At 72.7% G+C, this 56,659-nt stretch carries 54 protein-coding genes and 1 pseudogene (2 of these 55 cut by a window edge); 38 read left to right on the top strand and 17 right to left on the bottom strand.

What is annotated here, in order from left to right; translation table 11 throughout:
* The 7 genes from AB0B33_RS05700 to AB0B33_RS05670 all read left to right on the top strand — a co-directional run.
* Positions 1-176, top strand: the 3' portion of a protein-coding gene (locus AB0B33_RS05700) for a hypothetical protein (RefSeq protein WP_247011729.1). The gene continues 58 nt to the left of window position 1, outside the view; the window shows 176 of its 234 coding nt (coding positions 59-234); its start codon lies beyond the left edge, outside the window; the stop codon is at positions 174-176.
* Between the two features lie 48 nt (positions 177-224).
* A complete protein-coding gene (locus AB0B33_RS05695; protein ID WP_247011731.1) occupies positions 225-401 on the top strand; it encodes a hypothetical protein in 177 nt (58 codons plus the stop codon).
* Positions 398-748: a hypothetical protein gene (locus AB0B33_RS05690; protein ID WP_360767260.1), complete on the top strand. Its 351-nt coding sequence runs from the start codon at positions 398-400 to the stop codon at positions 746-748. Before AB0B33_RS05695 ends, AB0B33_RS05690 begins: the two co-directional genes overlap by 4 nt.
* A 2-nt stretch (positions 749-750) precedes the next feature.
* Positions 751-1,287 carry a DUF6286 domain-containing protein gene (locus tag AB0B33_RS05685; RefSeq protein WP_360767257.1) on the top strand — a complete coding sequence of 179 codons (537 nt, stop codon included), beginning with the start codon at positions 751-753 and terminating at the stop codon, positions 1,285-1,287.
* On the top strand, positions 1,284-1,883 hold the full coding sequence (locus AB0B33_RS05680; RefSeq protein WP_360767254.1) for an alkaline shock response membrane anchor protein AmaP: 600 nt from the start codon (positions 1,284-1,286) through the stop codon (positions 1,881-1,883). The genes AB0B33_RS05685 and AB0B33_RS05680 overlap by 4 nt, the downstream gene beginning before the upstream one ends.
* Positions 1,884-1,909: 26 nt before the next feature.
* Positions 1,910-2,989 carry an ATP-dependent DNA ligase gene (locus tag AB0B33_RS05675; protein WP_247011737.1) on the top strand — a complete coding sequence of 360 codons (1,080 nt, stop codon included), beginning with the start codon at positions 1,910-1,912 and terminating at the stop codon, positions 2,987-2,989.
* A gap of 74 nt (positions 2,990-3,063) precedes the next feature.
* Positions 3,064-4,611 carry an alpha/beta hydrolase gene (locus tag AB0B33_RS05670; RefSeq protein ID WP_360767470.1) on the top strand — a complete coding sequence of 516 codons (1,548 nt, stop codon included), beginning with the start codon at positions 3,064-3,066 and terminating at the stop codon, positions 4,609-4,611.
* A gap of 85 nt (positions 4,612-4,696) precedes the next feature.
* Here the strand turns inward: AB0B33_RS05670 and AB0B33_RS05665 are convergent, their stop codons facing one another.
* From AB0B33_RS05665 to AB0B33_RS05655, 3 genes are all read right to left on the bottom strand, one after another.
* Positions 4,697-5,845 (bottom strand): DUF6596 domain-containing protein, encoded by a 1,149-nt coding sequence (locus AB0B33_RS05665; RefSeq protein WP_360767467.1) that lies wholly within the window; start codon positions 5,843-5,845, stop codon positions 4,697-4,699.
* 8 nt (positions 5,846-5,853) lie between these two features.
* Positions 5,854-6,261 (bottom strand): YciI family protein, encoded by a 408-nt coding sequence (locus tag AB0B33_RS05660; RefSeq protein ID WP_247011738.1) that lies wholly within the window; start codon positions 6,259-6,261, stop codon positions 5,854-5,856.
* A gap of 166 nt (positions 6,262-6,427) precedes the next feature.
* On the bottom strand, positions 6,428-6,670 hold the full coding sequence (locus tag AB0B33_RS05655) for a DUF2630 family protein (protein ID WP_247011739.1): 243 nt from the start codon (positions 6,668-6,670) through the stop codon (positions 6,428-6,430).
* An 85-nt stretch (positions 6,671-6,755) separates the two neighbouring features.
* Between AB0B33_RS05655 and AB0B33_RS05650 the strand changes: the two genes are divergently transcribed.
* Positions 6,756-7,127 (top strand): thioredoxin family protein, encoded by a 372-nt coding sequence (locus tag AB0B33_RS05650; protein ID WP_093951826.1) that lies wholly within the window; start codon positions 6,756-6,758, stop codon positions 7,125-7,127.
* A gap of 54 nt (positions 7,128-7,181) precedes the next feature.
* Here AB0B33_RS05650 and AB0B33_RS05645 read toward each other — a convergent pair whose 3' ends face one another.
* Positions 7,182-8,111 (bottom strand): proline dehydrogenase family protein, encoded by a 930-nt coding sequence (locus AB0B33_RS05645; protein WP_360767248.1) that lies wholly within the window; start codon positions 8,109-8,111, stop codon positions 7,182-7,184.
* A gap of 13 nt (positions 8,112-8,124) precedes the next feature.
* Entirely contained in the window at positions 8,125-9,753 is a 1,629-nt protein-coding gene (gene pruA, locus AB0B33_RS05640) for an L-glutamate gamma-semialdehyde dehydrogenase (protein ID WP_247011741.1), read from the bottom strand.
* Between the two features lie 124 nt (positions 9,754-9,877).
* Here pruA and AB0B33_RS05635 point away from each other — a divergent pair, with 124 nt between their 5' ends.
* Both AB0B33_RS05635 and AB0B33_RS05630 read left to right on the top strand, forming a co-directional pair.
* On the top strand, positions 9,878-11,431 hold the full coding sequence (locus AB0B33_RS05635; protein WP_247011742.1) for a helix-turn-helix domain-containing protein: 1,554 nt from the start codon (positions 9,878-9,880) through the stop codon (positions 11,429-11,431).
* A 19-nt stretch (positions 11,432-11,450) separates the two neighbouring features.
* Entirely contained in the window at positions 11,451-12,107 is a 657-nt protein-coding gene (locus AB0B33_RS05630; RefSeq protein WP_360767245.1) for a maleylpyruvate isomerase N-terminal domain-containing protein, read from the top strand.
* Between the two features lie 61 nt (positions 12,108-12,168).
* On the opposite strand, the gene AB0B33_RS05625 is transcribed toward AB0B33_RS05630, so the two are convergent.
* Both AB0B33_RS05625 and AB0B33_RS05620 read right to left on the bottom strand, forming a co-directional pair.
* Positions 12,169-13,161 (bottom strand): LLM class flavin-dependent oxidoreductase, encoded by a 993-nt coding sequence (locus AB0B33_RS05625; RefSeq protein WP_360767242.1) that lies wholly within the window; start codon positions 13,159-13,161, stop codon positions 12,169-12,171.
* A gap of 36 nt (positions 13,162-13,197) precedes the next feature.
* Complete coding sequence (locus AB0B33_RS05620) at positions 13,198-13,590, bottom strand: DUF6221 family protein (RefSeq protein WP_247011746.1); 393 nt, start codon at positions 13,588-13,590, stop codon at positions 13,198-13,200.
* A 505-nt stretch (positions 13,591-14,095) separates the two neighbouring features.
* Here AB0B33_RS05620 and AB0B33_RS05615 point away from each other — a divergent pair.
* The gene (locus AB0B33_RS05615) at positions 14,096-14,296 is read left to right on the top strand and encodes a hypothetical protein (protein WP_360767238.1); all 201 of its coding nucleotides are present in this window, start codon (positions 14,096-14,098) and stop codon (positions 14,294-14,296) included.
* A gap of 1 nt (position 14,297) precedes the next feature.
* Here AB0B33_RS05615 and AB0B33_RS05610 read toward each other — a convergent pair whose 3' ends face one another.
* A complete protein-coding gene (locus AB0B33_RS05610) occupies positions 14,298-15,314 on the bottom strand; it encodes a DNA primase small subunit domain-containing protein (protein WP_360767235.1) in 1,017 nt (338 codons plus the stop codon).
* 66 nt (positions 15,315-15,380) lie between these two features.
* Between AB0B33_RS05610 and AB0B33_RS05605 the strand changes: the two genes are divergently transcribed.
* The 8 genes from AB0B33_RS05605 (at position 15,381) to AB0B33_RS05570 (ending at position 21,731) form a co-directional block, all read left to right on the top strand.
* Positions 15,381-16,046: a VTT domain-containing protein gene (locus AB0B33_RS05605; protein WP_247011749.1), complete on the top strand. Its 666-nt coding sequence runs from the start codon at positions 15,381-15,383 to the stop codon at positions 16,044-16,046.
* A 118-nt stretch (positions 16,047-16,164) separates the two neighbouring features.
* Complete coding sequence (locus AB0B33_RS05600; protein ID WP_360767464.1) at positions 16,165-17,820, top strand: protein kinase; 1,656 nt, start codon at positions 16,165-16,167, stop codon at positions 17,818-17,820.
* Positions 17,821-17,873: 53 nt separating this feature from the next.
* Positions 17,874-18,179, top strand: coding sequence for a hypothetical protein (locus tag AB0B33_RS05595; protein WP_192782430.1), 306 nt, complete (start codon positions 17,874-17,876; stop codon positions 18,177-18,179).
* Between the two features lie 19 nt (positions 18,180-18,198).
* Entirely contained in the window at positions 18,199-18,636 is a 438-nt protein-coding gene (gene msrB, locus AB0B33_RS05590; RefSeq protein WP_360767232.1) for a peptide-methionine (R)-S-oxide reductase MsrB, read from the top strand.
* Positions 18,637-18,710: 74 nt separating this feature from the next.
* Positions 18,711-19,622 (top strand): TIGR04222 domain-containing membrane protein, encoded by a 912-nt coding sequence (locus AB0B33_RS05585; protein WP_360767229.1) that lies wholly within the window; start codon positions 18,711-18,713, stop codon positions 19,620-19,622.
* Between the two features lie 66 nt (positions 19,623-19,688).
* Positions 19,689-20,603, top strand: a complete 915-nt coding sequence (locus AB0B33_RS05580) for a TIGR04222 domain-containing membrane protein (protein ID WP_360767226.1) — start codon at positions 19,689-19,691, stop codon at positions 20,601-20,603.
* Complete coding sequence (locus AB0B33_RS05575) at positions 20,596-21,396, top strand: DUF692 domain-containing protein (protein WP_360767223.1); 801 nt, start codon at positions 20,596-20,598, stop codon at positions 21,394-21,396. Before AB0B33_RS05580 ends, AB0B33_RS05575 begins: the two co-directional genes overlap by 8 nt.
* Positions 21,393-21,731 carry a hypothetical protein gene (locus tag AB0B33_RS05570; RefSeq protein WP_360767220.1) on the top strand — a complete coding sequence of 113 codons (339 nt, stop codon included), beginning with the start codon at positions 21,393-21,395 and terminating at the stop codon, positions 21,729-21,731. The genes AB0B33_RS05575 and AB0B33_RS05570 overlap by 4 nt, the downstream gene beginning before the upstream one ends.
* Positions 21,732-22,042: 311 nt before the next feature.
* On the opposite strand, the gene AB0B33_RS05565 is transcribed toward AB0B33_RS05570, so the two are convergent.
* The 4 genes from AB0B33_RS05565 to hemE are packed head-to-tail and all read right to left on the bottom strand — an operon-like array spanning position 22,043 to position 26,599.
* Positions 22,043-23,383: a CoA transferase gene (locus tag AB0B33_RS05565; RefSeq protein WP_360767217.1), complete on the bottom strand. Its 1,341-nt coding sequence runs from the start codon at positions 23,381-23,383 to the stop codon at positions 22,043-22,045.
* Complete coding sequence (gene hemQ / locus AB0B33_RS05560; RefSeq protein ID WP_360767215.1) at positions 23,383-24,075, bottom strand: hydrogen peroxide-dependent heme synthase; 693 nt, start codon at positions 24,073-24,075, stop codon at positions 23,383-23,385. Before hemQ ends, AB0B33_RS05565 begins: the two co-directional genes overlap by 1 nt.
* Before the next feature lie 56 nt (positions 24,076-24,131).
* Positions 24,132-25,532, bottom strand: a complete 1,401-nt coding sequence (gene hemG, locus AB0B33_RS05555) for a protoporphyrinogen oxidase (RefSeq protein ID WP_360767212.1) — start codon at positions 25,530-25,532, stop codon at positions 24,132-24,134.
* Positions 25,529-26,599 carry a uroporphyrinogen decarboxylase gene (gene hemE / locus AB0B33_RS05550; RefSeq protein WP_247011770.1) on the bottom strand — a complete coding sequence of 357 codons (1,071 nt, stop codon included), beginning with the start codon at positions 26,597-26,599 and terminating at the stop codon, positions 25,529-25,531. Before hemE ends, hemG begins: the two co-directional genes overlap by 4 nt.
* 88 nt (positions 26,600-26,687) lie before the next feature.
* Here hemE and AB0B33_RS05545 point away from each other — a divergent pair, with 88 nt between their 5' ends.
* The 4 genes from AB0B33_RS05545 to AB0B33_RS05530 all read left to right on the top strand — a co-directional run bounded on the left by AB0B33_RS05545 (position 26,688) and on the right by AB0B33_RS05530 (position 31,304).
* Positions 26,688-27,251 (top strand): DUF3000 domain-containing protein, encoded by a 564-nt coding sequence (locus tag AB0B33_RS05545; RefSeq protein ID WP_360767209.1) that lies wholly within the window; start codon positions 26,688-26,690, stop codon positions 27,249-27,251.
* A 1,013-nt stretch (positions 27,252-28,264) separates the two neighbouring features.
* Entirely contained in the window at positions 28,265-28,981 is a 717-nt protein-coding gene (locus AB0B33_RS05540) for a response regulator transcription factor (RefSeq protein WP_033261886.1), read from the top strand.
* 68 nt (positions 28,982-29,049) lie between these two features.
* Positions 29,050-30,303 carry a ribonuclease D gene (locus tag AB0B33_RS05535; protein WP_360767206.1) on the top strand — a complete coding sequence of 418 codons (1,254 nt, stop codon included), beginning with the start codon at positions 29,050-29,052 and terminating at the stop codon, positions 30,301-30,303.
* A gap of 86 nt (positions 30,304-30,389) precedes the next feature.
* Entirely contained in the window at positions 30,390-31,304 is a 915-nt protein-coding gene (locus AB0B33_RS05530; protein ID WP_360767203.1) for a hypothetical protein, read from the top strand.
* 5 nt (positions 31,305-31,309) lie between these two features.
* On the opposite strand, the gene AB0B33_RS05525 is transcribed toward AB0B33_RS05530, so the two are convergent.
* On the bottom strand, positions 31,310-31,975 hold the full coding sequence (locus tag AB0B33_RS05525; protein ID WP_360767200.1) for a helix-turn-helix domain-containing protein: 666 nt from the start codon (positions 31,973-31,975) through the stop codon (positions 31,310-31,312).
* A 174-nt stretch (positions 31,976-32,149) separates the two neighbouring features.
* Between AB0B33_RS05525 and AB0B33_RS05520 the strand changes: the two genes are divergently transcribed.
* The 9 genes from AB0B33_RS05520 to AB0B33_RS05480 all read left to right on the top strand — a co-directional run bounded on the left by AB0B33_RS05520 (position 32,150) and on the right by AB0B33_RS05480 (position 44,981).
* Entirely contained in the window at positions 32,150-33,616 is a 1,467-nt protein-coding gene (locus tag AB0B33_RS05520; protein WP_360767197.1) for an amino acid permease, read from the top strand.
* A 10-nt stretch (positions 33,617-33,626) separates the two neighbouring features.
* Positions 33,627-34,460 (top strand): urea amidolyase associated protein UAAP1, encoded by an 834-nt coding sequence (locus AB0B33_RS05515; RefSeq protein ID WP_360767194.1) that lies wholly within the window; start codon positions 33,627-33,629, stop codon positions 34,458-34,460.
* Positions 34,457-35,092, top strand: coding sequence for an urea amidolyase associated protein UAAP2 (locus tag AB0B33_RS05510; protein WP_247011782.1), 636 nt, complete (start codon positions 34,457-34,459; stop codon positions 35,090-35,092). The genes AB0B33_RS05515 and AB0B33_RS05510 overlap by 4 nt, the downstream gene beginning before the upstream one ends.
* Positions 35,089-38,616: an urea carboxylase gene (gene uca, locus AB0B33_RS05505; protein WP_360767191.1), complete on the top strand. Its 3,528-nt coding sequence runs from the start codon at positions 35,089-35,091 to the stop codon at positions 38,614-38,616. Before AB0B33_RS05510 ends, uca begins: the two co-directional genes overlap by 4 nt.
* Complete coding sequence (locus AB0B33_RS05500; RefSeq protein ID WP_360767187.1) at positions 38,613-40,205, top strand: allophanate hydrolase; 1,593 nt, start codon at positions 38,613-38,615, stop codon at positions 40,203-40,205. The genes uca and AB0B33_RS05500 overlap by 4 nt, the downstream gene beginning before the upstream one ends.
* Before the next feature lie 84 nt (positions 40,206-40,289).
* Positions 40,290-40,901, top strand: coding sequence for a DUF998 domain-containing protein (locus AB0B33_RS05495; protein ID WP_360767184.1), 612 nt, complete (start codon positions 40,290-40,292; stop codon positions 40,899-40,901).
* Between the two features lie 344 nt (positions 40,902-41,245).
* Positions 41,246-41,479, top strand: a complete 234-nt coding sequence (locus AB0B33_RS05490) for a hypothetical protein (protein WP_360767181.1) — start codon at positions 41,246-41,248, stop codon at positions 41,477-41,479.
* A gap of 200 nt (positions 41,480-41,679) precedes the next feature.
* On the top strand, positions 41,680-42,870 hold the full coding sequence (locus tag AB0B33_RS05485) for a thiolase family protein (RefSeq protein ID WP_247025215.1): 1,191 nt from the start codon (positions 41,680-41,682) through the stop codon (positions 42,868-42,870).
* Entirely contained in the window at positions 42,870-44,981 is a 2,112-nt protein-coding gene (locus AB0B33_RS05480) for a 3-hydroxyacyl-CoA dehydrogenase NAD-binding domain-containing protein (RefSeq protein WP_360767178.1), read from the top strand. The genes AB0B33_RS05485 and AB0B33_RS05480 overlap by 1 nt, the downstream gene beginning before the upstream one ends.
* Here AB0B33_RS05480 and AB0B33_RS05475 read toward each other — a convergent pair.
* The gene (locus AB0B33_RS05475) at positions 44,978-45,418 is read right to left on the bottom strand and encodes a hypothetical protein (RefSeq protein WP_247011791.1); all 441 of its coding nucleotides are present in this window, start codon (positions 45,416-45,418) and stop codon (positions 44,978-44,980) included. The two genes, AB0B33_RS05480 and AB0B33_RS05475, sit on opposite strands and share 4 nt — an antisense overlap.
* 57 nt (positions 45,419-45,475) lie before the next feature.
* Here AB0B33_RS05475 and AB0B33_RS05470 point away from each other — a divergent pair.
* A pseudogene (locus tag AB0B33_RS05470) lies at positions 45,476-47,001 on the top strand (twin-arginine translocation signal domain-containing protein).
* Here AB0B33_RS05470 and AB0B33_RS05465 read toward each other — a convergent pair.
* From AB0B33_RS05465 to AB0B33_RS05455, 3 genes are read right to left on the bottom strand one after another with little or no spacing between them, the layout of a single operon-like run.
* A complete protein-coding gene (locus tag AB0B33_RS05465) occupies positions 46,998-48,122 on the bottom strand; it encodes a HAMP domain-containing sensor histidine kinase (RefSeq protein WP_360767175.1) in 1,125 nt (374 codons plus the stop codon). The pseudogene AB0B33_RS05470 and the gene AB0B33_RS05465 sit on opposite strands and share 4 nt — an antisense overlap.
* Positions 48,119-48,799 (bottom strand): response regulator transcription factor, encoded by a 681-nt coding sequence (locus AB0B33_RS05460; protein ID WP_247011794.1) that lies wholly within the window; start codon positions 48,797-48,799, stop codon positions 48,119-48,121. Before AB0B33_RS05460 ends, AB0B33_RS05465 begins: the two co-directional genes overlap by 4 nt.
* Before the next feature lie 35 nt (positions 48,800-48,834).
* Positions 48,835-50,340, bottom strand: coding sequence for a PucR family transcriptional regulator (locus AB0B33_RS05455; protein ID WP_360767171.1), 1,506 nt, complete (start codon positions 50,338-50,340; stop codon positions 48,835-48,837).
* Positions 50,341-50,448: 108 nt separating this feature from the next.
* Between AB0B33_RS05455 and AB0B33_RS05450 the strand changes: the two genes are divergently transcribed.
* The 5 genes in view from AB0B33_RS05450 to AB0B33_RS05430 are tightly spaced (each overlapping or abutting the next) and all read left to right on the top strand, a layout consistent with a single transcriptional unit that may run on beyond the window.
* Complete coding sequence (locus AB0B33_RS05450) at positions 50,449-51,894, top strand: sodium:solute symporter (protein WP_360767169.1); 1,446 nt, start codon at positions 50,449-50,451, stop codon at positions 51,892-51,894.
* Positions 51,887-52,831, top strand: a complete 945-nt coding sequence (speB, locus tag AB0B33_RS05445) for an agmatinase (protein ID WP_360767166.1) — start codon at positions 51,887-51,889, stop codon at positions 52,829-52,831. The genes AB0B33_RS05450 and speB overlap by 8 nt, the downstream gene beginning before the upstream one ends.
* Positions 52,828-54,471: a thiamine pyrophosphate-binding protein gene (locus AB0B33_RS05440; protein ID WP_360767163.1), complete on the top strand. Its 1,644-nt coding sequence runs from the start codon at positions 52,828-52,830 to the stop codon at positions 54,469-54,471. Before speB ends, AB0B33_RS05440 begins: the two co-directional genes overlap by 4 nt.
* Positions 54,468-55,826: an aminobutyraldehyde dehydrogenase gene (locus tag AB0B33_RS05435; protein ID WP_360767160.1), complete on the top strand. Its 1,359-nt coding sequence runs from the start codon at positions 54,468-54,470 to the stop codon at positions 55,824-55,826. Before AB0B33_RS05440 ends, AB0B33_RS05435 begins: the two co-directional genes overlap by 4 nt.
* On the top strand, positions 55,823-56,659 hold the 5' portion of the coding sequence (locus tag AB0B33_RS05430; RefSeq protein ID WP_360767157.1) for a cytosine permease. Its footprint extends 624 nt past the window's final position; 837 of the gene's 1,461 nt are visible here — the first part of the coding sequence; its start codon is at positions 55,823-55,825; its stop codon lies beyond the right edge, outside the window. The genes AB0B33_RS05435 and AB0B33_RS05430 overlap by 4 nt, the downstream gene beginning before the upstream one ends.

Raw genomic sequence — 56,659 nt, 5'->3', positions numbered from 1 at the left:
GCACCCACCACCCGGACGTCGGCGGCGACCCGGCGGAGTTCGCGGCGGGCCTGGCCCGCTTCCGCGAGCCGGCCCCGGACTCCCGCTTCGACGCCCCGGTCGTCTTCGTGCCCCGCCGCCGCGGCCTCGCGGCGTTCTTCGCCCGCTTCCGCCGCCGCCCGCCCCGCGTGCGGTGACCGCCCCGCCGGGGCAAGCTTCCCCCACCGCCCGTCCAAGGAGGACATGTGAACGCAACGAAGACCGGGCTCCTGGCCGGGCTGATCCTCGGCCTCGCCGCGACCCAGGGGTTCACCGCGTTCCTGGTGACGCTGGCCGTCGGGATCATCGGCCTGGTCGCCGGCCGGGTCCTCGACGGCGAACTCGACCTCGGCGAGCTGTTCGGCAAGGGCCGCGACAAGTGAACCGCGCCCTCGACGTGCCGCGCGAGCTCGCCGAACCGGCTGAGCGCGGCACCCTCACCATCGGCCACGCCGTGGTCCGCAAGGTCGCGCAGCACGCCGCCGACCAGGTGCCGGGCATCGCGCACGACGGCAAGAAGGGCGCGAAGGCCAAGGTCGGCGGCCTCGACAACGACGTCGACCTCGCGCTGGAGCTCGCCCTGCGCTACCCGGGCGCGGTCCGGGCGGTCGTCGGCGACGTGCGGGAGAAGGTCACCGAAGAGGTCGAGCTGATCACCGGCTACCACGTGCGGACGCTCGCCGTGACGGTGTCCGCGCTGCTGCCGGCCCCCGCGCCGCGGGTGCGGTAGCCGTGCGCCCGTTCGTCCGCATCCTCGCCACCCTCCTCGGCCTGGCCTTCGCCGCCGCCGGGGCGGTGCTGGCCCTCGAAGTCGGCTGGCACTGGTGGCGCCCGGAAGCGGCGCCGCTGCTCGTGCCGTGGCCGCGCTGGCAAGCCGAACTCGGCGCGCTGGGCTGGGACGCCTACGCGGTCCGCGTCGGCGCCGGGGTGCTCGCCGCCGCGGGCCTGGTGCTCGTCTTCTGCGCGCTGGCCGCCGGCAGCCGTGCGGTGCGGCTGACCGACCCGGCCGACGAAGTGAGCGTCTCGACGTCGCCGCGGTCGCTGGCCCGGCTGGTCGGGCTGACCGTGCGCGCGCAGGACAACGTCGCCGGCGCGTCCGTCACCGCGAGCGCCCGGCGGGTCCGCGTCCGGGCGAAGAGCCCCCTGGAAACCGAGGGCGAGCTGCGGCCGCGGCTGCTGGAAACCGTGTCCGCCCTGCTCGACGAGGTCCCGCTGGCGCGGCGGCCGAAGGTGACCGTCGTCGTCGATTCGCCGAAGGACCGCCGATGACCAAGTCCGTTGCCGCGAAGGCGCTTTCCCGGTCGTACGCGGGCGAACGCGTGCTGACGTTCCTCGTCGGGCTGCTCGCCCTGCTCGGCGGCGCGCTCGCGCTCGTCGTGGGGTACGGCGTGCTCGGCGAGTACCGGGGCCGGCGGCCGCTGCTGGACCCGATGGCCGTCGAGTGGCTCGGGAGCCACGCCACTCCGGCGCGGATCGCCGCGATCGTGCTCGGCGTGCTGCTGTTCGTGCTCGGGCTGCGCTGGGCGCTGCGCTCGCTGCGCCCGGAACCACGGCCGGACCTGGACCTCGACCGCACCGACGGCGCCGAGCTGGTGGTCACCGCGGCCGCGATCGCCGAGGCCGTGCAAGCCGACGCCGAGCAGCTCGACGGCGTGAGCCGCGCCCGGGTCCGCGCGGTCGGCTCGCGCACCGCCCCCGCGTTGCGGATCACGCTGTGGCTGCACGAAGGCACCGATCTCAAGGGCGTCTGGGCCGGGTTGGACACGCAGGTGCTGGCCAGGGCCCGCGAATCGCTCGGCCTCGACGTCCTGCCCACGGCCGTCCGCCTGGAACTCGACACGACCGCGCCGAAACGCGTGCGCTGAGCCGGGCTTTTCCGCAGAATGCGGGCATGCCCCTACCGCTGCAGCCGCCGCTGAAGCCGATGCTCGCCAAGCCCGCGAAGGCCATCCCGGACTCCGGGGGCTTGCTGTTCGAGCCGAAGTGGGACGGGTTCCGCTGCCTCGTCTTCCGCGACGGCGACGAGCTGTACCTGCAGTCCCGCGCGGAAAAACCGCTCAACCGGTACTTCCCCGAAGCGGTGGCCCGGCTGCTGGAGGTGCTGCCGCCGCGGGTGGTGCTGGACGGCGAGCTCGTCGTCGCGCGGGACGGGCGGCTCAACTTCGACGCCCTCACCGAGCGGATCCACCCGGCCGAAAGCCGCATCACGCTCCTGGCGGCCGAGCAGCCCGCCGAGTTCGTCGCGTTCGACGTCCTCGCCCTCGGCGACGACCTGCTGCTCGACGAGCCGACGTCGGTGCGCCGCGACCGGCTCGTGGAGCTGGCGGGCGAGAAGTTCCCGCTCACCCCGGCGACCACCGACCCGGCCACCGCGCGGCACTGGTTCGAGCTCTTCGAGGGCGCCGGCCTCGACGGCGTCATCGGCAAGCCGCTGGACGAGCCGTACACGCCCGGCAAGCGCGTGCTGCTCAAGTACAAGCACGTGCGCACCGCGGACTGCGTGCTGGCCGGGCTGCGCTGGCACGTCGACGGCGGCCCCGGCGAACTGGTCGGCTCCTTCCTGCTCGGCCTGCACGACGAGGAGGGCGTGCTGCACCACGTCGGCACGGTCGGGTCGTTCCCGATGCCGCGGCGCCGTGAACTGGCCGAGGAGCTGGCGCCGTTGGTCACCGACGGCGAAGACCACCCGTGGGGCGGGCTCGCGAAGGGCGAGGGGCAGCGGATCCCGGGCGGCATCACGCGCTGGCGCGCCACCGAGCACGAGTGGGTGCCGCTGCGGCCCGAGCGCGTCGTCGAAGTCGCCTACGAGAACACCGAAGGCGGGATGCCCTCGCGGTTCCGGCACAACGCGCGGTTCAAGCGCTGGCGCCCGGACCGCGAAGCCGCTTCGTGCGACTACAGCCAGCTCGAAGAGCCGGCCCGGTACGACCTCGACGCCGTGTTCCGCGGCCAGGTCGTGCGGACCCGCTAACCCTCGTCCCACACCGGCCGTGCGAAGCTCGGCTGGCCCTGCCCTTGATCGTGCTCGACGTGAGGATCCCGCCCGTGCGCCGCCGCCGTTCCCGTGCCCTGGTCGCGCTGCTCGCCCTGGCCGCCGCCGCGGGGTGCGCCGCCGGGCCGTCGGTGCGCCCGGCGCTGGTCGAGAACGACGGGAAGACCACCGGCAGCACGCCGGCCGGGACGCCGTCGGTGCCGCTGCCGCCGCTGGCCGAACCGCAGTCGCCGACGGTGAAGTGGGCCGACTGCGACGACGACACCCGGCAGCGGATCGGCACCCCCGCGGTGCCGGACACCCTGCACTTCACCTGCGCGCGCGTCACCGCCCCGCTGGACGCCCCGGGCGAGCCCCGCCGGTCGCTGGTGCGGCTGCTGGCGCTGAAGGTGGGCAGCGGACCGGTGCCGCTGGTCGTCGTCAACGACATCGACGGCGAACCGGGCACGGTCTACGCGGCGCGGCTGGCCGCGACGCTGCCGCCGGCGTTCCTGGAGAAGTTCTCGCTGGTCGGGGTGGACCGCCGCGGCACCGGGATGTCCGGCGCGGCCCAGTGCGTGCCACCGGACATCCGCCACGACCTGATCGACGCCGACCCGGCCCAGGGCGGCCTGCAGGACGTGCTCGACGCGGCCCGCAAGGCGGGTCAGCAGTGCGCGATCGAGCTGGACGACTCCCAGACGGCGCTGGACAGCTGGCGCGCGGCGGGCGACCTCGACGAGGTGCGCAAGCAGCTGGGCATGGAGCGCCTGAACGCCCTCGGCCGCGGCGACGGCTCGAAGGTGCTGGCCGACTACGCGGTCCGCTTCCCCGGCCAGGTCGGCCGCGTGGTCCTCGACGGCGTCCCCGACCCGGGCGCGGACACCGCGGCCGTGCTCGACGCGGTCGCCGCCGGCGCCCAGTCCACATTGGACGCGTTCGGCACGGACTGCGCGACCCGCGGCTGCGCGCTGGGAGACCCGAAGGCGGCGCTGGCCGCGGTGACCGACCAGCTGCGCGCGAACCCCCCGCTGACCCCGGACGGCGTCGCGTTCGGCCCGGGCGTCGCGATGTTCGCGGTCTACTCGGGACTTTCGCAGCGCACGCGCTGGCCGGAACTGGCGGACGCGCTGGTGGCGGCACGCGGCGGCAACACCGGCCCGCTGGCGGCGTTCGCGGCCCCGGTGCTGCAGGACTCGCGCGCACAGCCGTCCCGGATCGACGCGACGATCGCGACCCGCTGCAACGACAGCCAGACGCGGTTGTCGGCGGACCAGCTCGACCAGGTGGTGGCCGGCATGCGGGCGAAGTACCCGCAGTTCGGCGCGGTGGTCGCGCAGCAGCTGGCGTGGTGTGGACCGTGGCCGGTGCGCACGGAACCGCTGCCGGCCCCGGGCGCCCCGGGCGCCCCGCCGATCCTGGTCGCGGCGACGGCGGCCGACCCGTCGACCCCGGGAGTGGGCAGCACGCGGGCGGCCGATCAGATGCCGTCGGCGGTGACGATCACCTGGCAGGGAGCGGGGCACGGCGCGGTGGGCGCTTCGCCGTGCGTGACCGACGCGGCGCGGGCCTTCCTGGTGGACGGGAAGGTCCCGGCGAACGGAACCCTCTGCCCGGCCTGACGGCGCGGGGTGAACCCGCGGCCGGCGAGGCAGCCCACCCACCCGACGGAGGGCGCCGTCGCCGCAGGTCGTTCCGGTCTGATGGTCAGGAGTCGCGGAGACCGGCGTTGAGCCGCGCCGCCTCGCGGGTCAAGTGCTCGACCTCCGCCACGTTCGCCGCCTTCCGGGCCGCCTCCACGTACAGCTCCGCCGCCTTCGCCAGGTCGCCCTCGCGCTCGTGGAGGTACGCCGCCACCGCCGTGTACCGCGGCAGGTTCCCGTCCAGCTCGGCCAGCGCCGCCAGCCCGGCGCGCGGGCCGTCCGCCTCCCCCACCGCCACCGCGCGGTTGAGGCGCACCACCGGGCTCCCGGTCAGCTTCGCCAGCTCGTCGTACCACTCGACGATCTGCACCCAGTCGGTCTCGCCCGCGGTCGGGGCGTCGGCGTGCAGCGCCGCGATCGCCGCCTGGGCCTGGAACTCGCCGAGCCGATCCCGCGCCAGCGCGGCCTGCAGGATCGCCACCCCCTCGGCGATCAGCCCGGTGTCCCACAACGACCGGTCCTGGGCGGCCAGCGGCACCAGGTCACCGTCGGGCCCGAGGCGGCTGGCCCGCCGGGCGTGGTGCAGCAGCATCAACGCGAGCAGCCCCGCCACCTCCGGGTGGTCGATCGCCGCCACCAGCCGCCGGGTGAGGCGGATCGCCTCCGCCGCCAGGTCGACGTCGCCCGAGTAGCCCTCGTTGAACACCAGGTACAGCACGCGCAGCACCGTCGCGACGTCGCCGGGCTCGTCGAACCGCACTCCCGAGACCGTCTTCTTGGCGCGGCTGATGCGCTGCCCCATCGTCGCCTCGGGCACCAGGTACGCCTGCGCGATCTGGCGCGTCGTCAGCCCGCCCACCGCCCGCAGCGTCAGCGCCACCGCGGAAGACGGCGACAGGGACGGGTGCGCGCACAGGAAGTACAGCTGGAGCGTGTCGTCCTCGGCCGGCACGTCCCCGGGCGTCACCTCGGCTTCGACGACGTCCTCGCGGCGACGGCGGGCGGTCTCGGACCGGGTCTCGTCGAGGAACTTGCGCCAGGCCACCGTGACCAGCCAGCCCTTGGGGTCGCGCGGCGGGCCGTCCGCCAAGCCGCGGACGGCCTCGATCAGGGCTTCCTGGACGGCGTCCTCGGCCGCCGCGAAGGGAGCCCCGCGGCGGACGAGGACCGCCAGGACGGCCGGGGTCAGGCTGCGGAGCAGGACCTCGTCCACCGGACCGGTCACTCCGTGATCGTGGGCAGCGGGGCCAGGCACGGGCGCAGCTCGAGCCACTCGTGGATCGGCTTCCCGCCCGCGCCCGGCGCCGCGGACAGCTCGCCGGCCAGCTCGAGCGCGCGCTCGTGGCTGTCGACGTCGATGATCATCCAGCCGGCGATCAGGTCCTTGGTCTCGGCGAACGGGCCGTCGGTGACCGGCGGGCGCCCTTCGCCGTCGAAGCGGACGAACGTCCCCTCGGGGGCGAGGCCCTGCTCGCTGACGAACTCACCGGTCTCCCGGAGCTTGACCGCGAACTCGTCCATGTACCGGATGTGCGCGGTGATCTCTTCGGGCGTCCAGCGGTCCATCGGCACGTCGTTGACCGCCGCCGGGGCGCCGCGGTAGTGCTTGAGCAGCAGGTACTTGGCCATCGTGGTGCTCCCTCGGTGGTGGGCGACCGGCGGTCCCGGTCGCCTTCACCCCGGGGACGGAGCCGGTTCTCCGGTTTCGACATCGCCACCGAACTCTTTTTTTTTGGGGGGGGTCCGGGTGGCGGAGCCCCCGGCTCGGGGCGGAGCCCCGGGCGACACGGCCAATTTACTGGCGGTACGACTCGACCTCGGAGACCGGGCGGGCCGCGGCGTCGTCCGGGTTCTCGTGGAACTCGGTTTTCGCGCGGCGCTGCCGGAGCAGGTCCCAGCACTGGTCGAGCTGCTGCTCGACCGCGGTGAGGCGATCCTTGTCGCCGCCGCTCAGCCCCACGCCGACCGAGCGCGACCGGAGCTCGTGCTCCTCCGCGATCAGCTCGTCGATCCGGCCCAGGATTTCGCTGTCGGCCATGTCGTTCCTCCTCTTGCGGTTTGCTCGGGTGAGACGCTACCCCGGCCCCGGGAATTCCCGCCGCGCCCGGTTCGTTGACCTGGGCATGAGCACCGTTGAGCTGACCGCCGAGAACTTCGACCAGACGGTAAACGACAACGAGTTCGTCCTGATCGACTTCTGGGCGAGCTGGTGCGGGCCGTGCCGCCAGTTCGCGCCGGTCTACGAAAAGGCCTCCGAGAAGCACGACGACCTCGTGTTCGCGAGCGTCGACACCGAAGCGCAGCAGCAGCTCGCCGCCGCCTTCGACGTCCGCTCCATCCCGACGCTGGCCATCATCCGCGACAAGACGCTGATCTACGCCCAGCCCGGCGCGCTGCCCGAGCCGGCCCTCGAAGAGCTCATCAAGCAGGCTCGCGAGGTCGACATGGACGAGGTCAAGCGCAAGGCCGCCGAAGCCGAGGCCGAACAGGCCTGACCACCACCACACGACGAAGGCCGCTCCGGATCCCGGAGCGGCCTTCGTCGTACCTCAGGACCTGGTCGCGAGCCCGCGCAGGAAGAACGCCAGGTTCGCCGGGCGCTCGGCCAGCCGCCGCATGAAGTAGCCGTACCACTCGTCGCCGTAGGGCACGTAGACCCGCATGCGCGCGCCCGAAGCCGCGATCCGCGCCTGCTCCTCCGGCCGGATGCCGTAGAGCATCTGGAACTCGTGGTCGTCGTCACGTCGGAGGTTTTCCTCGGCCAGCGCGGCGGCGATCTCGATCATCCGCGGGTCGTGCGAAGCGACCATCGGGTAGCCCTGGCCCGCCATCAGCACGCGCAGGCAGCGGACGTAGGACTTGTCCACTTCGGACTTCTCCTGGAACGCGACCGACTCCGGCTCGGCGTACGCGCCCTTGCACAGCCGCACGCGCGACCCCGGCCCGGACAGCTCCCGGCAGTCCTGCTCGGTGCGCCGCAGGTAGGCCTGCAGCACCGCGCCGACCCACGGGTACTCGCCGCGCAGCTCGCGCAGGATGCCGAGCGTCGAGTCCGTGGTGGTGTGGTCCTCCATGTCGAGCGTCACGGTGGCGCCGACCGCCTCGGCCGCCGCGCAGATCTTCCGCGCGTTCTCGCACGCGACGTCCTCGCCGTTCGACGGCAGGAACTGGCCCACCGCCGACAGCTTCACCGAGACGTCGGCACCGTCCGCCAGCCCTTCGGAGGCCAGCGCCGACAGCACGGCTTCGTAGGCCGCGACGGTCGACGCGGCCTGCGCGGCGTCGGTGGTGTCCTCGCCCAGGTGGTCGAGGGTGATCCGCCGGCCGTCCGCCGCCAGTTCCCCGGCGACGCGGACGGCGTGGGCGGTCTCGGACCCGGCGACGAACCGGCGCACCACGGATCGCGTGGCAGGCACCGCCTCGACGAGCCGCCGGATGCCCTTCGAGCGGGCGGCGGCGAGCAACGGGGCACGCAGCATGACGGTCTCCCTCTCAGCCCTGGTGCGGGTAGCGCACGGAGGTCGGCGGCACGAACGTCTCCTTGATCGAGCGCGGGCTCGTCCAGCGCTGCAGGTTGAAGATCGAACCCGCCTTGTCGTTGGTGCCCGAGGCCCGCGCGCCGCCGAACGGCTGCTGGCCGACGACGGCGCCGGTCGGCTTGTCGTTGACGTAGAAGTTGCCCGCGGCGAACCGCAGCGCCTCGGCCGCCTTCGCCACGGCCGTGCGGTCGTTGGCGATGATCGCGCCGGTCAGCGCGTACGCGGCCGTCTCGTCGACGAGCTTGAGCACGGCGTCGAAGTCGCCGTCCTCGTAGACGTGCACCGAGAGGATCGGGCCGAAGTACTCGGTCGAGAAGATCTCGTGCTTCGGGTTGTCCGACACGAGGATCGTCGGCTGCACGAAGTAGCCGACGCTGTCGTCGGCGGTGCCACCGGTCAGCACCTCGACCGAAGCGTCGTCCTTCACGCTGTCGAACAGCGCGGTGTGCTTGGCGAACGCCCGGGCGTCGATGACCGCGCCGCCGAAGTGCGACAGGTCGGTGACGTCGCCGTAGGACAGCGCCTCGGTCTCGGCGACCAGGCCGTCCTTCAGCTTCGTCCACAGGCTGCGCGGGACGTACGCGCGCGAAGCCGCGGAGCACTTCTGGCCCTGGTACTCGAAGGCGCCGCGGACGAGCGCGGTGCGCAGGACGTCGACGTCGGCGGACGGGTGCGCGAGCACGAAGTCCTTGCCGCCGGTCTCGCCGACCAGCCGCGGGTACGAGCGGTAGCCCGCGATGTTCGCGCCGACCGTGCCCCACAGGTGCTGGAACGTCGCGGTCGAGCCGGTGAAGTGGATTCCGGCCAGGTCGCGGTGGGTCAGGGCGACCTCGGAGACGGCCTTGCCGTCACCCGGCAGCAGGTTGATGACGCCCGGGGGCATGCCCGCCTCTTCGAGCAGCCGCATGGTCAGGTGCGCGGCGAAGGACTGGGTCGGCGACGGCTTCCACAGGACCGTGTTGCCCATCAGCGCGGGCGCGGTCGGCAGGTTGCCGGCGATCGCGGTGAAGTTGAACGGCGTGATCGCGTAGACGAAGCCTTCCAGGGGGCGGTGCTCCAGCCGGTTCCACACGCCCGGGGAGCTGATCGGCTGCTCGGTGAGCACGCGGCGGCCGAACTCGACGTTGAAGCGCCAGAAGTCGGCGAGCTCGCAGGCGGCGTCGATCTCGGCCTGGGTGGCGGTCTTGGACTGGCCGAGCATGGTGGCGGCGTTGAGGGTGGCGCGCCACGGGCCGGTCAGCAGGTCGGCCGCGCGCAGCAGGATCGCGGCGCGGTCGTCGTAGGACAGCGAGCGCCACTCCGGCGCGGCCTTCGCGGCGGCCGCGATGGCGTCGGTGGCGTCCTGCGCCGTGGCGCTGTGGATGGTGCCCAGCACGTGCTTGTGGTTGTGCGGCTGGACGACGTCGATCTTCTCGCCGCCACCGGGGCGCTGCTCGCCGCCGACGGTGACCGTGAGGTCGACGGGTTCCGCCTGGCCCAGCCGCTTGAGCGCACCCTCGAGTTCCGCGCGCTCAGCGCTGCCCGGCGCGTACGTCAGCACCGGCTCGTTCTTCGGGGCGGGGGTCTGGGTCACGGCGTCCACGGCGGCTCCTCTGCCAATCCTGCTACGTCTGGATGCCCCGAACGGTAACTCCGGACACTCCCCGGCGGCTTGTCCAACCGGCTAAAATCGCTCGTATGATCTTGTCCGATCGGATAGCTCGGAGATGACGTCGCTGCGGCACGTGCTGGCGACGCTCGGCGAGCCGCTCGTCGAGGTCGTCGTGGCGCCGCACGGCCTCGGCGTGCCGGTCTCCGACGTCGTGATCCTCGACCCCGAAGATCCCCTGGAAGCCTCGCCGGGCGACCTGGTGCTGGTCATCGGCGCCCGCGGCCGGGCGGCGGCGCCGGCGATCCGCGCGGCCGGGCGCGGGGGCGCGGCCGCGGTGGCGGTCAAGGGCGCGACGGGCGCCGACGTCGCCGCCGACGCGGGCGTCGCGCTGCTCACCGTCGGCACCGAAGCGCGGTGGGAGCAGGTCGAGTCGCTGGCCCGCGGGGTCGTCGAGGCCGCGCGGGCGGGTGGCGAGGCGGCCAGCGGCGAGGTGCTCGGCGACCTGTTCGCGCTGGCCCAGACCATCGCGACGCTCACCGGCGGCCTGGTCAGCATCGAGGACACCGCGAACCGCGTGCTCGCCTACTCGCGGGCGGGCGACGAGGTGGACGAGCTGCGGCGGCTGTCGATCCTCGGGCGCGAAGGCCCGGAACGCTACCTCGCGATGCTCCGCGAATGGGGCGTCTACCAGCGGCTGCGTGCGGGCGAGGGGATCGTGCGCATCGACGAGCGCCCCGAGCTGGGCATCCGGCGGCGGATCGCGGCCGGCATCCACGCCGGCAAGCAGCCGCTCGGCACGATCTGGGTCCAGGAGGGCGCCCAGCCGCTCACCGAACGCGCCGAAACGGCCCTGCTCGGCGCGAGCCGGACCCTCGCGCCGCAGCTGATCCGCGCCCGCACGCTGCCGAGCCCCGAACTGCGGCTGCGCGAAGACCTCCTGGCCAGCCTGCTGGAAGGGCGGCTCGATGCGGAGTCCGTCGCGGACGACATCGGCGCCGACCCGTCACGGCCGGCGCAAGTCCTCGCGTTCTCGCTGGAGCGGTCGGGCAACCGGCAGCTGCGGCGCGCGGAGCTGGTGCACCTGATCGCCGTGCACACCGCGGCCTACCGGCGCAGCGCGCTGGTGAGCGTGATCGGCGGCCGCGTCTACGCGCTGCTGCCGGACCTGCCCGAGCACTCCGACGCGGCCGTGCTGGCGCTGGCGCGCGAGATCGCCGCCACCGCCCGGCGGCACCTGGACGTCCCGGTGCGGGTGGCGCTCGGCGGCGTCGTGCCGCGCCTGTCCGACGCGGCCGCGTCCCGGGGCGACGCCGACCGCGTCCTGGCGGCGATGGCGCGCGGGCACTGGGCCGCCGACGTCGCCTCGCTGGCCGACGTCCGCGCCGAGGTGCTGCTCTCGGAGGTGCTGGCGTACCTGGGCGGGCAGCCGCGCATCCGCGACCCGCGCCTGACCGCGCTGACCGAGCACGACGCCGAGCACGGCGGCATCCTCGTCCCGGCGGTCCTGGCCTGGCTGGACGCGTTCGGCGACGTCCGGTCGGCGGCCCGGGTGCTGAACATCCACCCCAACACCGTGCGCTACCGTGTCCGCCGCGCGACCGAGGTGTCCGGAGTGGACTTCGACGACCCCGCCCAGCGCATCCTCACCCAGCTGCAGCTGAGGCTCTGATCCTGCTAGCTTCGCCGCCGTGGATCTCTTCTCGCGCACGTGGGCGGCGTTGCGCGCCGCGGTCGCTTCCCTTCACGACGAAGACTTCGCGAAGCCGTCCGGCTGCCGGGGCTGGCTGGTCCGGGACCTGGTGTGCCACCTGGTGATCGACGCGCAGGACGTGCTGATCACGCTGGTGACGCCGGCTTCGTCGGCGGTGACGCACGACTCGGTGACGTACTGGGCGGTCGGCTCCGAAGCCCCGACGGGCGACGACCCGCTGGACGCCCTGATCGTCCGCTTGGCCGCGGCGTACGAAGACCCGGCGCTGCTCAAGTTCCACCTCGACGACGTCGGCTCGGCGGCCGGGCGCGCGGCGGACCTGGCCGACCCGGGCACGCGCGTGCGCACCCAGGACATGGTCCTGACCGCGGGCGACTACCTCTCGGCGTACGTGCTGGAGTGGACGCTGCACCACCTCGACCTGGTGGCCCACCTGCCGTCGGTTCCGGGGCCGCCGCCGGAGGGACCGGCGCGGACGCGGGCGGTGCTGGAGGAGATCGCGGGGACGGCGTTCCCGGCGTCGTTCTCCGACACCGACGTCCTGCTGGTGGCGACCGGGCGGCGGCCACCGACGGCGGCCGAAGCGACCGCGCTGGGCGAATTGACCGCGCGGCTGCCGTTCGTCCTCGGCTGAACGGCCGGAAATGCGCCGGCGGTAATTCTTCGACGCGCTCTCGGCGTATCGGGAAATCGGCTCACACGAGTGCGGGCAGTTCCGCCGATCGGGCCAGTGCGGCGAATGAATCGAGCCGCGCGGATTGGTCGTGCGCGGCCGTCGTCGCCAAAACCTCGTCGGCTCCCGCGGCCTCGATCAGCGCGCCCAGCCGGTCCCGCACTTCGGCCGGCGTGCCGGAGATCTGGCCGTCGAGGGTCTCTTCGAGGCGGCGGCGTTCGCGGTCGGTCATCGGCGTGGCAAGGACGTCCGACGGCGGGTCCAGCGGCGGGAAGACGCCGTGGGAGCGCGAATACACCGTCGCCCAGGCCTCCGAGACGAGCAGCCGCCGCGCGTCCGCGGCCGAGTCCGCGACGGCGATCGCGCTCGACACCACGACGTACGGCTCGAGCGCCCACGCGCTCGGCCGGAACCCGTCGCGGTAGCGCGTCACGGCTTCGGCCAGCGCCCGTTCCCCGCGGACGGGCGCGATCACCAGCGGCAGCCCGAGTTCCGCGGCGAGGTCCGCGCCGGAGCCGGTGGCCAGCAGGAACGGCGGCACGCGCAGCCCTTCGGCGGGGTAGGCGTGGACGCCCGGGTAGCCGTGCTCGCCGGTGAAGAACCCGAGCAGCTCGCGCACCTGCGCGGCGAACCCGTCGGCGGCGTCCTTGCCCTGCCCCAGCGCGTCGCGGACCCCGCCGGTGAAGCCGACGGACCGGCCGAGCCCCATGTCGATCCGGCCCGGGTGAAGCGCTTCCAGCACCCCGAACTGCTCGGCGACGACCAGCGGCCGGTGGTTCGGCAGCATGACCCCACCGGTCCCGACGCGGATCCGCGAGGTCGCCCCGGCGACGGCGGCGGCGAGCACGGTCGGCGCGGACCCGGCGACCCCGGGCACGCCGTGGTGCTCGGACACCCAGAACCGGTGGTACCCCAGCCGTTCGATGCCCGCGGCGAACGCGACGGTGTCCCGCAGCGCCCGCGCGGGACCGCCGTCCCGCCGCACGGGCGAGCGATCCAGGACCGAGAACTTCACACGGGGTGCAACGCGCCGCCGTGACCGGGATTCCCGTCAGGGGCGCCAGCGCTCGCTGTAGTCCGGGTGGTCGGCGTAGGGCAGCGCCAGCAGGCGCAGGGTGAGGCACCAGTTGGAGCCGGCCTCGTCGGCGGGCACGTGGCAGGTCTCACACCAGTATTCGCTGCCGTAGAGCGGAAAACCGGGGACCTTCTCCGACACCGTGGTGCGGTGGGCGAGCAGGATCCGCCGGGTCGCTTCGATCTCGTTGATCATCTGGTTGACCGCGTCGAGGTCGAGATCGCTGAGCCCGCGGATCCGCTGCTCCACGGCGACCTTGGTCTCCCCGCGGTTCATCGCGTCGCCGGCCTTCGCCTTGTTGACGGCCTGCATGATCATCGCCTGCCGCGCGCCCACGCGCGCGGCGAGGAATGCGATCAGGTCGTCCACGAGGGCCTCCCTCCTCGAACCCGCCCCCCGGCCCTGCCCGGGGAGTCATCGATTCGGGACCGCACGTTACGCCAGCGAAGCCGGTGATCGTGATCTCGAAGAAGGCCGTGCACCATTTGTGACCCGAAAGGCGACAGCGGGCGCCCGGGTGATCACTCCGCGTTCGGCAGGGTATTTCGGGGCGGCCGATTAAAGCTTTGACGGCCTGGGCGGGAGTGGTGGGAGACACGGCTGTGTGGCTCGTTACAGCGGGTATCGGATGGGGGTATTTCCGCGGCGTTCGGTGACAGGCGTGCCGGGTTGGCCGGTCGAAGCGCCGGAGGTGCCTTGGCGCGCTCGCCGTCCTGCCCGTGGCGGCGCTCGCGGTCGGCGGGAGCGCCGATCCGCGCCTCGAGAAGTCCCAGCAGGTCCCCTGCGCGGACCGAGCGGGCCTGGATCTCCGCCGACGGCGGGGTGCTTCGCCGCCGCAGGTCCCGCCGCCACCAGCCCTTCGATCCCGGCTTTCGTGGCGCCGGCCACGAGCGAACCGGCGCTGCCCGAACCGGCCGCGAGGGAGTACTCCGTCGACCTGGCCGGGTCGCCCAGGCGGCGCTCCGGCTCGGCGGGCGGCTCGTCCTACCGCGTCGATCGCACCTCGATGAGCACCAAGTCCGGCAAGGTTGTCCCCCAGGCGACGGTGACCGCGGTGAGCTGCCGCAAGCCGTGACTCAGTCCGGGCGGGCCTTGCTCGGCTGGACCCGCTTCGGCTCCCCCGGCATCTTCGGGTAGTCCGGCGGGTACGGCATGTCCCCCAGCCCCTCGTCCCGCAGGTCGCGCTCGTACCACTCCAGCGCCGTCTCCAGCCCGAACGCCTCCGCGTCCATCCCCGCGTGCAGGTCCCCGTGCGACGCCAGGAACGCCGGGATCGTCAGCACGTCGAAGTCGTCCGCGTCGACCTCGTCCAGGAGGTCCCACGTCAGCGGCGTCGAGACCGTCGCCCGCGGGGTGCCGCGGACCGACCAGGCCGAGGCCACCGTGCGGTCGCGAGCCGCCTGGTTGTAGTCGAGGAACACCCGGCCGCCGCGTTCCTCCTTCCACCACGCGATCGTCGCCTTCTCCGGGATGCGCCGAGCCACCTCGCGGCCGAGGGCGATCACCGCGTGGCGGACCTCGACGAAGTCCCGCTCCGGGCGGATCCGGACCAGGACGTGCACGCCGCGGCCGCCGGACGTCTTCGGGTAGCCGGTCAGGCCCGCGTCCGCCAGCACCTCGCGGACCACCCGGGCCACCTCGACCGCGTCGGCGAAGCCCGCCCGGTCCGGGGGGTCGACGTCGATGCGGAGCTCGTCCGGGTGGTCGGCGTCGGCGCGGCGGACCGGCCACGGGTGGAAGTCGAACGTCCCCAGGTTGGCCGCCCACGCGAACACCGCGGGCTCGGTCGGGCACACCTCGGCCGCCTTGCGGCCCGACGGGAACGTGATCTCGGCGGTCTCGACCCACGGCGGCGCGCCCTTCGGCACGCGCTTGGCGTAGAACCACTCGCCTTCGACACCGTCGACGTAGCGCTTCAACGTGGTCGGCCGCTCGCCGATCGCGCGCAGCAGCGGGGCGCCGACGGTGATGTAGTGCTCGACGACCTGGCGCTTCGTGATGCCGCGCTGGGGGAAGTACACCTTGTCCGGGCTCGAGACGCGGACCGTCCGCCCGCCCACCTCGTACTCGACCGGGTCTCCGTGCTTCGGCATGCGGCCACGCTAGCGGTGATCCGCTCCCCGGCGCCCGCGAAAACGCCCGCCGGTAAGCTCGGGCGGGTGTCCGGCCGCACCAAGCTGATCTGCGCGCTCGCCGTGCTCGCCGTCTTCGCGGCGGCCGCGGTGCTGCTGCCGATCCCCGGTCCGGCCGAACTGCGGGCCTGGGCGGCCACCACCGGCGCCGCCACCCCGCTCGTGCTGTTCGTCGCCTACTCGCTGCTCACCGTGGCGCCGATCCCGCGGACCGTGTTCAACCTCGCCGCCGGGCTGCTCGTGGGCACCGCGGCCGGCATCGCGATCGGCCTGGCCGCCACCACCATCGCGGCGGCGCTGTCCTTCGGGCTGGCCCGCCTGCTCGGGCGCGACCTCGTCACCCGCCACCTGCACCGGTCCGCCGTCCGGACCGTGAACGACCGGCTCTCCGACGGCGGCGTCCTGGCCATCACCTCGCTGCGCTTGATCCCGGTCGTCCCGTTCGCCCCGTTCAGCTACCTCTGCGGCGTGTCGTCCGTGCGACCGTTCCCCTACCTCGCCGGTACGCTGCTGGGCAGCGTGCCCGGCACCGTCGCCGTGGTCGTCCTCGGCGACGCCCTGACCGGCGGAACGCCACCGGCGCTGCTCGTCTGTTACGGCGTGTTCGCGCTGGCCGGGGCGATCGGCCTGGTCCGGGTCTTCCGGAAACGGGCGCCGGTGCCCGCACCGGAGCCCGCCGGACCGGCTGGCTGACGCGAAGAGCACCGGGCCGACCGCTACACTCGATCGGGTGCGCGAAGCGGAAACGCGCTGAGCAGGGTCACCACCACCGGGAATTTCGTCAGGAGCAGTCGCCATCGACACCGGTCAGCTGATCGCGGGGCACTACCGCCTCGTCGAGCACATTGGTAGCGGTGCCATGGGAGTCGTGTGGCGCGCCACCGACGTACGCCTCGAGCGCGACGTCGCGATCAAGCAGATCCTGCCCCAGCCGGGCGTCTCCGAGACCGAGCGCGACAACATGCGCCAGCGCGCGATGCGCGAGGCGAAGAACGCCGCCCGGTTCCAGCACCCGAACGCGATCGTGGTGTTCGACATCGCCGAGCACAACGGCGACCCGTGCCTGGTGATGGAGTACCTGAACGGGCCCAGCCTGTCCACGATCCTGTCCGAGGAGGGCACGCTGCCCCTCGGCCGCATCGCCCGGATCGGCGAGCAGGTCGCGTCCGCGCTGGTCGCCGCGCACCGCGCCGGGATCGTGCACCGCGACGTCAAGCCCGGCAACATCCTGATCGACGAGACCGGCACCGCGAAGATCACCGACTTCGGCATCTCACGCGCGGCCGGCGACATGACGCTCACCGCGACCGGCCTGATCGGCGGCACGCCCGCGTACCTGGCGCCCGAGCTGGCGCGCGGCGCCGACCCGGTGCCCAGCTCCGACGTCTTCGCCCTCGGCGCGACCCTCTACCAGGCGATCGAGGGCACCACGCCGTACGGCAACACCACCAACCAGCTCGCGCTGCTCTACGCGGCCGCGAACGGCCAGATCAACCCGCCGGTGCAGGCGGGCGCGGCCACCGCGCTGCTGATGAGCCTGCTGCGCAGCGAGCCGGGCGAGCGGCCGAGCATGGCCGAGGCCCGCGAGCGGCTCGCCGCGCTGGCCCGGACCGAGCCCGGCGGCATGAGCGCGTCGCCGCCGCTGCTCTCCGGCAACGCGGGCCGCAAGCCCGCCGCCCCGGCCGAGAGCGGCGACCGCCCGCCGTGGCAGCGCACCGACCAGCCCGCGCCGCAGTCGCCGCCGGTCGGCACGCCGGTGCACGCGAACAAGGCGGCGTCGAACCCGCCGCGCCCGACCGCGGCGTTCATGCCGATGCGGTCGCCGGCCGCGCCGCCGAACACCCCGCCCAGACCGATGCCCGCGGCCTCGCCGACGGCCAGGGCCCCGCAGTACTCGTCGAACACCGCGAAGCCGGACAACAAGCGCAAGTACGCCCTGTTCGCCGGGGCGGGAGCCGCGGTCGTCGTGGCCGCGGTGGTCCTGTTCCTGGTGCTGAACTCCGGCAGCGACGGCGCCGGCGGCGACCAGACCGCCCAGTCGCCGGGCGCCCGGCCGACCACGGGCCAGACCACGCCGAAGAGCGGGCAGAGCAGCGCGACGAACGCCCCCGCGGGCCTCGGCAAGACGGTCCCGGAAGGCAAGATCACCGACTTCCAGGCGGCCGGCCACGCCATCACGGGCTTCTACGACAACCCCGCCGGCGGCTGGTCGAAGCTGACGCCGGCCGCGCAGCAGGTGTACGGCAGCGAGCAGGCGTTCGCCGAGTACTGGGCGAACAACAAGGTCGCCGACTACGCGAGCGCCCGCGCCGACAGCGGCGGCGCGAACTCCGACGGCTCGATCACGATGAACCTGACGGTCAACGGCACGCGCAACGCCTACCGGATCGTCACGGTCGGCGGCACGATGCTCATCGACGCCGACACGCGGCTCGGCCCGCAAGGGGCGCCCGGCTCCGGGTACTGAGACTTAACGCGCCGCTGGTGGGCTGACGGGCGCCGATGGCTTACCGTGGGGGTATGGCCGAGAACGGAGCTTCGCTGCCGGGCCAGAATCCTCGCTTCCACGAGGACCTGGTCGGCCTGGACCCCTACGACCCGGAGGCGCGCGCGTTCGCCGAGCACCTCGACCGGATGGAACGCTCCGGCCCCAACTTCACCATCGAGGCGGCGCTGGACGGCGTGGCCGACTTCGCCGATTCCAGCAACCGCCTCGGCGGGCTGCGCTACTGGGTGTCGGCCCTGATCGTGGTGCTCATCGTCCTCGGCGTGATCGTGACCGCATGGGACATCGTCGTGCACGCCCTCGCGTGGCTCGCGGCGTAACGTGGATCGGGTGAAAGGTATGAAACCCGTTGTCGGCGCGACCCCGCGCGTCGTGAAGTCCGAGCAGGAATGGCGGCAGCAGCTCAACCCCGACGAGTACGCCGTCCTTCGCCAGGCGGGGACCGAACGGCCGTTCACCGGCGAATACACCGACACCAAGACGACCGGCGTCTACGAGTGCCGCGCGTGCGGTGCGGAGCTGTTCCGCAGCGACACGAAGTTCGAGAGCCACTGCGGCTGGCCGTCCTTCTTCGACCCCGCGGATTCCGATGCGGTGCTGCTGCGCGAAGACCGCGCGATGGGCATGAAGCGGATCGAGGTGCTCTGCGGCTCCTGCCACAGCCACCTCGGGCACGTCTTCGAGGGCGAGGGCTACCCGACCCCGACCGACCAGCGCTACTGCATCAACTCGATCTCCCTGAAGCTGGTCCCCGAGCCCGGAAACCCGCCAGCCTAAATCCTCCTTAAGCCGGCAACCCACCGCCCTTCCTCGAACGTAGTCTCCGCACACGGACGAGGGAGGGCGGACTCATGACCGACACCTGGGGCATTCCCGGACCGGTGTTCGCGGGCCTGTACCTGGCTCTGCTGCTCCTGCCGGCGCTGGCCGCCGCGGTGCGCGGCGGACTCCTGCTGCGCGGCCACGCGGGCGGCACGCCGAAGCGGCCGGAAGAGCTGGCGCTGCTGACCGGCGGCCGGCGGCGCTTCGGCGAGTACGTCGTGGCCGGCCTGCTCGACCAGCAGGTCATCCGGCTGGCCGGCAACGGGCGGCTCAGCCGCGTCAAGGGCACCACGATCGACAGCGCCGGCCGCGAAGCCCTCAGCCGCATCGGCAAGAACGGCTCCGCCGTCGAGCGCGTGTGCGACGCCGCGGCCGAGCACAAGACCGCGCTCGAACTCGAGACCTCGCTGATCGGCCGGGGACTGCTCGCCGACCCGCGGAAACTGCGTTCGACCTGGGTCACCACCGCGGTGGCCTACTGGGTCGTGGTCGCCGTCGGCCTGGTCCGGCTGATCGCCGGGGCGAGCAGCGGGCACCCGGTCGGGATCCTGCTCGGCCTGCTCGCGGTGGGCGTCGTCGTGGCGATCACCGTCACCGTGAAGGCGCGCAAGCCGCGCGAGGTCAAGGCCACGTTCGCCGGCCGGGCGGCGGCCGAAGCGGCTCGCCGCGCCGGGACGCTCGTGGCCGGCCCGGCGGGCGCCGTCGCGGCGGGCGGGCTGAGCGCGCACCCCGACAAGGACGTCCGGCTGGCCGTCACCCGGGCCGCGCAGCACTCGACCGCACGCGCTCACAGCCGCCGTAGCCGTACCCGCTTCGCCGGGGCCGGGGGCGGCGCGGCCGTCGGCTACTACGGCGGCAGCTCCTGCGGCGGGGGCGGCGGGAGTTCCTGCGGCGGCGGGGGCAGCTCGTGCGGTGGTGGCGGCGGGGGCTGCGGCGGTTGAAACGCCGACGCGAGCGCGTGCGTCTCACAGCTACGGTAATCGCGACTCACTGAGGGGAGACGGGCGATGAACGACCCGTGGGGCATTTCCGGACCGGATTTCGTGGTCCTCTACATCGCGTTGCTCGGCGTGGTCCTGCTGGTCAGGCTCATCGTGTCCGGCGTCATGGCCGGCCGCGCGATGCGCGCGGACGACGGCAGGCCGGTCCCGCCGCCGACCGTCTACCAGCTCGCGTTCCTCGCCGGCGGCCCCGACCGGGCCGTCGACGCGGCGGTCGCGGCGCTGGTGGACCGCGGGCAGCTGCGCGTCAACAGCTACAAGCAGGTCAGCCAGGCCGGAGCCCGGCCGTCGGAGCCGCTGGAGCAGGCGGTCTACGACGTGGCGCAGCTGAAGACGACGGCGACGATCCGGGCGTACGTCCGCCGCTCCGCGGTGATGAAGGCGCTGGAAACCGGCCTCGACCAGCAAGGACTGCTGGTGTCGGCGGCGGCGAGGCGGCAGTCGCGGACGATCGGGCTCGTCCTGCAGCTCGCCGTGCTGGCCTTCGGCCTGGTGCGGCTGGTCAACGGCATCTCGCTCGGCCGCCCGGTCGGGGTCCTGGTGTTCGTGGTGCTGATCGCGGCGGTGCTCGCGATCGTGGCGGCGGTCCGCCGGTCGAAGACGGGCGCCCGGCAGCCGTCGGCGGCGGGGCACCGCGTGCTCGGCCAGGCGCGCTCGGCGGCGTCCGGCCCGGTGCCGGCGGGCATGCTCGCGGGCGGCGTGCTGCTCGGCGGCGCCGCCGCGGCGGTCGCGCTGGGCGGCTGGTCGATGTACCCGGACGAGGAGCTCAGCGCGGCGCTGACCCCGCCGGCGTCGTTCGGCGGCGGTGGCTCGTCGGGCGGTTCGTCGTGCAGCAGCGGCTCGTCGTGCTCGAGCTCGTCGTCGTGCAGCAGCGGCTCGTCCTGCGGTTCTTCGTGCGGCGGAGGGGGCTGCGGTGGGTGAGCTCGGCATCGGCATCGGCTGGCGGCACGAACTGGACCTGTCCATCGCGCGGCTGCCCGGTGTCGACTGGGTGGAGGTGGTCGCGGAGAACCTGCACGCCGACCACCTCCCGGAGACGCTGGTGGCCCTGCGGCGCAAGGGCTTGCCGGTGCTGCCGCACGCCGTCTCGCTGTCGCTGGGCGGCGCCGAGCCCCTCGACACCGGCCGCGTCCAGCACCTGGCGGAGATCGCGCGGGCCGTGGACGCGCCCCTGGTCAGCGACCACGTGTGCTTCGTGCGCGCGGGCGGGCTCGACTCGGGGCACCTGATGCCGCTCCCCCGCACCCGCGAGGCGCTGGACGTGCTGGTGGCGAACGTCCGGCTGGCCCAGTCCATCGTGGACGTACCGTTCGCGCTGGAGAACATCGCGGCGGTGCTGGACTGGCCGGACAACGAGCTGACCGAGGAACAGTTCCTCACGGAGCTGACCGACCGGACCGGCTGCCGGCTGATCATCGACGTCGCGAACCTGTACGCGAACGCCCGCAACATCGGCACGGACCCGGTGGCGTTCCTGGACGGCATCCCGTGGGAGCGGCTGGCCTACGTGCACATGGCGGGCGGCATCGAGCGCGACGGCGTCTACCACGACACGCACGCGCACCCGGTGCTGCCGGAGGTGCTTTCGTTGTTGACGGAGCTGCGTCGCCGGACGGACCCGCCGGGGGTGTTGCTGGAGCGCGACGACGACTACCCGAGCGACGACGAGCTGGCCGCGGAGCTGGCGGCGCTGCGCGCGGCGGTGACGGGGTGAGCCGGGAGGAGCTGGCCCGCCGTCAGGCCGAGCTGCTGAAGGCGTTGCTGGCTTCCGGCCCCGCCCCCGCGGGCTTCGACGCTTCGCGGCTTCAGGTGGAGGCTTCGGTGCTGCGGCGGAAGCACGGGCGGGTGCTGGCTCATCAGCGGCCCGAGGTGGCCGAGGCGCTGGGTGAGCGGTACGGGCCGCTGTTCGCGGAGTTCACTTCGGGACGGCCGAAGCTGGCCGCGGAACGCTCGGGGGCGTACGCGGACGAGTTCGTGGCTTGGCTGATCGACGGGGGTCACCTGCCGAAGCCCCGGCGCGGGTTGCGGGACCGGCTTCGGCGCCGCTGAGGAGTTCCTTTTCACGTCGTCCGGGCTGGGTCGGTGGCCGGCCCGGCAGTCTTCCCCGGCATCGGCGGGCGGCGGTGTCATTCGTGCCGGGTCCCTCGGAACTCGGACGTCATGAACGACCCTTTCACGACGTCCAGCGCGGTGAACGAGTCGTTCACCGCGCCGATCCACAACGCACGCGGGCCGACCAGCAGGGCTTACCACGACCGCAAACGAGCCGAGGGCAAGAACCACAACGCCGCCCTGAACCAGCTCCTGCCCCCGCCGCGGCTTGACAACCACATAGGCCCCCAGGGACGGGCGGGCCTCCGTCAGGGGGTCCAGGTCGGTTTGTCGACTCCCGGCAGCCGCGTTCCGAAGTCCCAGTGGGGCTCCGCACCCGGCAGCCCGCCCGCCATGCGGACCCGCGTCAGGCGGCCGTAGCCGCTGTCCGCGTCCTCCATCAGGTCGCTGTAGTCGACCTCGACGGCCGCGGGATCCTTGCGGCCCAGCGAATCCAGCCACCGGCCCGTGCCCGCCAGCGAAAGCCGGGCGCGCCACGTGCCGCCGTCGGTGAGCTGGCGGTGCACCGCCGTCATGACCGCCGCCGCCGCGAGCCAGCCCGTCGCGTGGTCCAGCGCCTGGACCGGCAGCGGCGAAGGCTCCTCCGGACCCCAGGCCATCCCGTTCGACATCTGGACCAGGCTGTCGAAGCCGCGCCGGCGGGCCCACGGACCCTCCCAGCCGTACGCGCTCAGGTCCGCGATCACCAGGCCCGGCCGCAGCTCAGCCAGCTCCGACGGGCCGAACCCGATCTTCTCCAGCGCGCCCGGGCGGAACGACTGGACCAGTACGTCCGCCCGGCTGATCAGCTTCTTCAGCCGCGCGCGGCCGCCCTCGGTGTCGAGTGCCACGAACGTCGAACGCTTGCCCTGGCCGGTGTCGCGCACCAAAGCTTCGACGCGCGGCAGGTGCGCCGCCCCGACGTGCAGGACGTCGGCGCCGTGCGCGGCCAGGACCCGGCCGGCCACCGGGCCGGCGAGGACGTGCGTCAGCTCCAGGACCCGGACGCCGCCCAGCGGGCGGTCCGAGTAGAACAACGTCCGTTTCGGCGCCGCGTCCAGCGGCTCCAGCGAAACCAGCGGCAGCGAGGCCACCGCCGAACCCTGCGGGTGCGCCGCCCAGTCCTCCGGCGTGCGCAGCTCGGCGGCCGCTCCCCCGGCGCTGACGACCGCGTGCTCGATCTCGCGCGCGGGACGGCCGGCGACCGCCTTCGCGACCGCGCCGCGGGTTCCGGGCACGCCGAGGCCCCAGCACACCGCCGCTTCGTGGCGCGGGTAGTTGCAGTGCAGGCGCACCCAGCCGTCGGCCGCGCGGTAGTTGCCGGACAGCGGTGCCCAGACCGACTCCGCGCCCGTGCCGTCCACCCGCAGCAGCTGCTCGCTGTGGAACGCCGCCGCCGCGTGCCGCGTGTCCGCGGTGACGACGCCGGGCTCGATCCCGCGCAGCTTCAGCAGTTCGCCCGCCGCCAGGGTCGCCGCCGCGATGGACGCCGTCGCCGCGGCCGCCACCCGGTACGGGCCGGGAAGCACGTCTTCGGTGCCGGTGAGTTCGAAGGGTCCCGGCCGCGAACCGGTGAGCGCCTCCCAGACGCCCTCGACTGCCTCGCGCACTACGGCAGGGCCGCGACGAGCTCGGCGGGCGGCACGCGCGTGCCGGTGTAGAACGGGATTTCCTCCCGGACGTGCAGCCGCGCTTCGGTACCGCGCAGGTGGCGCATCAGGTCGACGATGCGGTGCAGCTCGTCGGCCTCGAAGGCGAGGATCCACTCGTAGTCGCCCAGCGCGAAGGACGCGACGGTGTTCGCGCGCACGTCCGGGTAGTCGCGGGCTTCCTTGCCGTGGTCGGCCAGCATCTTGCGGCGGTCGGCGTCCGGCAGCAGGTACCACTCGTAGGAGCGGACGAACGGGTACACGCAGATGAACTTGCGCGCCTCTTCCCCGGCGAGGAAGGCGGGGATGTGGCTCTTGTTGAACTCGGCGGGCCGGTGCAGCGCGGTCTGGCTCCAGACCGGCGTCGACGCGCGCCCGAGCGGCGTCCGGCGGAACCCGGCGTAGGCGGCCTGGACCTGCTCGATCTCCTCGGCGTGCCACCAGATCATGTAGTCGGCGTCGGCGCGCAGCGCGGACAGGTCGTAGACGCCCCGGACCACGACGCCCTTCGCCTCCAGGCCGTCGAGGTACTCGGTGGTCTCCCGGCCGGCGGTCCCGCGGTCCTCGCCCAGCCTGCCGGGCTCGATCCGGAACACCGACCAGGTCGTGTAGCGGATGGTGTCGTTGAGCTCGTTGTAGTTGACCCGCGCCATGCGTCCATCCTGTCACCGCGCGGGGGACGTCGCCGCCACGGGTCAGGTGAGAGCACTCACTCGGCGAGCTGCGCCGCGATCCGCTGCGCGGCCGCCTCCGCCGTCGCCACGCACGCCGGCAGCCCGACTCCGTGCAGCGTCGCCCCGGCGACCGCGAGCCCCGGGACCGCCGCGATCGCCTTTTCGATCCGCTCGACCCGCTCGAGGTGCCCGGTGCCGTACTGCGGCAGCCCGCCGCCCCACCGCGTCACCAGCGTCTCGATCGGCGCGGTCGTCACGCCGGTCAGGCGCGCGAGGTCGGCGCGGACCACGCGGACCAGCTCGACGTCGTCGGCCTGCAGCGCGCCCAGCTCGCCGAAGCGCCCGACCGAGCCGCGGACCAGCACCGGGCCGGTGCCGAAGTGGCCCCACTTGCGCGAAGAGAAGGTGAACGCCTTCGACGCGTACGGCCGGCCCGAAGCGTCGCGCTCGCCGTGGCCGATCAGGATCCCCGACGCCTCCGGCAGCCGCGTGCCGGGCGGCAGCGCCATCGCGACCACGGCCATCGACGCCAGTTCGACCTCGCCGAACGCCGCCGAAGCCACGGGCACCAGGTCGGCCAGCAGCCGCCGGGCCGAGGGTGCGGGGACGGCGAGGACCACGGCGTCGGCCTCGACGGTGTTGTCCGCGGGCGCGTGCGCGGTCGGCGCGGCGCCGATGCGCAGCCGCCAGCCCGCGCCGTGCCGCTCGATGTCGCAGACCGGCAGCCCGGTCCGCAGCTCCGCGCCGGAAGCTTCGGTGAGCCGGTCGATCACCGTGCCGAGCCCGCCCGGGACGGTGCCGAACACCGGCGCGGTGGACGGGTTAGCCGGCAGTTGCGCGGCCGCCGCCGCGGTCAGCGAGCCCGCGCCCGCCGCCAGCGCCGACGCCAGGCCGGGCATGGTCGCGCGCAGGCCGAGGCCGTCCGCCCCGCCCGCGTAGACGCCGCCGAGCAGCGGGTCGACCAGCCGGTCGACCAGTTCGTCGCCGAAGCGCTCGCGCAGCAGCGGCCCCAGCGGCAGGTCACCGCTCGGCAGCCGCAGCTCCGGCAGGGAGACCTCGGCCTCGACGGCCCGCCGTCCGGCTTCGGAAAGCACGCCGGCCACGGACTCCGCGGACGCCGGGACGCCCATCAGCGTGCCGGCCGGCATGCCCGTCACGCTGCCACCGGCGTGGATCTTCGCGCGGGCCTTCGTCGGGTGGACGACGTCGAGGTCCAGCTCGCGGACCAGCGCCAGCATCTCGGGACGGCGGACGAGGAACGCCTCGGCGCCGACGTCGTAGGGCACGCCGGCGAGCTCGGCCGTGCGCAGCTTCCCGCCCGGCGTCTTCGTCTTCTCGAACACGACGATCTCGGCGTCCGGACCGAGCAGCCGCCGCAGCCGGTACGCCGCGGTCAGCCCGGAAACGCCGCCCCCGACGACCGCGACGCGCTTCACAGCTCGTGCACCAGCCCGACCACGCGCGTCAGCACGTCCGGGTCGACACCCGGCAGCACGCCGTGGCCCAGGTTGAAGATGTGGCCGTCGGCCGCCTTGCCCTCTTCGACGATCCGGCGGACCTCGGCTTCGAGGACCGGCCAGGACGTGTGGAGCAGCGCGGGGTCGAGGTTGCCCTGGACGACGGCGTGCCCGCCGAGGCGCCGCACCGCTTCGTCGAGGGGGATGCGCCAGTCGACGCCGACGACGTCCGCGCCCGCGTCGCGCATGGCGGGCAGCAGCTCGCCGGTGCCGACGCCGAAGTGGATCCGCGGCACGCCGTACGCGGCGACGCCGTCGAGGACCTTCGCCGAGTGCGGCAGGACGAACTCGCGGTAGTCCCGCTCGGACAGCGCGCCGGCCCAGGAGTCGAACAGCTGGACCGCGTCGACGCCCGCGTCGAGCTGGGCGCGCAGGAACGTCAGCGCGACGTCGGCCAGGCGGCCGGCCAGCTCGTGCCACAGGGCCGGCTCCGAGTGCATCAGGGCCTTGGTGTGCTCGTGGTTGCGGCTCGGGCCGCCCTCGATGAGGTAGCTGGCCAGCGTGAACGGCGCGCCGGCGAAGCCGATCAGCGGGGTGCCGCCGAGCCGCTCGACGAGCAGCCGGACGCCGTCGGCGACCTTCGAGACGTGGCCGGGCTCCAGCTCCGGCAGTGCTTTCACCGCCGCGAGGTCGCGCACCGGCGCGGCGGCCACCGGGCCGGTGCCGGGCACGATGTCGATGTCGACGCCGGCGGCCTTCAGCGGCACCACGATGTCGCTGAAGAGGATCGCCGCGTCGACGCCGTGGCGGCGCACCGGCTGCAGCGTGATCTCGGCGAGCATTTCGGGGTCGAAGCAGGCGTCGAGCATCGGCACGCCCTCGCGCAGCGCGCGGTATTCGGGCAGCGAACGACCCGCCTGGCGCATGAACCAGACGGGCGTGCGGGCCGGGCGTTCGCCGCGTGCGGCGGCCAGGAACGGGGCTTCGGGCAGCTCGCGGCGGGCGGCCGGGGCGGCCTGCTGCGGCAAGGGCGTGGTCGGAGACATCGCGGTCAATCGTGCCACGTGCCGGCGACGGTGCTTCTATCGGCGCGCCTGCGCCCGCAACGGGGCGTGCCCGCCCTAAAGTCGAAGCGTGACCGCGATGACGCCAGTGCCCGAACTCTTCCGCGAAGCAGTCGCGGCGCTGCAGTCCGTCCGGCCCCGCCGGGAGGTGCTGCTGGAGCCGATGCGGGCCCCGCAGCGGCTCGCGCCGTGGTCGTACGCGGTCAGCTGTGAGGTCGCCGGGCCCGCGGACGTGCTGGCGTCCGGCCGGCTGGTCCTGCTGCACGACCCCGAGGGCCAGGAAGGCTGGGACGGCGTGCTGCGGCTGGTCATGTACGTGCGCGCGGAGCTGGACCGCGAACTGGCGACCGACCCGTTCCTGCCGGCGGTCGGCTGGTCCTGGCTGACGGACGCGCTGGAGGTGTCCGGCGCGAGCTGGACGGCACTGGGCGGCACGGTCACCGAGACGTCCTCGGCCCGCTTCGGCGACATCTCGGGCCCGGCCCACACGGACGACCTGGAGCTGCGGGCGTCGTGGACCCCGGCCGACGCCGGGCTGCTGCCGCACGGGCAGGCGTTCTGCCAGGTGATGGCGAGCGTCGTGGGCCTGCCGCCGGTCGGCGTGACGCTCTTCGGGCAGCGCCAGAGCTCCTGACTCGCCCCGCGGCAAACTCTCCTCCGGCGTGGGACGCCGGATCTCGGCGCAGCAGCCGGAGTGTCGTGAACGACCCTTTCCCCACGCCGGACGCGGTGAACGACCCGTTCATGACAAGTGCCGCGCCCCAAAGCTCCTGAAGGCCCGCGGCGATCATCGGCACTCTCCTCCGGGGTGGGACGCCGGATCTCGGCGCAGCAGCCGGACTGTCATGAACGACCCTTTCCCCACGCCGGACGCGGTGAACGACCCGTTCATGACAAGTGCCGCGCCACAGAGCTCCCGAAGGCCCGCGGCGATCGGGCGATCATCGGCAACGAATCGGCAACGGTGGACCGGCGCGAGCCGTCCCCGGCGAGCCGCCTTGTACCGATGTGAGCAAATTTCACATCCACTGAACGCCGTTCACGTCTTTCCGGCCCCCTGAAGCGCCCCTGCACGCCCTGAACAGCGTCGAACGATCACGGACACCCCAGCCCTCGGCCGGCCGCCCTGAGGCCGTTTCACGTCTCCTCGTTAGTGACTCCGCGCGGTCACGCACCGCAACAAGATCAACTCGGCGGCACTGGGCCGATCCGACCCCGGTGATCGACACGGACAGTCACGCCCCACGGCCTCGGCGAACCCCGCCGACCCCGCTCCGCACCGTTGATCATGCCCCGGCCGGAGGCACATTCCGGGGGCGGCCCGCGCCCATCCGGCCCCTCGTCACTAGGCGCACCGGCAGCTGCACACCCCATCTGCACGGCCATTTGGCCGTCGGCAACTTCTTTGCATCGTGTTCGCTGGGCTATCCGTTAACAACCGGCCGTGTACTAGCCCGATCGTGTTACTACGAACCCACTGAGTGACTGTTCGTTTGAGATAGATACCCATTCGATCCCCCCGCAACGGCCTCAGGGCGGCTACAGTGCCTTCGACGACACCACTTTCGGTCTAAAGCTGGCGCGGCTGAACGGCCGAAGGTCCCGGTGCCGGTCGGGGGGCACGACCGACTCCAGGGAGGTAGTGACGTGGCTACCGTCGGCATTTCTCAGGCCGTCCGATCCACGCCAGCCGGCGCGTTGCCGGCGAGCATGGTTCCGCACCCGCGGGAAGAGCTCTTTTCGGTATTGGTGGTCGACGACCACCCGCTGTTGAGGGAGGCAATCGCAGCAAGACTCGCACAGATGGGTGCGGGGACCGTCCACGAAGCCGCCACGGTGGCCGAGGCGAGGGCGCGAGCACAGGCCACAGGGCCTTGTGACCTGGCGATCCTCGATCTCGGACTGCCGGACGGCAGCGGCATCGAGCTGGTTACGGAACTCCGTAGCCACGGCTGGCCGCGCGTGGTGGTACTCGCATCCTCGGACGACCCGTACGCGGTCCGCTCGGCCTTCCAGGCCGGGGCCCAGGCGTACCTGCTGAAGTCCGCGTCACCGGTCGTCGTGACCGATGGCGTGCGGCGTGTGCTCGAGGGCGGCGTCTACGCCGACCCGAGCGTGGCTCCGGTGCTGGCCACCGGGACCCGCGTCGCGGGCACCGACAACACCCCGCGCGAGCTGTCCGCTCGTGAGGTGGAGGTGCTCCAGCTGGTCGCCGACGGACAGTCCAACAAGGAGATCGGCGAGGAGCTTTCGCTCTCCGCTCTCACCGTCAAGTCCCACCTGTCCCGGATCGGGCGCAAGCTCGGCACGGGCGACCGGGCTCAGATGGTGGCGCTGGCCATGCGGGCCGGCGTGATCCGCTGACACAGGCGAACCTCCCTGCGGGGCGGGCGGACCAGGCGCGGTACGCCCGTCCCGTAGGGTCGTCAGTTATGGGAAGTGCAGAGGCCGAGGACACCGGGATGGAGATCGAGTCCACGGGCGGCCCTGTGCTGCTACGAGAACCCGCCGAGGGCACGCCCCCGGTGATCACCGAACCGTCCGCGCTGGCCGAGGCCTGCGCGCGACTCGCCGCGGGCACCGGCGCGGTCGCCGTCGACACCGAACGCGCGTCCGGCTACCGGTACTGGCCCAAGGCCTACCTCGTGCAGTTGCGCCGCGAGGGTTCCGGCACGGTGCTGATCGACCCGATCGCACTGGCCGACGACCTCGCCCCGCTGCGCGAAGTCCTCAACGACCTGGAGTGGGTGCTGCACGCGGCCTCCCAGGACCTCCCCTGCCTCGCCGAGCTGGGCCTGCACCCGGCGGAGCTGTTCGACACCGAGCTGGCCGGCCGGCTGGCGGGCTACGAACGCGTCGCGCTCGGGACGCTCGTCGAGCTGCTGCTCGGCTACACCCTCGAAAAGGGGCACAGCGCGGCGGACTGGTCGAAGCGGCCGCTGCCGGTCGACTGGCTCAACTACGCGGCCCTCGACGTCGAGCTGCTCATCCAGCTGCGCGAAAAGCTGGAGGCGGAGCTGGGCGCCCAGGGCAAGCTGGAGTGGGCGCGGCAGGAGTTCGAGAACGTGCGCCTGGCCCCGCCGCCGGCCCCGCGGGCCGAGCCGTGGCGCCGGACGTCCGGCGTCCACAAGATCCGCAACCCCCGCGGCCTGGCTGCGGTCCGCGAGCTGTGGCAGGCCCGCGACGAGCTCGCCCGCAAGCGCGACCGGGCCCCGAGCCGCATCCTCCCGGACAGCGCGATCGTCAACGCGGTGACGGCCGACCCGAAGACGGTCGAGGACCTCCAGGCCCTCCCGGTCTTCAGCGGCCGCGTCCAGCGCAAGTACACGGCGAGCTGGCTCCGCCACTTGCAGGCGGCCCGCGCGCTCCCGGCGTCCGAACTCCCGTCACCGTCCCAGCCGACGGACGGCCCGCCCCCGGTGAACCGCTGGGCGGACAAGGACCCGGACGCGGCGGCCCGCCTGTCGGCGGCGCGCGCGGCGCTGACGGCGATCGCGGAGGACCGCCGGTTGCCGGTGGAGAACTTGCTGCTGCCGGACCTGGTGCGCCGCACGTGCTGGCGCCCACCGGCGGAGACGGACGAAGACTCGGTGGCGTCGGTGCTGCGCGCGGGCGGGGCACGGCCGTGGCAGGTGGAGCTGACGGCTTCGGCGCTGAGCAAGGCGTTGCAGACGACGGCTTCCTGACGCGGGACAGATCCGGGACAATTCCGGGTCGCTGCCGTGTGGTGCCAGGAGTCGATCACCCGCGCACCTGGCCTTTCTTCAACTTCGTGACTCCGCTGAAGGTGTCTCTCGAGCAGCTCTGCGCCGCGATGGTCTTCATCCCCGCGGTCACGATGAACTACTTCTACCGGAGCAGCGCCTGCCGGGAAGAACTCACCGCGTTCTACGCCAAGGCCAACGAACTCGGGCTCACCCAGCTCATCCTGCCCTTGATCGTCCTGGGGCGGGAGCTCATCACCGAGAGCAGCGACGACGCGAACGTCCGGATCGTCGAGAAGCTGCAGCACATCGACATCGAGGAAGCCGTGCTCGCCGGGGCAGGGACGGCCGAGTGGCGGAGAACCATGGCCGCCGTGTCGAAGAAGCTGATCAACGCCATCCAGTCGGCTGAAAGCAAGCTCGAGCGGTTGCCGGAACCGAAGTCCGCGCTCACGGCCGACGAAGGCCCGCCCGGGTTTCAAGAACATCGAGACCGGCTGAAACAGGTGGCCGGACTGCTCGGGCGGCAGCTCGCCACCATCATGGGTTCTCTCCTCGGCATCAACGCGGAGATGCACCAAGCCGCCGCCGACATCGACGGCGCATCTCCGGATGCCGCCAAAGAACGAATCGCCCGCGCCACCGACACGATCAAACCGTTGTCGGTGAACATCCAGCAGGCCGGCACCGATTTCGAAGCTACGGTCGCCGAGACTGACGCGATCATGCGCTCTTACCTGGCCTTCGTGGCTTCCCACGGCAGCGCGGAGATGGTGGCTCAGGCTCGGAAGGAGCACCTGGAGTTCGTCCCGCCGATCGACGAGCTCCAGAGCATGGAGAAAACGATCGCCGAATACCTCAGCAGGGCGCAGGCGCTTGAGAGGAGAAACGCGCCGCTACGCGCAGCCCTCCAACCGCTCCGCATCGGCTCCCAGTCGATCCAGTTGGGTGTCCGCATGCTCCGGGAACTCCGGGACCTCTGAACCGGTCAGTCCGCCAGAGTCGCCAGCAGCGTGTGCGCCTCCGCCCGCAACTCATCCGTCGGCTCACCCGCCCCGACCAGCCGCACCACCCCGTCCGCTCCCTCACGGACGTGGGCCTCGACGTCCAACGACGGGTCGTCCCGGCGCACCACGGCGATGCTCTCCACCAGCCCGAACACCAGGTCCGTCCGGATCGCCACCGACTCCGCGGCCACCCCCGAAGCCGCCACCAGGCTGCCGTAAGCCGCCTTCAGGTCCGCTCGCTCCGCGCGGAAGCGGGCCAGGTTCGGGGAGGCCACCTCCGGCAGCAAGTACAACGCGCCCAGGTTGTGCCGCGCCCCACCGAGCAAGCCGATGTCCGCGTACGCCAGCGCCCACAGCCGCACCGCCGCCGGGCCCGAAGCACCCACCAGGCGGGCCGCCAAGTCCAACGACGGCCGGACCGTCTCCGCCAGCAACGCCGCGAGGATGTCCTCCTTCGCCGGGAAGTGGTAGTAGAGCGACGCCTGCCTCAGGCCCGCGCGCTCCGCGATCGCGCGGGTCGTCGTCGCCGCGTAACCGGCTCCGGTGAACAGCTCTCCCGCCGCGTCGAGCACCGCCTGGCGGGCGTCCGGGCGGCTCGCCGCCGCTCCGCTCGCCCTCGGCCTGCCGACTCCCGCCCCTTTGACCACGGGCGTGATCTTGCCAGGTCCGGCTCCGCGGCACCCGCACCGAGGCCGGTTACGCCCGCATGTCGCTGTTGACGCCCGGAAGGCGCGCCCGTTAACGCAGCCCTAACGAGCCGGAGATCGAGAAGTCCCGCCGCGGCCCTAATTTCTGTCAAACGATCGAAACAAGGAGACCGCATGCCACCCGACGATCTCGCCGCCTTCGGTTACCGCCAGGAGCTCCGCCGGTCGCTCGGCGGGTTCTCCGCCTTCGCCGCCGGTTTCTCCTTCGTCTCCATCCTCACGACCGTCTTCCAGCTCTTCGGCTTCGGCTACACCTTCGGCGGCCCCCTCTTCTTCTGGACGTGGCCGGTCGTGCTCGGCGGCCAGCTGCTCGTGGCGCTGACCTTCGCCGAACTCGCCGCGCGCTTCCCGCTCGCCGGATCCGTTTACCAGTGGGCGAAACAGCTCTCGAAGGGGTTCCTCGGCTGGCTCGCCGGCTGGATGATGCTGCTCGGCTGCGTCGTCGCCCTCGCCGCCGCGGCGATCGCGCTGCAAGTGGTGCTGCCCTCGGTGTGGGACGGCTTCCAGCTCGTCGGCGGCGACCCGTCGGTGACGTCGCCGTCGGGCGCGGCCAACGCCGTCCTCCTCGGCACGCTCCTGCTCGTCTTCACCACGCTCGTCAACGCCGGCGGCGTCCGGCTGATGGCCCGGATCAACGACGTCGGCGTCGCGGCCGAGCTGCTCGGCGTCGTCGTCCTGATCACCGGGCTGGGGCTGTTCGCCGTCCGCGGTCCGCAGGTGGTGCTGCACGACGCCCCCGGCACGAGCGCGGGGATCAGTGGCGTGCTCGCTTCGGCGCTCATGGCCGCGTACGTGCTCTACGGCTTCGACACCGCCGCGTCGGTCGCCGAAGAAACGAAGGATGCGCGGAAGACGGCGCCCCGCGCGGTCCTGCGCGCCGTGCTCGTGTCCGGGATCGGCGGGCTCGCCGTGGTCGTCACCGCGTTGATGGCCGCGCCCAGCCTCACCGACGGGCAGCTCGCCGGCCACGGCCTGCCGTACGTGATCACCGCCGTCTTCGGCGACACCCTCGGCCGCGTCTTCCTCGCCGACGTCGCCGTCGCCGTCGTGGTCTGCACCCTCACCATCCAGACCGGCACCGTCCGGCTCCTCTACGCGATGGCCCGCGACGGCGCGCTCCCCGCCGCCGCCCGACTTTCGTCGGTGAATCCGCGCACGGGGACGCCGGTCGCGCCCGCCCTCGTCTCCGGCGCGCTCGCCATCGCGCTGCTGCTCCTCAACGTCGGCAACCCGACGCTCTTCAGCACGATCACCGGGACGTCGGTGGTCGTCGTCTACCTGGCGTACCTGCTGGTCACCGGGCCGCTGCTGGTCGCCAGGCTGCGCGGGCGCTTCCCCGCGGAACCCGGCCGGTTTTCCCTGGGCCGCTGGGGTGTTCCGCTGAACGGCGCAGCCGTGCTCTACGGCGTCGCCATGATCGTGAACATCGCCTGGCCGCGTGCGGAGATCTACGACGTCGCCGGTTCGGGCGCCCCCTGGATGCTCTTGTTCCCGATAGAGTTCGTCGGCGGCGCACTGGTGATCGGCTGGCTCTGCTGGCTGCGGCTGCGCCCCGCTCCCGCCCTCGAACCCGCGATCTGAGAGGACGTCCATGAGCACCACCGCCACCACCTACGGCGCCCGGGACCACGCCCGGGCCCAGGCCGGCACCGTGGTCGAAACGATGCCGTCGATCCCGGCGAGTACCTGGCCGGGCACCGTGCCCGGGGTGGCTCCCGAGGCGCTGACCTGGGCCGAGACCGTCGCCGGCGGCGGGTACACGCACAAGGTGCTGGCCCGGGGCACCCGGCTGCGGCTGACCGACGTCGAGGGCGACGCCTGCGCGCACGTGCTGTTGTTCAACGCCGACCAGCCGTGGGAACGGCTGAACGTCGCCGACACGGTGAAGGTGCAGTGGAACGCCTACCTCGGCGAGAAGGTGGCGCTGCTGTCCGACCAGGCCCGCGTGCTCGCCACGATCGTCGAGGACGGCAGCGGCCGCCACGACGCGCTCTGCGGGACGTCCACTGTGGACGGCAACACCGAGCGCTACGGCGACGGCGCCCCGCAGGGCCCCTCCCCCGCGGGCCTGCCGCTGTTCACCCTGGCCGCGGCGAAGAACGGGCTCGGGCCGCGTGATCTGCCGCCGAGCCTGTCGTTCTTCCAGGGCGTGCGCGTCCAGCCCGAAGGCGCACTGGAGTTCACCGGCTCCGCGGGCGCCGGGAAGTCCCTCGACCTGCGGATCGAAATCCCGTCGATCGTGCTGATCGCCAACGTGCCGCACCCGGTGGACCCGCGCCCGGGCTACACCGCGACGAACCTCGAAGTCCTCGCCTGGCGCGACCGCCCCTCCACTCCGGACAGTCCGGAGTGGAGGCACTCACCCGAAGCCCGGCGCGCGTTCGAGAACACCGCCGACTACCTGACCGCACGGGGGATCGCATGAGCACCGCCTACCGTTCGCAGCTGGAGCTGACCTTCGACGTGCCCGCGCGAGCGCCGTTCTCCACGGTGCTCAAGCGGGGCCAGGAGCTGACGATCGTCGACCTCGGCGGCAACCAGGCCGTCGACTTCCTCTGCTACGACGCGAACGACACGGCGAAGCGCTACAGCGCGGCCGCGACGATCGCCGCGCAGGGCAGCATCTTCCTCACCACCGGCAGCGTGCTGCGCACCCAGGAAAGTGCGCCGCTGCTCACCGTCGTCGCCGACACCTGCGGCCGCCACGACACGCTCGGCGGCGCGTGCAGCAAGGAGTCCAACAGCCTCCGCTACGGCCAGCACACCCGGTACCAGCACGCCTGCGTCGAGAACTTCCTCAGCGAAGGCGCGAAGTGGGGGCTGGGCAAGCGCGACCTGGTCAGCAACGTCAACTGGTACATGAACGTGCCGGTCGAAGAAGACGGCACGCTCGGCATCGTCGACGGCATTTCCGCGCCGGGAATGGAAGTCCGGCTGCGCGCGGAGACCGACGTGCTCGTCCTGGTCTCGAACTGCCCGCAGATCAACAACCCCTGCAACGGGTTCGACCCGACGCCGGTGCGCATGATCGTCACCTCGGCCGGGGGCGGCGAGTGAGGCTGCTCGTCGCCAACCGCGGCGAGATCGCGGTCCGGATCCTCCGCAGCGCCCGGGAACTGGGTCTCGAAACCGTCGCCGTGCACTCCGACGCCGACCGCCTGTCCCCGCACGTGCGGCTCGCCGACCGGGCCGTGCGGCTCGGTCCGGCCCCCGCGGCGGAGAGCTACCTGCGGGCCGGCGCGATCGTCCAGGCCGCCCTCGACACCAGCTGCGACGCGATCCACCCCGGCTACGGCTTCCTCTCGGAGGACGCGGCGTTCGCGCGAGCCTGCGAAGACGCCGGGATCGCGTTCGCCGGTCCGTCGCCGGAGCACCTGGAAGTGTTCGGCAGCAAGCACACCGCGCGCGAGGCGGCGATCGCGGCGGGCGTGCCGCTGCTGGCCGGCACCGGCCTGCTGTCCGATGTGGACGAGGCACTGGCGCGCGCGGACGACATCGGCTACCCGGTGATGCTCAAGGCGACCGGTGGCGGGGGCGGCATCGGCATGCGTGCCTGCGCCTCCCCCGAAGAACTGCGCGCCGCCTGGGACACCGTCCGCAGCGTCGCGGCCAAGAGCTTCGCGAGTTCCGGCGTCTTCCTGGAACGGCTGGTGACCCGCGCGCGGCACGTCGAGGTCCAGGTGTTCGGCGACGGCTTCGGCGAAGTCATGGCGCTGGGCACGCGGGACTGCTCGCTGCAGCGGCGCAACCAGAAGGTCGTCGAGGAGTGCCCGGCACCGGACCTGCCCGAAACCGTCCGCAAGCAGCTCGTCGAATCGGCCGTCGCGCTGTGCTCGTCGGTCCGGTACCGCTCGGCGGGCACGGTCGAGTACGTCTACGACCCCGGCCGCGGCGAGGCGGCGTTCCTCGAGGTCAACACCCGGCTGCAGGTCGAGCACCCGGTCACCGAGGCGGTGTACGGCGTCGACCTGGTCGCCTGGATGCTGCGGCTCGCCCAGGGCGACCGCGCGATGTTCCGCGCGACGCCGGTCGCGCGCGGCCACGCCGTCGAAGCCCGCGTGTACGCCGAGGACCCGAACGCCGGGCACCGGCCCAGCTCCGGGCTCGTGACGCGGGCGGAGTTCCCGGCCGGCACCCGGGTGGACACCTGGGTCGAGCCGGGCACCACCGTGACCACGCACTACGACCCGTTGCTGGCCAAGGTGATCTGCACCGGCACCGACCGCGCGGCCGCGCTGGCGAACCTCCGCGACGCGCTCGCCGCGACCCGCGTCGACGGCGTCCGGACCAACCTCGGGCAGCTGCGCGCGGCGGCCGCCGACGCGGCGTTCGGCTCGGCCGCCCACGACACGTCCACTTTGGACGACATCGCGGACGACGAGCCCCAGATCGACGTCGTGCGCGGCGGAACGATGACCACCGTGCAGGACTGGCCGGGCCGCATCGGGTTCTGGCCCGTCGGGGTGCCGCCGAGCGGCCCGATGGACGACCTTTCGCTGCGGCTGGGCAACCTCGCCCTCGGCAACCCCGAGGGCGCGCCCGGCCTGGAGTGCACTGTGGACGGTGTCACGCTGCGGTTCTCGCACGCCACGCAGGTGTGCGTCACCGGCGCGCCGACGACCGTCCTCGTCGACGGCACCGAAGCACCGTTGTGGGCACCGGTCGAAGTACCCGCCGGAGCCACCCTGGACGTCCGCGCGTGCACAGCCGGGTTGCGCAGCTACGTGCTCGTCCGCGGCGGCATCGACGTCCCGGCGTTCCTCGGCAGCGCGGCGACGTTCACCCTCGGGAAGTTCGGCGGCCACGGCGGCCGCGCGCTGGCCGCGGGCGACGTCCTGCGGCCCGGCCCGGCGCCCGCGGATCCCGTGGCGGGCCCGGTCGCCGAGCGGCCGGGCTTCGCCGGCCACTGGACGATCGGCGCGCTCGAAGGACCGCACGCGGCACCGGAGTTCTTCACCACCGGCGACGTCGACACCTTCTACGCCACCGACTGGCAGGTGCACTTCAACTCGGCCCGCACCGGCGTCCGCCTCGTCGGGCCGCGGCCGAAGTGGGCGCGGCCCGACGGCGGCGAGGCCGGCCTGCACCCGTCGAACATCCACGACACGCCGTACGCGATCGGCGCCGTCGACTACACCGGCGACCTGCCGATCCTGCTCGGCCCGGACGGGCCCAGCCTGGGCGGGTTCGTCTGCCCGGCGACGGTCGCCACCGGCGAGCGGTGGAAGCTCGGGCAGCTGCGCCCGGGCGACACCGTGCGGTTCGTGCCGATCGGCACCGACCACGCGGCGGCGCTGCGGACCCGGCCCGCGACGGCGGTCGAACCGAGCCGGCCCGCGCGCGACGACGGCGGCGTCCTCGCGCGACTGTCCGCTTCGGACGGAGAGCCACCGGTCACCTACCGCCGCAGCGGGGACGACAACCTGCTCGTCGAGTACGGCGAAATGAAGCTCGACCTGGCGCTGCGGATGCGGGTGCACGCGCTGGCCGAGCGGCTCGCGGCCGAAGGTGTGCCGGGGATCGTCGACCTGACGCCGGGCATCCGGTCGCTGCAGGTGCACGTCGACCCGGACGCGCTGCCGGTCGGCAAGGCGCTCGGGCTGGTGCGAGAGCTGGAACGGGACCTGCCGCCCACGCACGACCTCGTGGTGCCCAGCCGCCGCGTCCGGCTGCCGCTGTCGTGGGACGACCCGGCCACGCGCGAGGCGATCGAGCGGTACATGACGGGCGTCCGCGACGACGCGCCGTGGTGCCCGTGGAACATCGAGTTCATCCGGCGCGTCAACGGTCTGTCCAGTGTGGACGACGTCTACCGGACGGTGTTCGACGCCGAATACCTGGTGCTGGGCCTCGGCGACGTCTACCTCGGCGCGCCGGTCGCGACGCCGCTCGACCCGCGCCACCGCCTGGTCACGACGAAGTACAACCCGGCGCGGACGTGGACGGCGGAGAACTCCGTCGGCATCGGCGGCGCCTACCTCTGCATCTACGGCATGGAAGGCCCGGGCGGCTACCAGTTCGTCGGGCGGACCACGCAGGTGTGGAACAGCTGGCACGGCGGCGACCAGCCGTGGTGCCTGCGGTTCTTCGACCGGATCTCCTGGTACCCGGTGTCCGCCGAGGAACTCCTGGACCTGCGCGCGCAAAGCGCTTCCGGCCAGCTGGCGCTCGACACGACCGAAGGCACCTTCGCGCTGGCCGACTACGAGGAGTTCCTGGCGGCCAACGCCGACAGCATCTCGGCGTTCCGGGCGACGCAGGCGGCCGCGTTCGAGGCGGAGCGGAAGGCGTGGGCCGCGGCGGGCGAGTTCGACCCGAAACCGGAGCCAGTCACCCGGCCCCCGGCGCGCGTCGAGGCACCGCCGGGCGGGCACGTCGTCGAGGCGCCCTTCGCGGCGACCGTGTGGCGGGTCGACGTCACCGCGGGCGAGCGCGTCGAGGACGCGCAGTCGCTGGTGACACTGGAAGCGATGAAGACGGAGGCGCGGATCCCCGCGCCGGCGAGCGGTGAGGTGGTCGAAGTGCTCGTGTCCCCCGGCGACCAGGTGGCGCCCGGAACGCCGTTGGTGGTGCTCGGATGAGCCTCGTCGAACGGGTGCGCGCGGCGTACCGCCGGATCGAGCAGGTGGACCGGCCGGAGATCTGGATCGACCTGCGGCCCGAAGCCGAGGTCCTGGCCGAGGCCGCCGCGCTGGAAGCACGCGGGCGGCCGCTGTACGGCAAGCTCGTCGCGGTCAAGGGCAACATCGACGTCGCCGGGCTGCCGACCACGGCGGGCTGCCCGGCGTACGCGTACAAGCCGGAAGCCGACGCCCCGGTCGTCGCGCGGCTGCGGGAGGCCGGCGCGCTGGTGCTCGGCACGACCAACCTGGACCAGTTCGCGACCGGCCTGGTCGGGACGCGCAGCCCGTACGGCGCGGTGCGCAACGCCGTCGACCCGGCGTACGTCTCCGGCGGGTCGAGTTCGGGGTCCGCGGTGGCGGTGTCGCTGGGGATCGTCGACCTGGCCCTGGGCACCGACACCGCGGGATCGGGCCGGGTGCCGGCGGCGTTCAACGGGATCGTCGGGCTCAAGCCGACGCCCGGGCTGCTGCCGGCCGAGGGCGTGGTGCCCGCGTGCGCGAGCATCGACTGCGTGTCGCTGTTCGCGCGGACGGTCGAGGAGGCGTCGTTCGCGCTGACCTGCCTGGCCGAGCCCGCGCAGGTCCACACGGGACGGTTCCGGCTGGGTGTGCCCGACCACCTGGGTCCCCTCGCCGACGGCTGGGCGGACGCCTTCGCGGCCTCCGTCGAAGCCTACGCCGCGGCGGGCGCCGAAGTGACCACTGTGGACACATCGGCCTTCCTGGAAGCCGCGCAGTTGTTGTACGGCGGTGCTTTCGTGGCCGAGCGCTACACGGCGGTCGGCGAATTCCTGGACGCGCACCCGGAGTCCGTCGACCCGGTGGTGCACGGCATCATCACCGGCGCCCGCGACATCCCCGCGCACCGGCTGTTCGCGGACCAGGCGAAGCTGGCCGCGTTGCGCGCCGAAGCACTGGCCGCGCTGGCCGGCGTCGACGCGCTACTGTTCCCGACGACGACCGAGCACCCCACGATCGCCGAGGTGGCCGCGGACCCGGTCGCGGTCAACGCCCGCCTGGGCCGGTTCACCAACTCCACCAACCTGTTCGGCCTGTCCGCACTGGCGATCCCGGCCGGCACCGTGGCCGGGCGGCCGTTCGGCGTGATGCTGGTCGGCGCCCCGCACGACGACCTGAAGCTGGCCGCGCTGGCCGGGCTGCGCGACGAGCGGGTGCCGATCGTCGTGGTCGGCGCACACCTGCGCGGCCAGCCTCTGAACCACGAGCTGACTTCGCGCGGCGGGCGGTTCGTCTCGCCGGTTTCCACGTCGGCGTCGTACCGGTTGTTCGCGCTGGACACCGTGCCACCGAAGCCGGGCCTGGTGCGGGTCGCCGACGGCGGCGTCGCGATCGCGGCGGAGGTGTGGGAGCTGCCGGTGCGGGGCTTCGGCGAGTTCGTTTCCCGGATTCCCGCGCCGCTGGTGATCGGGAAGGTGGAGCTGGCGGACGGCACACGGGTGCCCGGCTTCCTGTGCGAACCGGCGGCGACGGAAGGGGCGGCGGACATTTCGGCGAAGGGCGGCTGGCTGGCACACCTCGGCGGGTAACGATCAGCTGCCCGGCACGGTAACGGGCCTCAAACCCCGCCTCGAAAACGCCGATGAACCGGGTAGCGACCCCCGGAGGCGGCGATGACCACGGCGACCCAGACCCCGCTCGTCCACTCGTACCTGTTCCTGCGGCGCGCCATCGGGCTCATCGGCCTGGCCCTCCCGTTCGTCCTCATCTTCGGCAAGCAGCTCGTCCAGGGCGGCGACCTGATCGGCTCCCTCAGCGGCTACTACTACACCGACGTCCGCGACGTCTTCGTCGGCTCGATGTGCGCGGCCGGGGTGTTCCTGCTCGCCTACTACGGTCACGACTTCGTCGACAACGTCGCCAGCAGCGTCGCCGGTCTCGGGGCGATCGGGCTCGCGTTGTTCCCGACCACGCCGGACCACGACGTGACGGCCTGGGACCGGACGTCGGGTGTGCTGCACCTCGTGTCCGCCGCGGTGTTCTTCCTCGCGCTGGCCTACTTCTGCCTGCGCCTGTTCCCCCACGACGGCGAGCAGCCCCCGGGCACCGGGATCGTCTACCGCGTTTGCGGCGCGGTGATCCTGGCCGCGCTGGCGCTGATCGCGCTGACCAGCTGGCTGCGGCTGCTGCCCGGCTGGCACCCGGCGCTGTGGCTGGAGAGCGCCGCGGTGTGGGCCTTCGGCGTCGCCTGGCTCGTGAAGGGGCGGACGATGACGCCCCGATGATGTCGGGACGAGTGGGCCGATCTCGACAGGGGTGAGACAGCCGGAGGTCACTCGTGGACGTCGCACTCGCGATCAGCGCCTCAAGTCTGTTGATCGCTGCGAGCCGATTCCGCTGGAGTCAGTCCATTTGACCAAGCGCGCACAGCCCAGCGAGGACGGCGAACTGGAACGAACTCTCGGCCGGCAGAATTCCCTCTACAACGGCCGGATGTACCGGCTCCTCAGGGTCCACTGCGAAGCAAGGCGTCTCGACCTCTGTTTCACGACGGGACGCTACTTCATCTGGACACCTCGCTGGTCCCGACCTCGGCGGCGGCTTCGACTTCGACCGGTGGAAGAACATCATGCGGGAGTGCGGAGAGGAGTTCTCGGACGTCGAAGAAGCTCGTGGTCGCGGCGGACGACCGATCGGCTACTCGCGGGACGGGCCGTTCCTCCTCGACGGGAAACCGAGCCTGTACACCGTGTGCGTGCTCGATTCACCGACGTTCGACGAGATCTTCGCGGGGATGGTCTCGAGTGGACCGGAGGGGACCATCCTCGTGGGCCCGGATCGGCGGGGCTTGGCGTCATCGTGACGCGCTCGGAGTCGCCCCACCTCCCTGAAACGCGGCAGCTCGGCCTCGAAGGACGCCCAAGAGTGTGCCGTAGCCCACTCGACCGGGCCACTCCACTGGTTACCGACGGGTAACAAGGGCTATCGTGCGGTCAAAGACCTCTACTTCATGGAGCACCAGTGGCCGCACCAGCAACGCCGCTCGCGCCGAACGCGCGGGGCGTGCGAAACGTCGCCTTCGTCGAGGGGGTACGGACCCCCTTCGGCAAGGCCGGCGACAAGGGCATCTACGCCGGGACGCGGGCGGACGACCTCGTCGTCAACGCCATCCGCGAGCTGCTGCGGCGGCACCCCGAACTGCCGCCCGAGCGCGTCGACGAGGTGGCCATCGCCGCCACCACCCAGATCGGCGACCAGGGCCTGACCATCGGCCGGACCGCCGCGCTGCTCGCCGGGCTGCCGAAGTCCGTGCCGGGCTTCGCCATCGACCGCATGTGCGCCGGCGCGATGACCGCCGTCACCACCGCCGCGTCCGGCATCGGCTTCGGTGCCTACGACATCGCCATCGCCGGTGGCGTCGAGCACATGGGCCGCCACCCGATGGGTGAAGGCGTCGACCCGAACCCGCGGATCATCGCCGACAAGCTCGTCGACCCGACCGCGCTCGTCATGGGCCAGACCGCCGAGAACCTGCACGACCGCTTCCCGGCGATCACCAAGCAGCGCACCGACGCCTACGCCGCGCGCAGCCAGGAGCGCTACGCCGAAGCCGTCAAGACCGGCAAGATCGGCCCCGAGCTGGTCCCGGTCGCGACCCGCTCGAAGGAGCTGGGCTGGGGCCTGGCCACCGAGGACGAGCCGCCGCGGCCCGGCACCACGCTGGAAACCCTCGCCGGGCTGAAGACGCCGTTCCGCCCGCACGGCCGGATCACCGCGGGCAACGCGGCCGGCCTCAACGACGGTGCCACCGCCTCGCTCCTCGCCGACGAGGACACCGCCCGCGAGCTGGGCCTGCCGGTCGCCATGCGGCTGGTCGGCTACTCCTTCGCCGGTGTCGAGCCGGAGGTCATGGGCATCGGCCCGGTGCCGGCCACCGAGAAGCTGTTCAAGCGCACCGGTCTCTCCATCGACGACATCGGCCTGTTCGAGATCAACGAGGCCTTCGCCGTGCAGGTGCTGGCCTTCCTCGACCACTTCGGCATCGACGACGAAGACCCGCGCGTGAACCAGTGGGGCGGGGCCATCGCGTGCGGCCACCCGCTGGCTTCCTCCGGCGTCCGGCTCATGACGCAGCTGGCCCGCCAGTTCGCCGAGCGGCCCGACGTGCAGTACGGCATGACGACGATGTGCATCGGCATCGGCATGGGCGGCACCGTGATCTGGGAGAACCCGGCCTTCGAGGGGGCGAAGTAATGACTTTCACCGCTGAAGAAGCGAAGGCCGCGTTCCCGGACGAGGTCGTCACGAACGCCGTCACGCGGCTGGTCAAGGTGCCCGGGCTCGCCAAGCCCGTCGCGCTGATCACCCTCGACAACGGCCACGACCACACCCGGCCGAACACGTTCGGCCCGCAGGGTCTCGTGTCCCTGAACTCCGCGCTGGACAAGGCGTTCGAGGCCGAACCGGCCGCGATCGCCGTCACCGGCAAGCCGTTCATCTTCGCCGTCGGCGCCGACCTCTCGGGTGTCGAGTCCGTGAGCGACCCGAAACTGGCGCGCGAGATCGCCCAGACCGGGCACGACGTGTTCCGCCGCCTCACCGAAACGAAGATCCCGACGTTCGGGTTCATCAACGGCGCGGTCATGGGCGGCGGCCTCGAGCTGGCGCTGTCCTGCCACTACCGGACACTGTCGGAGAACACCGCCGCGATCGCGTTCCCCGAGGTCTTCCTCGGCCTGTTCCCGGGCTGGGGCGGCACGCAGCTGCTGCCGAACCTCATCGGCGCGGACGCCGCCGTCACGGTGATCATCGAGAACGCCCTGGCGCAGAACAAGATGCTGAACGTCAAGCAGACGGCCGAGCTCGGCATCGTCGACGCGGTCTTCGGCTCGGCCGACTACCTCGAGCAGTCGCTGCTGTGGCTGGCCAAGGTCGTCAACGGCGAGATCACCCCGGCCCGCCGGGAGATCGACCGCGGTACCGGCTGGGACGCCGCGATCGCCCGCGCCAAGTCCATTGTGGACGGCCGGACGCACGGTGCCTCGCCGGGCGCGGCCAAGGCCGTCGAGCTGCTGGAGCTGGCCCGCGAGAACGATCTCGACCGCGGGTACGCGGCCGAGACCGACGGCCTCGCCGAGCTGCTCATGTCCGACGTCCTGCGCGCCGGGCTGTACTCGTTCAACCTGGTCAACAAGCGCGCCAAGCGCCCGGCCGGCGCGCCGGACAAGAACCTGGCCCGCAAGGTGAACAAGGTCGGCATCGTCGGCGCCGGCCTGATGGCCAGCCAGCTCGCGCTGCTGTTCGTGCGCCGCCTGAAGGTGCCGGTCGTGCTGACCGACGTCGACCAGGAGCGCGTCGACAAGGGTGTCGGCTACGTCCACGCCGAGATCGACAAGCTCCTGGGCAAGAAGCGCGTGTCCCCGGACGGCGCGAACCGGCTCAAGGCGCTGGTCTCCGGCTCGCTCGACAAGGCCGCCTTCGCCGACGCCGACTTCGTCATCGAAGCCGTCTTCGAGGAGCTGGGCGTCAAGCAGCAGGTGTTCGCCGAGCTGGAGCAGCACGTCAAGCCCGAGGCGATCCTGGCGACGAACACCTCGTCGCTGTCGATCACCGCGATGGCGTCGAAGCTGCAGCACCCCGAGCGCGTGGTCGGCTTCCACTTCTTCAACCCGGTGGCCGTGCTGCCGCTGCTGGAGATCGTCCGCGGCGAGCAGACCGACGACGCGTCGCTGGCGACCGCGTTCTCGGTCGGCAAGCAGCTCAAGAAGTCCAGCGTGCTGGTGAAGGACGCGTCGGCGTTCGTCGTCAACCGGCTCCTGCTGCGCTTCCTCGGCGAGGTGCTGGTCACCGTCGACGAGGGCACGCCGTTCGAGGTCGCCGACTCCGCGCTCGAGCCGCTGGGCCTGCCGATGACGCCGCTGACGCTGATGCAGCTCGTCGGCCCGGCCATCGCGCTGCACGTCGGCGAGACGCTGCACGAGGCGTTCCCGGACCGGTTCACCGTGTCCGACAACCTCGCGAAGTTCGTCAAGGCGGGCAAGAAGGGCGTGTGGGTCTGGGATTCCCAGGGCAACCAGTCCGCCGACCCCGAGGTCGTCGAGCTGTGGACGCAGGGCGACAAGCCGTCCACTTCGGAGCAGGTGCGTGACCGGGCGCTGTCCGCGATCGCCGAGGAGATCCGGATCATGCTCGACGAGGGCGTGGTCGCCGAGGCGCAGGACATCGACCTGTGCCTGATCCTCGGCGCGGGCTGGCCGTTCTGGAACGGCGGCATCACGCCGTACCTGGACCGCTCCGGCGTGTCCGAGCGCGTGAACGGCAAGCCGTTCCTCGCCCCGGGCGTGGCCTCGGTTCCGGCCGGCTAGTACTCGCCCTCCCGAGGGCACTTCGGCGGCGGCGCGGTGAGTTTCAGCTGCGCCGCCGTCGCGTCGGAGTCGATGACCGTCACCCGCTCGGCCTTCCGGAAGCGGGCGTGCAGCTCCTGCGCCCACGCCTTCAGGTCGGTGCCCGGGACGGCGAGCAGCGACACCGACGGCGGGTCGACGAACACCCGCCGCGCCTTCGGGTCGTCGCGCACGGCCGGCATCGCCGCCCGCAGCTCGGCGTCGGCGGGGAAGACCACCACCACCGCCGCGCACAGCGTGTGGCCGGCCAGCGGCGCCGGGTTCGTGTCCACCGGCAGGTCCGGCGGGCGCTTCAGGGCCGCGACGCCGAAGGCCAGCCCCACCCCGACGGCGGCGGCCAGCGCGATCACCGGGACCAGCACCCGGACCAGCGGCTTCTCCTCCACGTCCAAGATCACAGCACACGTTGGCCGCCGGGACACCGCCCGTTCACCCCGGCGGCTTAGCGTCCGCGCGTGACCACCGACAGACGCCGGTTCCTCAAGGGTGCCGGGCTCGCGGCCGCCGCCGCGAGCATCCCCCTCCCCGATCCCGACGTCGACCTGAGCCGGCTGTGCGGCCGCTACCAGTGGCTGGTGGGCGACCACCACACGCACAGCCAGTACTCCTACGACGCGATGTACCGGATCGACCAGATCGCGCGCGGCGGGCGCGCGCACGGCGCCGACTGGATCGTCTTCACCGACCACGGCCACGCCGAGCACGAGAAGGTGTCGGTCGAGCCGACCGAGGCGGACTTCCTCGCCGCCCGGCGGAAGTACCCGGACCTGCTGCTGTGGCACGGCATGGAGTGGAACGTCCCGGGGGCCGAGCACGCGACGGTGTTCTTCCAGGCCGGCGACCGGCAAGCCGCGAAACTGCGCGAGTTCGAGCGGACCTTCGACTGGCGGCTGACGAACTCCGAGGCGTCGGGCCCGGCGAACGAGGCACTCGCATTGCGCGCGTTGCGCTGGCTCGCCGACGAAGAGCGCGCAAAACGCATCCACGCCCCGGTCGTGTTGATCAACCACCCGCTGCGCAACGGGCGCGTCGCCCCGCACGAGCTGCGGGCCTACCGCGACGCCGCTCCGCACATCGTGATCGGCATGGAGGGCGCACCCGGCGCGCAGGCCGACGGCTTCCCGAAGCCGCTCGGCAACGGCGGCGCGCGCGGCGGCTACGCCAACGGCGCGGGCGCGAACTCGTGGCCGGGCTTCCCGCCGGAGGCCTACCGGACGTACGGCGGCTGGGACTGGTCGACGGCGAAGGTCGGCGGGCTCTGGGACTCGCTGCTCGCCGAGGGCAAGCCGTGGTGGATCACCACCAACTCCGACTCGCACTACAACCGCGGCGACACGCTGGTCCGCCCGCCGGTGGCGGACGACTGGTACGACACGCACGGCAAGTACCCCGCCCGGTCGACAGCGGCGTCCCGCAGCTGGTCCCGCCGTACGCGGACTTCCACCCGGGCGAGTTCAGCCGCACGCACGTCGGCGTCACGCGGCGCAGCCTCGAAGGCGTGCTGGAGGGCCTGCGCGCGGGCCGGATCTGGCTCTCGCACGGCGGCCTGGTCCAGTCCCTCGAGGTCGGCGCGCACGGCGGCGGCTCCGCGGCGACGCTGGGCGGCCGCCTGCGGGTCCGGCGCGGTTCGGACGTGACGGTCGTGGTCTCCGCGCGGCTCGCGTCCCGCCCGAACGGCGGTGGCTCGATCCCGCGCCTGGCCCGGTTGGACGTCGTCGCGGGCCCGGTCACCGGCCCGGTGCGCGACCCGGACACGATGACGGCGCCGGGCACGCGGGTGGTGGAGTCGTTCGAGCCGAGCTGGGCGCCCGGCCGGCAGGTCGTCTTCCGCCACACCTTCCGCAACGTGCGGGCGCCGTTCTACGCGCGGGTCCGCGGCTCGAACGGCGACGCCGAGCCCACGCCGGACGTCCTCGGGCAGGCGAACCCGTTCGACGACCTGTGGCTGTACGCGAACCCGATCTTCGTGGACGTGCGTTAGCGCACCGGCAGGTGGACGGTCACCCCGAGGCCGCCGCCCACGATGGGTTCCGCCGTCACGCTTCCGCCGTGGGCCTGGACCGCCGCCCGCACGATGGACAGGCCCAGGCCGGCGCCGTTGCGGGCGGTGCGGGCGACGCCCGCGCGGCGGAACGGCTCGAACAGCTCCGCCACCGTCGCCGGGTCCACCAGGCCGCCCGAGGAACGGACCCGCAGCATCGACCACTGCGAGCCCGGCTGGGTCACGACCTCCAGCCAGCCGCCTTCGACATTGTGGCGGACCGCGTTCTCCAGCAGGTTGCCCGCGATCCGCTCCAGCAGCGCCGGGTCGCCGAACGCCGGGGCCGACGGGGTGGTGAACGCGGCCTGGATGCCGCGGTGCTCGGCCTCCCGGTGCACCGCGCGCCAGGCCCGGTCGACCACGACGGCCAGGTCGACCGGTTCCCGCACCCCGAGCCCGGCGCCGTCCGTGCGGGCCAGCAGCAGCAACGAGTTCACGAGCTGCCCGGCGCGCTCGGTCGCGTCGCGGACCACCCCGCCCATCCGGCGCAGCTCGGCCACGTCGGCGTCGTCGTCGGCGAGGGTGACGTCGAGTTCCGTGCGGATCACCGACAACGGCGTCCGCAGCTCGTGGCTCGCGTTCGCGACGAAGTGGCGTTGCGCGTCGAACGCGGCCTGGAGCCGGTCGAGCATGTCGTCGAACGTCTCGGCCAGCACGGCCAGCTCGTCGCGCGGGCGCACCCCGCCGATCCGCTCCCCCAGCGACTCGACCGACAGCCGCCGCGCGGTGCCGGTGATCTCGCGCAGCGGGAGCAGGACGCGGGAGGTGAACGTCCAGGCGAGGATCGCCGCGGCCGCGACCACGAGCAGGAACGCGATCGAGCCGAACAGCAGCATCCGGTTGCGGGCGTGCACCCGCAGGTGGTCGGCGAGCGTCGAGGCGTCGACCGTGACGCCGTCGACGACCACTGTGCTGCCCGGCGGCATCTGCGGCACGGTGTCGAGCGAATCCCGGACGAGCGTCCAGGCCAGCCAGAGCAGCAGCAGGCTGACGGCGGCGACGAGCACGGTCGCCAGCAGGGTGATCCGGACGCGGAGGCTGCGGGTGCCCGGCAGGTTCACGCGCGTTGCGGCGTGCCGGGTTCCGGCACCCGGTACCCGGAACCGACGACGGTCTCGATGATCCCCGGCTCGCCGAGCTTCTTGCGCAGCGTCATGACGGTGACCCGGACGGTCGTGGTGAACGGGTCGGCGTTCTCGTCCCACACGCGTTCGAGCAGCTCTTCGCTGCTGACCACCGACCCGGCGGCCGACAGCAGGACCTCGAGGACGCCGAACTCCTTGCGCGTCAGCTCGACCGGCCCACTGGCCCGGCGGACGGTCCGCTTGGCCGGGTCCAGCTCGACGTCCCCGGCGGTGAGCAGCGGCGGCGCGGCCGGGGTGGCCCGGCGCCCGAGCGCCCGGACGCGGGCGACCAGCTCGGGGAAGGCGAACGGCTTCGCGAGGTAGTCGTCGGCGCCGAGGGAAAGCCCTTCGACGCGGTCGGACACCGAACTGCTCGCGGTGAGCATCAGCACCCGGGTCAGCTCCCCGGACGCGACGATCTCCCGGCACAGCTCGTCCCCGGACATCCCGGGCAGGTCCCGGTCCAGCAACACGACGTCGTACCGCGTGACGGCGGCCTTCTCGTGCCCGTCGTCACCCGTGAGCGCGACGTCCACCGCCATGCCCTCGCGGCGCAGGCCACGGGCGATCGCGTCGGCCAGGGGTTCTTCGTCCTCGACTACCAAAACTCGCACGAACCCACAATCCCATATCTTCCTGAGAGTGCCCTTTAAGGACTGTGTGTGACCGGTGAGAGCCACCGCAGCGCGAACCACAGCCGCATCCGGACCTCGGGGTCCGCCAAATCCACGTCCAGCGCCCGCTCCACCTGCGCGATCCGGTGCCGGACGCTGTTGCGGTGCACGCCCAGCTCGGCCGCCGTCGGCTCCCAGCCGCCGTGGTGGGCGAGCCACGTCCGCAGCGTCGGCACCAGCGACCGGTCCCCCGCCCGGTCGAGGGCCACCAGCGGTTCCAGCGCCCGCTCGGCGAAGCCCCGCGAAGCGCCCGGGTCCACCAGCGCGTCGAGGTCGAGCGGCGAGTCCCCCGCCACGACCGGGCGCCCCAGCGCCCGGGCCCGCGCGAGCAGCGAGTCGACCTCACTCTCGGACAGCCGGCCCGCCGGTGCCGGGGCGCCCGCCGCCGCCAGCCAGCCGTGGGCGCGCAAGTCTTCGAGCACCGCGAGCGGCGGCGCGGACCCCACGATCGCCACGAACCGGCCGGGGCGCACCGAAACGAGCGGGGTGTCGAGCCGGGCGCGCAGCCAGTCCGGCCGCTGGGCCACCTCGCCGGGCCCCCGCCGGTACGCGGCCCCGGCGACCAGCCGGACGACGTCCGAGCCGAGCAGCGCACGGGCCACCCCGCCGGGCGACGTGCGGCCGAGCAGCAGGCCGGTCGCCGCCGCGCCCAGTTCGGCCGCGTCCGAGCCGGCGCGCCCGACCAGGCCGAGCAGGGCCGCGCCGACCGCGAGGATCGCCCGCTCGGCGCCGTCGAAGCGCGCGGGCCTGCCGACCACCACCAGGTGCGACGCCGTCGCCTGCGGGTACACCGGCTGGACCACCACGAACCCGCCGCCGGCCTCGGTGGTCGCGCTGCGGATCCCGCTGCCCGCCCGCACGGTCGCCACCAGCTCCCGCACCTGGAGCGGCAACGGCGTGGGCGCGTCGTGCGCCGAGGCCAGGACGTCGCCGGCGCCGACCAGCGCGACCCACGACCGCAGCTGTTCGGCCAGCGACGACGTCAGCTCGCCCAGCCCGCCGCCCGCCGCGCGGGTCAGCGTCTCCCGGGCCGCCGTGATCCGCCGCTGTTCGCGTTGCCCGGCCTCGGTGAGCGCGACCGACACCGCCCGGTTGATCGCCAGGAACGGCGTCCGGGCAGGCACCACCAGCAGCGGCAGCCCGTACCGCGCGCAGGCCCGGCGCAGCGGCTCCGGCAGCGTCTCGAAGACCGTCGGGGTGAGCCCGAACCCCAGGGCCGTCACGCCGGCGTCGCGCAGGCCGCGCACGTACCGGTCGACCCGGTCCGGCAGGTTCACCCCGGCGGTGAGGATCAGCTCGCCGCCGACCAGGTAGGGCGCGGGGTCCTGCAGCTCGCTGACGTGGGCCCAGCGCACCGGCGCGTCCAGCGCACCCGGCCGCAGGGTCTCGGGGACGACGTGGAGCGCGAGCTCCCGGTTGCCGACCACGTCCCGTAACGGGACATTCACTTCGGTGGGCACCGAATCCGTGATCGAGGTCATTTCGTCCCTATGGAGGTCGACATGGAGATGAATCATCTCATGCCGGAGGGGTGGCGGGCGAACCTACGGTGACCCGAACACCACCGCCACGAAGGTAAGGAGGCCACCGTGACCGGCGACTACGCGGTGATCGCGTTGTACATCGCGGGCATGCTGGGGGTCGGCTGGTACGGCCTCAAACTCGCGAAGACGAAGTCCGACTACCTGGTCGCCGGGCGGCGGCTGGGCTGGTTCATGTACTCCGGCACGATGTCGGCCGTCGTGCTCGGCGGCGCGTCCACCGTCGGCGGCGTGAAGCTCGGCTACACCTACGGCATCTCCGGCATGTGGCTGGTCGTCAGCATCGGCGTCGGCATCCTCGTGCTGCACACGCTGTTCGCGCGCCGGCTGGTGAAGCTCAAGGTCTACACCGTCGGCGAGATGCTCGACCTGCGCTACGGCGGCCGCACCAGCGCGGTGTCCGGCGTCGTGATGTGGGGCTACACGCTGATGCTGACGGTCACCTCGACACTGGCCTTCGCGACCATCTTCAAGGTGCTCTTCGACCTGCCGAACTGGGCGGGCATCGCGGTCGGCGGCTCGATCGTCGTCCTCTACTCGGTGCTCGGCGGCATGTGGTCGATCACGCTCACCGACATCGCCCAGTTCGTCATCAAGACCATCGGCATCCTGGCGATCCTGCTGCCGGTCGCGATCAGCTCGGCCGGCGGCTTCAGCGGGATGAGCGAGAAGCTCGACGCGAGCTTCTTCAGCTTCAGCTCGATCGGCACCGACACGATCATCACCTACTTCGTCATCTACACCTTCGGCCTGCTCATCGGCCAGGACATCTGGCAGCGCGTGTTCACCGCCCGCACGCCGGGGATCGCGACGTCCGGCGGCATCACCTCCGGCGTCTACTGCCTGGTCTACGGCCTGGCCGGCGCCCTGATCGGCACCGCGGCGCACGCGCTGTACCCGGACCTCGCCAGCGCGCAGGACGCCTTCGCGACGATCGTCGAGCGCCTGCTCCCGACCGGCGTCCGCGGCCTGGTGCTGGCCGCCGCGCTCTCGGCGATGATGTCGACGGCGAGCGGCGCGCTGATCGCCTGCTCCACCACCACGACGTCGGACCTGCTGACCAAGTTCGGGCTGAAGAAGGGCGGCGAGGTCAGCCGCAACCGGCTCGCCACGCTCGTGCTCGGCCTGCTCGCGATCGGCATCGCGATGGTCGTCGACGACGTCGTCAACGCGCTCACCATCGCCTACGACATCCTGGTCGGCGGCCTGCTGGTGGCGATCGTCGGCGCGCTGTTCTGGAAGCGCGGCACCCGCCAGGGCGCGTACGCGTCGATGGTGGCCGGCACGATCTCGGTCGTCACGTTCATGATCATCGACGGCGTCGACGCCAACACCCCGATCTACTGGGGCCTCGGCGCGAGCCTGGTGGTGTACCTCGCCGTCAGCTTCGCCACGCCCCGCACGGCCGACTCGATCCTTTCCGTCTGGACCCGCCGACTCAACGGCGAAGAAACGCCCACCCCGACCCGGGAACAGGAGCCCAGCAGTGCCTAACATCGGACCCCTCGACTCGTCGCGCGTCCCCCGGTTCGCCGGCTTCGCGACCTTCGCGCGGCTGCCGCGCATCGACCAGGTCGACCACGCCGACGTCGCCGTCATCGGGGTGCCCTTCGACTCCGGCGTGTCCTACCGGCCCGGCGCCCGGTTCGGCCCGGCCGCCGTCCGCGAGGCGAGCCGGCTGCTGCGGCCCTACCACCCGGAGCTGGACGTCTCGCCGTTCGAAGCGAAGCAGGTCGTCGACGCCGGGGACATCGCGGTCAACCCGTTCAACATCGGCGAAGCGATCGAGACGCTGCAGCAGGAAGCCGAAGCGCTGCAGGCGAACGGGACGCGCCTGGTCACGGTCGGCGGCGACCACACGATCGCCCTGCCGCTGCTGCGGGCCGCGGCGAAGCGGCACGGACCCGTGGCGCTGCTGCACTTCGACGCGCACCTCGACACCTGGGACACCTACTTCGGCGAGCCGTACACCCACGGCACCCCGTTCCGGCGGGCGTCGGAGGAAGGCATCCTCGACACGAGCGCGCTGTCGCACGTCGGCACCCGCGGCCCGCTGTACGGCAAGCGCGACCTCGAAGAGGACCGCCGCCTCGGCTTCGGCATCGTGACTTCGGGCGACGTCCTCCGGCGTGGTGTCGCCGAGACCGTCGACGCCCTGCGCCAGCGCATCGGCGACCGGCCGCTGTACATCTCGGTCGACATCGACGTCCTCGACCCGGCCCACGCGCCCGGCACCGGCACCCCCGAGGCGGGCGGCATGACCAGCCGCGAGCTCCTGGAGATCCTGCGCGGCCTGCGCGACCTCAACCTGATCGGCGCGGACGTCGTCGAGCTGGCCCCGGCCTACGACCACGCCGAGATCACCGCCATCGCGGCTTCCCACGTCGCCTACGACCTGGTGAGCCTGCTGAGCCTGGGGAAGGGCGAATGACGCGCATCGGCGGGGACGTCGTCGTCGAAACCCTGCGGGCCCTGGGCGCCGACACGGTGTTCGGCCTGCCCGGCCAGCACGCACTGGGCCTGTTCGAGGCCCTGCGGCGCGCGGACGACCTGCGGGTGATCAGCGGGCGCGTCGAGAACAACCTCGCGTTCGCCGCCGACGGCCACGCCCGCGCCCGCCTGGCCGCCGACCCCGACGGCCCGGTCCCGGTGACACCCCTGATCGTCTCGACCGGCCCGGGCGCGCTGCTGACGTTGGCGTCCCTGCAGGAATCCCGCGCGGCTTCGGTACCGGTGCTGGGAATCTCCAGCCAGATCCCGGCCGCCGGCCTCGGCGGCGGCCGCCACGGCTACCTGCACGAACTGCCCGACCAGCAGGCGAGCTTCTCGGGCGTCGTGAAGTCGGTGCACGTCGTGCGCCACGCGAGCCAGATCCCGTCGGCGCTGCGGGAGGCGTGGACGTCGGCGGCGACCGCGCCGTACGGCCCGGTGTGGGTCGAGATCCCCCAGGACGTCCTGCTCGGCCCGGCGGGAATCCCGCCGATCACGTCGGTGTCGGCGACTCCCCCTCCCCTGGAACCCTTGCCGGAGCTGGTCACCGCTGCGGCCGAACTGCTGGCGGCGGCGTCGAACCCCGTGATCCTCGCCGGTGGGGGTGCCCTGCGATCCGGCGCGCACGCGGAGCTGACGGCGCTGGCGGAAGCGTTGCGCGCACCGGTGATCTCGACGTTCGGCGGCAAGGGCGTCTTCGCCTGGGACCACGAGCTGTCCGGCCGCTCCTGGCTGGAGGACTGGCACACCACGGAGTTCCTGGCCGACGCCGACGTACTGCTGGTGCTCGGCTCCGGCCTGGGCGAGCTGTCCAGCAACTACCGCGAGTTCGCCCCCCGCGGCCGCGTGATCCAGGTCGAGGCCGACCTGGGGAAACTGGAGTCCAACTACCCCGCCCTGGGCATCCACGCCGACGTGCGACCGGCGGTGCAGGCGCTCCTGGAGTGGGTGCCGGTGCGGCGCTCGGACGGCCGGGCCGAGGCCGCGGTTTCGGGCTTGCTCTCGCGGGTCGAGTCCCGGTTGGCCGGTCAGGACCTGGGGGTCGAACGCAAGCTGATCGACGACATCCGCGCGGCGGTCCCCGAGGGCACCCAGACGTTCTGGGACATGACGATCGCCGCGTACTGGGCCTGGTCGGCGTGGAACCCCGAAGGCGCCCCGATCCACACGGCACAGGGCGCGGGCGGCCTGGGCTACGGCCTCCCGGGCGCGCTCGGCGGCGCGGCGGCCGGGCGCCCGGCACTCGCGGTCTCCGGCGACGGCGGCGCGATGTACGGCATCGCGGAGCTGGCCACCGCGGTCCAGCACGGCCTGGACGTCACCTGGCTGGTGATCGACGACGGCGGCTACGGCATCCTGCGCGAATACCTCACGGACACCTTCGGCCGCACCACGGCGACCGAGCTGTCCCGCCCCGACTTCGTGGCGCTGGCCGCCTCCTTCGGCGTACCCGCGACGCTGTCCTCTTTGGACAAGGTGGGCACCGACCTCGCCGAGGCGCTGCGCACGCCGGGGCCGTCCGTCGTCGTCCTCCCCGCGCTGCTGAAGATGTTCGCGCCGACCCACCTGGAGCAGGCATGACCCGCACGCTGGACCTGACCGACCCGGCGACCGGCGAGGTGTTCGGCACCAGCCCGGTGGCCTCGCAGTCCGATGTGGACGCGGCGCTCGAATCGGCGGCGCAAGCGTTTGCGATCTGGCGCCGCAGCACCCCGGCCCAGCGGCAGCTGGCACTGCTGAAGATCTCCGACGCCCTGGAAGCCCGAGCCGGGGAGTTCGCCGACCTGGAGGTCCGCGAGACGGGCAAGATCCGCTCCGTGGTGCTCGACGAGGAGATCCCGGAGTGCGTGAGCGCCCTGCGCTTCTTCGCCGGCGCCGCCCGCCACCTCGAGGGCACCGCGGCCGGCGAGTACACGCCGGGCCACACCTCGGTGATCCGCCGCGAGCCGATCGGCGTCTGCGCCCAGATCGCCCCGTGGAACTACCCCCTGATGATGGCGGTCTGGAAGATCGCCCCGGCACTGGCCGCGGGCAACACGGTGGTGCTCAAGCCGGCCGAGACGACGCCGTCGACGGCCGTGCTGCTGGCCGGCGTCGCGGCGGAGTTCCTGCCTGCCGGGGCTTTCACCGTGCTGACCGGCGACCGCGACACGGGCCGGGCTTTGGTCCGCCATCCGATCACCGCCCTGGTCTCGATCACCGGCTCGACCCGAGCGGGCATCGACGTGGCCACCGTGGCGGCGGCCGACCTCAAGCGCACGCACCTGGAACTGGGCGGCAACGCGCCCCTGCTGGTCTTCCCGGACGTCGACCTCGCCGCGACGGCCGAGGGCATCGTGGGCGCGGCGTTCTACAACGCGGGCCAGGACTGCACGGCGGGCAGCCGGGTCCTCGTCCACGAGTCGATCCACGACGACTTCGTCGCCGCGCTGGCCAAGGTCGCCGCGTCGCAGACTCCGGGCGTCGACTACGGGCCGCTCAACAGCGCGGCGCAGTTCTCGCGCGTCGAGGGCCTCATCTCGCGCCTGCCTTCCCACGCCCGCATCGAGACCGGCGGCACACGATCCGGCGCGACAGGCTTCTACTTCTCCCCCACGGTGGTCTCCGGCCTGCACCAGGACGACGAGATCGTCCAGGAGGAGATCTTCGGCCCGGTCATCACCGTCCAGTCCTTTTCGGACGAAGCCGACGGTGTCGCGCTGGCCAACGGCGTCCCGTACGGCCTGGCGTCGTCGGTCTGGACGAAGGACCTCGGCGTCGCGGCGCGGGTCTCGGCGGAGCTGGACTTCGGCTGCGTCTGGGTCAACACCCACGGCCCCCTGGTGGCCGAGATGCCCCACGGCGGCTTCGGCCACTCGGGCCACGGCAAGGACCTCTCGGGGTACGCCTTCACCGAGTACACCCGCGTCAAGCACGTGATGACGAGGTTCGCATGAGCGACAAGATCACGGAGGTCGAGCAGCACGGCATCGCCCCGATCCCGCCGGAAGAGCAGACGTCCCGCCCCCGCGACCTGTTCCGCATGGCCTTCGGCGGCGCGAACACCTTCGCCACGATCATCCTGGGCACGTTGCCGATCGCGTACGGCCTGAGCTTCCGCGACGCGGCCCTGGCGACAGCGCTGGGCGTCGTCGTCGGCGGCCTGGTCCTGGCCCCCATGGCGCTGTTCGGCCCGCGGACACGCACGAACAACGCGGTCTCGTCGGGCGCGCACTTCGGGGTGGTCGGCCGCTGCGTCGGCTCGTTCTTGTCGCTGCTGACGGCGATAACGTTCTTCGCGATCTCGGTCTGGGTGAGCGGCGACGCGGTGGCCGGCGCGGCACAAAGACTGTTCGGCTTCGACGGCGGCGCGGCACTGCGCGGCATCGCGTACGGCGTGATCGCGATCGCCACGCTGGTGGTGTGCATCTACGGCTACCGCTTCATGCTCTTGGTCAACCGAATCGCGGTGGTACTGGGCACCCTGATCATGCTCCTGGGCGTAGTGGCGTACGGCGGCTCGTTCGACCCGGGCTACGGCGGAACGGGAACGTACGCACTGGGCACGTTCTGGCCGACGTTCACCCTCGCGGCCCTGACCGCACTGGCGAACCCGATCAGTTTCGGCGCGTTCCTGGGCGACTGGGCCCGCTACATCCCGGCCAGGTACAGCAAGCGCTCTCTCTTGACCGCACCATTCCTGGCCCAGGTGGCAACGCTGCTCCCGTTCGGCTTCGGCATCGCAACGGCAACACTGGTGGCGAACCCGGCCGACTACATCACCGGCCTG

This window comes from Amycolatopsis sp. NPDC049159 (assembly GCF_040648295.1).
Lineage (GTDB): Bacteria > Actinomycetota > Actinomycetes > Mycobacteriales > Pseudonocardiaceae > Amycolatopsis > Amycolatopsis pretoriensis_A.
This window is presented reverse-complemented; position numbering and strand designations above follow the sequence as displayed.

Coding starts and splice junctions, on each gene's coding strand:
- AB0B33_RS05680 (WP_360767254.1), top strand. CDS start 1,284: ATGACCAAGTCCGTTGCCGCGAAGGCGCTTTCCCGGTCGTACGCGGGC.
- AB0B33_RS05675 (WP_247011737.1), top strand. CDS start 1,910: ATGCCCCTACCGCTGCAGCCGCCGCTGAAGCCGATGCTCGCCAAGCCC.
- AB0B33_RS05660 (WP_247011738.1), bottom strand. CDS start 6,261: ATGGCCAAGTACCTGCTGCTCAAGCACTACCGCGGCGCCCCGGCGGCG.
- AB0B33_RS05655 (WP_247011739.1), bottom strand. CDS start 6,670: ATGGCCGACAGCGAAATCCTGGGCCGGATCGACGAGCTGATCGCGGAG.
- AB0B33_RS05650 (WP_093951826.1), top strand. CDS start 6,756: ATGAGCACCGTTGAGCTGACCGCCGAGAACTTCGACCAGACGGTAAAC.
- AB0B33_RS05645 (WP_360767248.1), bottom strand. CDS start 8,111: ATGCTGCGTGCCCCGTTGCTCGCCGCCGCCCGCTCGAAGGGCATCCGG.
- AB0B33_RS05635 (WP_247011742.1), top strand. CDS start 9,878: ATGACGTCGCTGCGGCACGTGCTGGCGACGCTCGGCGAGCCGCTCGTC.
- AB0B33_RS05610 (WP_360767235.1), bottom strand. CDS start 15,314: ATGCCGAAGCACGGAGACCCGGTCGAGTACGAGGTGGGCGGGCGGACG.
- AB0B33_RS05595 (WP_192782430.1), top strand. CDS start 17,874: ATGGCCGAGAACGGAGCTTCGCTGCCGGGCCAGAATCCTCGCTTCCAC.
- msrB (WP_360767232.1), top strand. CDS start 18,199: ATGAAACCCGTTGTCGGCGCGACCCCGCGCGTCGTGAAGTCCGAGCAG.
- AB0B33_RS05585 (WP_360767229.1), top strand. CDS start 18,711: ATGACCGACACCTGGGGCATTCCCGGACCGGTGTTCGCGGGCCTGTAC.
- AB0B33_RS05580 (WP_360767226.1), top strand. CDS start 19,689: ATGAACGACCCGTGGGGCATTTCCGGACCGGATTTCGTGGTCCTCTAC.
- hemQ (WP_360767215.1), bottom strand. CDS start 24,075: ATGGCGCGGGTCAACTACAACGAGCTCAACGACACCATCCGCTACACG.
- hemE (WP_247011770.1), bottom strand. CDS start 26,599: ATGTCTCCGACCACGCCCTTGCCGCAGCAGGCCGCCCCGGCCGCCCGC.
- AB0B33_RS05535 (WP_360767206.1), top strand. CDS start 29,050: ATGGGAAGTGCAGAGGCCGAGGACACCGGGATGGAGATCGAGTCCACG.
- AB0B33_RS05520 (WP_360767197.1), top strand. CDS start 32,150: ATGCCACCCGACGATCTCGCCGCCTTCGGTTACCGCCAGGAGCTCCGC.
- AB0B33_RS05515 (WP_360767194.1), top strand. CDS start 33,627: ATGAGCACCACCGCCACCACCTACGGCGCCCGGGACCACGCCCGGGCC.
- AB0B33_RS05510 (WP_247011782.1), top strand. CDS start 34,457: ATGAGCACCGCCTACCGTTCGCAGCTGGAGCTGACCTTCGACGTGCCC.
- AB0B33_RS05500 (WP_360767187.1), top strand. CDS start 38,613: ATGAGCCTCGTCGAACGGGTGCGCGCGGCGTACCGCCGGATCGAGCAG.
- AB0B33_RS05495 (WP_360767184.1), top strand. CDS start 40,290: ATGACCACGGCGACCCAGACCCCGCTCGTCCACTCGTACCTGTTCCTG.
- AB0B33_RS05490 (WP_360767181.1), top strand. CDS start 41,246: ATGCGGGAGTGCGGAGAGGAGTTCTCGGACGTCGAAGAAGCTCGTGGT.
- AB0B33_RS05480 (WP_360767178.1), top strand. CDS start 42,870: ATGACTTTCACCGCTGAAGAAGCGAAGGCCGCGTTCCCGGACGAGGTC.
- AB0B33_RS05455 (WP_360767171.1), bottom strand. CDS start 50,340: ATGACCTCGATCACGGATTCGGTGCCCACCGAAGTGAATGTCCCGTTA.
- AB0B33_RS05440 (WP_360767163.1), top strand. CDS start 52,828: ATGACGCGCATCGGCGGGGACGTCGTCGTCGAAACCCTGCGGGCCCTG.
- AB0B33_RS05435 (WP_360767160.1), top strand. CDS start 54,468: ATGACCCGCACGCTGGACCTGACCGACCCGGCGACCGGCGAGGTGTTC.